General features: G+C 72.5%; 56 protein-coding genes, 1 tRNA gene, 3 pseudogenes and 1 riboswitch (2 of these 61 cut by a window edge). Of the genes and pseudogenes, 26 read left to right on the top strand and 34 right to left on the bottom strand.

From position 1 onward, the window contains the following. The 3 genes from FIV44_RS22845 to FIV44_RS22835 all read left to right on the top strand — a co-directional run. Window positions 1-386, top strand: partial view of an AMP-binding protein gene (locus FIV44_RS22845; protein WP_141006446.1) — the final stretch only. It extends 1,213 nt beyond the left edge of the window; the window shows 386 of its 1,599 coding nt (coding positions 1,214-1,599); its start codon lies off the left edge, out of view; the stop codon is at window positions 384-386. A 75-nt stretch (window positions 387-461) separates the two neighbouring features. Further along, entirely contained in the window at window positions 462-818 is a 357-nt protein-coding gene (locus FIV44_RS22840) for a YciI family protein (RefSeq protein WP_141006445.1), read from the top strand. 9 nt (window positions 819-827) lie between these two features. Further along, window positions 828-2,033, top strand: coding sequence for an RNA polymerase sigma factor (locus tag FIV44_RS22835; protein ID WP_141006444.1), 1,206 nt, complete (start codon window positions 828-830; stop codon window positions 2,031-2,033). A 1-nt stretch (window position 2,034) separates the two neighbouring features. Here FIV44_RS22835 and FIV44_RS22830 read toward each other — a convergent pair whose 3' ends face one another. Then, entirely contained in the window at window positions 2,035-2,313 is a 279-nt protein-coding gene (locus tag FIV44_RS22830) for a MoaD/ThiS family protein (protein ID WP_141006443.1), read from the bottom strand. A gap of 41 nt (window positions 2,314-2,354) precedes the next feature. Beyond that, window positions 2,355-3,638, bottom strand: coding sequence for a threonine synthase (thrC, locus tag FIV44_RS22825; protein ID WP_141006442.1), 1,284 nt, complete (start codon window positions 3,636-3,638; stop codon window positions 2,355-2,357). A gap of 10 nt (window positions 3,639-3,648) precedes the next feature. Then, window positions 3,649-3,795: riboswitch (SAM riboswitch) on the bottom strand. 106 nt (window positions 3,796-3,901) lie between these two features. On the opposite strand from thrC, the gene FIV44_RS22820 reads away from it, so the two are divergent. Beyond that, on the top strand, window positions 3,902-4,771 hold the full coding sequence (locus tag FIV44_RS22820; protein WP_141006441.1) for a hypothetical protein: 870 nt from the start codon (window positions 3,902-3,904) through the stop codon (window positions 4,769-4,771). Further along, window positions 4,771-6,144: a glycosyltransferase family protein gene (locus FIV44_RS22815; protein WP_141006440.1), complete on the top strand. Its 1,374-nt coding sequence runs from the start codon at window positions 4,771-4,773 to the stop codon at window positions 6,142-6,144. Before FIV44_RS22820 ends, FIV44_RS22815 begins: the two co-directional genes overlap by 1 nt. Here FIV44_RS22815 and FIV44_RS22810 read toward each other — a convergent pair. Together FIV44_RS22810 and pseB are read right to left on the bottom strand one after the other, a co-directional pair. Further along, the gene (locus FIV44_RS22810) at window positions 6,070-7,194 is read right to left on the bottom strand and encodes a DegT/DnrJ/EryC1/StrS family aminotransferase (protein ID WP_141006439.1); all 1,125 of its coding nucleotides are present in this window, start codon (window positions 7,192-7,194) and stop codon (window positions 6,070-6,072) included. The two genes, FIV44_RS22815 and FIV44_RS22810, sit on opposite strands and share 75 nt — an antisense overlap. Next, a complete protein-coding gene (gene pseB / locus FIV44_RS22805) occupies window positions 7,194-8,183 on the bottom strand; it encodes a UDP-N-acetylglucosamine 4,6-dehydratase (inverting) (RefSeq protein WP_141006438.1) in 990 nt (329 codons plus the stop codon). The genes FIV44_RS22810 and pseB overlap by 1 nt, the downstream gene beginning before the upstream one ends. Before the next feature lie 52 nt (window positions 8,184-8,235). On the opposite strand from pseB, the gene FIV44_RS22800 reads away from it, so the two are divergent. Beyond that, window positions 8,236-9,282 carry a PseG/SpsG family protein gene (locus FIV44_RS22800; protein WP_141006437.1) on the top strand — a complete coding sequence of 349 codons (1,047 nt, stop codon included), beginning with the start codon at window positions 8,236-8,238 and terminating at the stop codon, window positions 9,280-9,282. Here the strand turns inward: FIV44_RS22800 and FIV44_RS22795 are convergent. From FIV44_RS22795 to FIV44_RS22770, 7 genes and pseudogenes are all read right to left on the bottom strand, one after another. Continuing rightward, window positions 9,275-10,321: an N-acetylneuraminate synthase family protein gene (locus tag FIV44_RS22795; RefSeq protein WP_141006436.1), complete on the bottom strand. Its 1,047-nt coding sequence runs from the start codon at window positions 10,319-10,321 to the stop codon at window positions 9,275-9,277. The genes FIV44_RS22800 and FIV44_RS22795 overlap by 8 nt on opposite strands. Window positions 10,322-10,405: 84 nt before the next feature. After that, complete coding sequence (locus tag FIV44_RS22790; RefSeq protein ID WP_181410772.1) at window positions 10,406-10,870, bottom strand: GNAT family N-acetyltransferase; 465 nt, start codon at window positions 10,868-10,870, stop codon at window positions 10,406-10,408. Further along, a complete protein-coding gene (locus tag FIV44_RS31560; protein ID WP_219996145.1) occupies window positions 10,867-11,013 on the bottom strand; it encodes a hypothetical protein in 147 nt (48 codons plus the stop codon). Before FIV44_RS31560 ends, FIV44_RS22790 begins: the two co-directional genes overlap by 4 nt. 341 nt (window positions 11,014-11,354) lie before the next feature. Beyond that, window positions 11,355-11,549, bottom strand: a pseudogene (locus FIV44_RS34190) (cytidylyltransferase domain-containing protein); the annotation flags it as partial. Window positions 11,550-11,567: 18 nt separating this feature from the next. Further along, window positions 11,568-12,416, bottom strand: coding sequence for a trehalose-phosphatase (gene otsB, locus FIV44_RS22780; protein WP_141006434.1), 849 nt, complete (start codon window positions 12,414-12,416; stop codon window positions 11,568-11,570). Between the two features lie 323 nt (window positions 12,417-12,739). Continuing rightward, entirely contained in the window at window positions 12,740-13,279 is a 540-nt protein-coding gene (locus tag FIV44_RS22775) for a LytR C-terminal domain-containing protein (protein WP_141006433.1), read from the bottom strand. 55 nt (window positions 13,280-13,334) lie between these two features. Continuing rightward, complete coding sequence (locus FIV44_RS22770; RefSeq protein WP_219996144.1) at window positions 13,335-13,637, bottom strand: DUF3263 domain-containing protein; 303 nt, start codon at window positions 13,635-13,637, stop codon at window positions 13,335-13,337. Window positions 13,638-13,768: 131 nt separating this feature from the next. Between FIV44_RS22770 and FIV44_RS22765 the strand changes: the two genes are divergently transcribed. Beyond that, window positions 13,769-14,797 (top strand): Gfo/Idh/MocA family protein, encoded by a 1,029-nt coding sequence (locus FIV44_RS22765; protein WP_141006431.1) that lies wholly within the window; start codon window positions 13,769-13,771, stop codon window positions 14,795-14,797. Here the strand turns inward: FIV44_RS22765 and FIV44_RS22760 are convergent. Further along, window positions 14,776-15,438: a response regulator gene (locus FIV44_RS22760; RefSeq protein ID WP_141006430.1), complete on the bottom strand. Its 663-nt coding sequence runs from the start codon at window positions 15,436-15,438 to the stop codon at window positions 14,776-14,778. The genes FIV44_RS22765 and FIV44_RS22760 overlap by 22 nt on opposite strands. 10 nt (window positions 15,439-15,448) lie before the next feature. Further along, window positions 15,449-16,726, bottom strand: coding sequence for a sensor histidine kinase (locus FIV44_RS22755; protein WP_141006429.1), 1,278 nt, complete (start codon window positions 16,724-16,726; stop codon window positions 15,449-15,451). Window positions 16,727-16,838: 112 nt separating this feature from the next. On the opposite strand from FIV44_RS22755, the pseudogene FIV44_RS22750 reads away from it, so the two are divergent. Beyond that, window positions 16,839-18,262 (top strand): annotated as a pseudogene (locus tag FIV44_RS22750) (alpha,alpha-trehalose-phosphate synthase (UDP-forming)). On the opposite strand, the gene FIV44_RS22745 reads toward FIV44_RS22750, so the two are convergent. Together FIV44_RS22745 and FIV44_RS22740 are read right to left on the bottom strand one after the other, a co-directional pair. Next, entirely contained in the window at window positions 18,195-19,529 is a 1,335-nt protein-coding gene (locus FIV44_RS22745) for a hypothetical protein (RefSeq protein WP_141006427.1), read from the bottom strand. The pseudogene FIV44_RS22750 and the gene FIV44_RS22745 overlap by 68 nt on opposite strands. A gap of 3 nt (window positions 19,530-19,532) precedes the next feature. Then, on the bottom strand, window positions 19,533-20,009 hold the full coding sequence (locus tag FIV44_RS22740) for a hypothetical protein (protein WP_141006426.1): 477 nt from the start codon (window positions 20,007-20,009) through the stop codon (window positions 19,533-19,535). 130 nt (window positions 20,010-20,139) lie between these two features. Between FIV44_RS22740 and FIV44_RS22735 the strand changes: the two genes are divergently transcribed. From FIV44_RS22735 to FIV44_RS22710, 6 genes are all read left to right on the top strand, one after another. Further along, complete coding sequence (locus tag FIV44_RS22735; RefSeq protein ID WP_141006425.1) at window positions 20,140-20,766, top strand: hypothetical protein; 627 nt, start codon at window positions 20,140-20,142, stop codon at window positions 20,764-20,766. A 44-nt stretch (window positions 20,767-20,810) separates the two neighbouring features. Continuing rightward, window positions 20,811-21,995 carry an alpha/beta fold hydrolase gene (locus tag FIV44_RS22730; RefSeq protein WP_141006424.1) on the top strand — a complete coding sequence of 395 codons (1,185 nt, stop codon included), beginning with the start codon at window positions 20,811-20,813 and terminating at the stop codon, window positions 21,993-21,995. Beyond that, a complete protein-coding gene (locus tag FIV44_RS22725; protein WP_141006423.1) occupies window positions 21,992-23,326 on the top strand; it encodes an MFS transporter in 1,335 nt (444 codons plus the stop codon). The genes FIV44_RS22730 and FIV44_RS22725 overlap by 4 nt, the downstream gene beginning before the upstream one ends. Then, complete coding sequence (locus FIV44_RS22720) at window positions 23,304-24,755, top strand: pyridoxal phosphate-dependent decarboxylase family protein (protein ID WP_246086565.1); 1,452 nt, start codon at window positions 23,304-23,306, stop codon at window positions 24,753-24,755. Before FIV44_RS22725 ends, FIV44_RS22720 begins: the two co-directional genes overlap by 23 nt. 291 nt (window positions 24,756-25,046) lie before the next feature. Further along, window positions 25,047-25,709, top strand: coding sequence for a uracil-DNA glycosylase (locus FIV44_RS22715; protein ID WP_141008022.1), 663 nt, complete (start codon window positions 25,047-25,049; stop codon window positions 25,707-25,709). A 49-nt stretch (window positions 25,710-25,758) separates the two neighbouring features. Beyond that, window positions 25,759-26,544, top strand: a complete 786-nt coding sequence (locus tag FIV44_RS22710) for a dioxygenase family protein (RefSeq protein WP_141006422.1) — start codon at window positions 25,759-25,761, stop codon at window positions 26,542-26,544. A 1-nt stretch (window position 26,545) separates the two neighbouring features. On the opposite strand, the gene FIV44_RS22705 is transcribed toward FIV44_RS22710, so the two are convergent. After that, window positions 26,546-26,818 carry a MerR family transcriptional regulator gene (locus tag FIV44_RS22705; RefSeq protein ID WP_246086564.1) on the bottom strand — a complete coding sequence of 91 codons (273 nt, stop codon included), beginning with the start codon at window positions 26,816-26,818 and terminating at the stop codon, window positions 26,546-26,548. 83 nt (window positions 26,819-26,901) lie between these two features. On the opposite strand from FIV44_RS22705, the gene FIV44_RS22700 reads away from it, so the two are divergent. After that, window positions 26,902-27,345 carry an Hsp20/alpha crystallin family protein gene (locus tag FIV44_RS22700; RefSeq protein WP_141006421.1) on the top strand — a complete coding sequence of 148 codons (444 nt, stop codon included), beginning with the start codon at window positions 26,902-26,904 and terminating at the stop codon, window positions 27,343-27,345. A gap of 45 nt (window positions 27,346-27,390) precedes the next feature. On the opposite strand, the gene FIV44_RS22695 is transcribed toward FIV44_RS22700, so the two are convergent. Both FIV44_RS22695 and FIV44_RS22690 read right to left on the bottom strand, forming a co-directional pair. After that, entirely contained in the window at window positions 27,391-28,953 is a 1,563-nt protein-coding gene (locus FIV44_RS22695; protein WP_246086563.1) for a succinic semialdehyde dehydrogenase, read from the bottom strand. Next, window positions 28,950-30,605: a GMC family oxidoreductase gene (locus tag FIV44_RS22690; protein WP_141006420.1), complete on the bottom strand. Its 1,656-nt coding sequence runs from the start codon at window positions 30,603-30,605 to the stop codon at window positions 28,950-28,952. The genes FIV44_RS22695 and FIV44_RS22690 overlap by 4 nt, the downstream gene beginning before the upstream one ends. Window positions 30,606-30,714: 109 nt before the next feature. Here FIV44_RS22690 and pdxY point away from each other — a divergent pair, with 109 nt between their 5' ends. From pdxY to FIV44_RS22665, 5 genes are all read left to right on the top strand, one after another. Then, entirely contained in the window at window positions 30,715-31,578 is an 864-nt protein-coding gene (gene pdxY, locus FIV44_RS22685) for a pyridoxal kinase PdxY (RefSeq protein ID WP_141006419.1), read from the top strand. Window positions 31,579-31,613: 35 nt separating this feature from the next. Beyond that, window positions 31,614-31,686: transfer RNA gene (locus FIV44_RS22680), tRNA-Thr, on the top strand. Between the two features lie 176 nt (window positions 31,687-31,862). Continuing rightward, window positions 31,863-32,018 (top strand): hypothetical protein, encoded by a 156-nt coding sequence (locus tag FIV44_RS22675; protein WP_219996143.1) that lies wholly within the window; start codon window positions 31,863-31,865, stop codon window positions 32,016-32,018. A 33-nt stretch (window positions 32,019-32,051) separates the two neighbouring features. Next, the gene (locus tag FIV44_RS22670; RefSeq protein ID WP_141006418.1) at window positions 32,052-32,741 is read left to right on the top strand and encodes a recombinase family protein; all 690 of its coding nucleotides are present in this window, start codon (window positions 32,052-32,054) and stop codon (window positions 32,739-32,741) included. Further along, window positions 32,678-33,658: a recombinase family protein gene (locus FIV44_RS22665; RefSeq protein WP_181410771.1), complete on the top strand. Its 981-nt coding sequence runs from the start codon at window positions 32,678-32,680 to the stop codon at window positions 33,656-33,658. The genes FIV44_RS22670 and FIV44_RS22665 overlap by 64 nt, the downstream gene beginning before the upstream one ends. Before the next feature lie 198 nt (window positions 33,659-33,856). Here FIV44_RS22665 and FIV44_RS22660 read toward each other — a convergent pair whose 3' ends face one another. The 3 genes from FIV44_RS22660 to FIV44_RS22650 form a co-directional block, all read right to left on the bottom strand. Beyond that, a complete protein-coding gene (locus tag FIV44_RS22660; RefSeq protein WP_141006416.1) occupies window positions 33,857-34,108 on the bottom strand; it encodes a helix-turn-helix transcriptional regulator in 252 nt (83 codons plus the stop codon). A gap of 945 nt (window positions 34,109-35,053) precedes the next feature. Further along, window positions 35,054-36,019, bottom strand: coding sequence for a Fic/DOC family protein (locus FIV44_RS22655; RefSeq protein ID WP_141006415.1), 966 nt, complete (start codon window positions 36,017-36,019; stop codon window positions 35,054-35,056). A gap of 26 nt (window positions 36,020-36,045) precedes the next feature. Further along, complete coding sequence (locus FIV44_RS22650) at window positions 36,046-36,303, bottom strand: antitoxin VbhA family protein (RefSeq protein ID WP_141006414.1); 258 nt, start codon at window positions 36,301-36,303, stop codon at window positions 36,046-36,048. A 279-nt stretch (window positions 36,304-36,582) separates the two neighbouring features. Between FIV44_RS22650 and FIV44_RS30795 the strand changes: the two genes are divergently transcribed. Continuing rightward, the gene (locus FIV44_RS30795; protein ID WP_181410770.1) at window positions 36,583-37,071 is read left to right on the top strand and encodes a hypothetical protein; all 489 of its coding nucleotides are present in this window, start codon (window positions 36,583-36,585) and stop codon (window positions 37,069-37,071) included. Window positions 37,072-37,138: 67 nt separating this feature from the next. On the opposite strand, the gene mobF is transcribed toward FIV44_RS30795, so the two are convergent. The 3 genes and pseudogenes from mobF to FIV44_RS34185 form a co-directional block, all read right to left on the bottom strand. Next, the gene (gene mobF / locus FIV44_RS22640) at window positions 37,139-40,492 is read right to left on the bottom strand and encodes a MobF family relaxase (protein ID WP_141006413.1); all 3,354 of its coding nucleotides are present in this window, start codon (window positions 40,490-40,492) and stop codon (window positions 37,139-37,141) included. Window positions 40,493-41,257: 765 nt separating this feature from the next. Next, a complete protein-coding gene (locus FIV44_RS22635) occupies window positions 41,258-41,737 on the bottom strand; it encodes a DUF5994 family protein (RefSeq protein ID WP_141006412.1) in 480 nt (159 codons plus the stop codon). A gap of 172 nt (window positions 41,738-41,909) precedes the next feature. Then, window positions 41,910-42,146: pseudogene (locus FIV44_RS34185) on the bottom strand (hypothetical protein); the annotation flags it as partial. Between the two features lie 465 nt (window positions 42,147-42,611). On the opposite strand from FIV44_RS34185, the gene FIV44_RS22630 reads away from it, so the two are divergent. The 5 genes from FIV44_RS22630 (at window position 42,612) to FIV44_RS22615 (ending at window position 47,277) form a co-directional block, all read left to right on the top strand. Next, window positions 42,612-43,571 (top strand): helix-turn-helix domain-containing protein, encoded by a 960-nt coding sequence (locus FIV44_RS22630; RefSeq protein WP_181410769.1) that lies wholly within the window; start codon window positions 42,612-42,614, stop codon window positions 43,569-43,571. Between the two features lie 511 nt (window positions 43,572-44,082). After that, window positions 44,083-44,892 carry a glycosyltransferase family 4 protein gene (locus FIV44_RS22625; RefSeq protein WP_181410768.1) on the top strand — a complete coding sequence of 270 codons (810 nt, stop codon included), beginning with the start codon at window positions 44,083-44,085 and terminating at the stop codon, window positions 44,890-44,892. Next, entirely contained in the window at window positions 44,889-45,023 is a 135-nt protein-coding gene (locus FIV44_RS33355) for a hypothetical protein (RefSeq protein ID WP_281285759.1), read from the top strand. Before FIV44_RS22625 ends, FIV44_RS33355 begins: the two co-directional genes overlap by 4 nt. Window positions 45,024-45,171: 148 nt before the next feature. Then, complete coding sequence (locus FIV44_RS22620; RefSeq protein WP_246086562.1) at window positions 45,172-46,104, top strand: fatty acid desaturase family protein; 933 nt, start codon at window positions 45,172-45,174, stop codon at window positions 46,102-46,104. A 54-nt stretch (window positions 46,105-46,158) separates the two neighbouring features. Continuing rightward, complete coding sequence (locus tag FIV44_RS22615) at window positions 46,159-47,277, top strand: ATP-dependent DNA ligase (RefSeq protein WP_181410767.1); 1,119 nt, start codon at window positions 46,159-46,161, stop codon at window positions 47,275-47,277. Between the two features lie 6 nt (window positions 47,278-47,283). On the opposite strand, the gene FIV44_RS30790 is transcribed toward FIV44_RS22615, so the two are convergent. From FIV44_RS30790 to FIV44_RS22570, 10 genes are all read right to left on the bottom strand, one after another. Next, on the bottom strand, window positions 47,284-48,384 hold the full coding sequence (locus tag FIV44_RS30790; protein ID WP_181410766.1) for an NADase-type glycan-binding domain-containing protein: 1,101 nt from the start codon (window positions 48,382-48,384) through the stop codon (window positions 47,284-47,286). Next, the gene (locus FIV44_RS22605; RefSeq protein WP_219996141.1) at window positions 48,381-48,977 is read right to left on the bottom strand and encodes a phage tail protein; all 597 of its coding nucleotides are present in this window, start codon (window positions 48,975-48,977) and stop codon (window positions 48,381-48,383) included. The genes FIV44_RS30790 and FIV44_RS22605 overlap by 4 nt, the downstream gene beginning before the upstream one ends. Next, the gene (locus tag FIV44_RS33350; RefSeq protein ID WP_219996140.1) at window positions 48,970-49,503 is read right to left on the bottom strand and encodes a baseplate J/gp47 family protein; all 534 of its coding nucleotides are present in this window, start codon (window positions 49,501-49,503) and stop codon (window positions 48,970-48,972) included. The genes FIV44_RS22605 and FIV44_RS33350 overlap by 8 nt, the downstream gene beginning before the upstream one ends. 5 nt (window positions 49,504-49,508) lie before the next feature. Beyond that, the gene (locus FIV44_RS22600; RefSeq protein ID WP_219996545.1) at window positions 49,509-50,861 is read right to left on the bottom strand and encodes a putative baseplate assembly protein; all 1,353 of its coding nucleotides are present in this window, start codon (window positions 50,859-50,861) and stop codon (window positions 49,509-49,511) included. 84 nt (window positions 50,862-50,945) lie between these two features. Further along, window positions 50,946-51,326: a GPW/gp25 family protein gene (locus tag FIV44_RS22595; protein ID WP_219996139.1), complete on the bottom strand. Its 381-nt coding sequence runs from the start codon at window positions 51,324-51,326 to the stop codon at window positions 50,946-50,948. A gap of 1 nt (window position 51,327) precedes the next feature. Next, the gene (locus tag FIV44_RS22590) at window positions 51,328-51,615 is read right to left on the bottom strand and encodes a PAAR domain-containing protein (protein ID WP_141006408.1); all 288 of its coding nucleotides are present in this window, start codon (window positions 51,613-51,615) and stop codon (window positions 51,328-51,330) included. Then, window positions 51,615-53,384 (bottom strand): VgrG-related protein, encoded by a 1,770-nt coding sequence (locus FIV44_RS22585; protein ID WP_141006407.1) that lies wholly within the window; start codon window positions 53,382-53,384, stop codon window positions 51,615-51,617. The genes FIV44_RS22590 and FIV44_RS22585 overlap by 1 nt, the downstream gene beginning before the upstream one ends. Continuing rightward, a complete protein-coding gene (locus tag FIV44_RS22580) occupies window positions 53,371-54,156 on the bottom strand; it encodes a CIS tube protein (protein ID WP_141006406.1) in 786 nt (261 codons plus the stop codon). The genes FIV44_RS22585 and FIV44_RS22580 overlap by 14 nt, the downstream gene beginning before the upstream one ends. 30 nt (window positions 54,157-54,186) lie before the next feature. Further along, a complete protein-coding gene (locus FIV44_RS22575) occupies window positions 54,187-54,624 on the bottom strand; it encodes a phage tail protein (protein WP_141006405.1) in 438 nt (145 codons plus the stop codon). Continuing rightward, window positions 54,621-55,416, bottom strand: the 3' portion of a protein-coding gene (locus FIV44_RS22570) for a hypothetical protein (RefSeq protein WP_141006404.1). It continues 668 nt past the right edge of the window; the window shows 796 of its 1,464 coding nt (coding positions 669-1,464); the start codon falls outside the window, past its right edge; the stop codon is at window positions 54,621-54,623. Before FIV44_RS22570 ends, FIV44_RS22575 begins: the two co-directional genes overlap by 4 nt.

The raw sequence follows: 55,416 nt of genomic DNA, 5'->3' as shown, positions 1-55,416 counted from the left end.
GCTGGGCGATCCCCGGCGACTTCGCCCGCCGCGAGGAGGACGGCTCGGTGACCGTGCTGGGCCGCGGCTCGGTGTGCATCAACACCGGCGGCGAGAAGGTCCACCCCGAGGAAGTCGAGGCGGTGCTGCTGCGCCACGACGACGTCTTCGACGCGGTCGTCGTCGGCACCCCGCACGAGCGCTGGGGCCAGCAGGTCACCGCCCTGGTGCAGCGCCGCGACGGCACCGCCCTCACCGAGGACGACGTGCGCGCGCACTGCCGGGCGCTCATCTCCAACTACAAGGTGCCCAAGACGGTGCTCTTCGTCGACGAGGTGCCTCGCACGCCGGTGAGCAAGGTCGACTACCCGGCCAGCGCGGCGCTGGCGGCGCAATTGCTGGGCTGAGCCTGTCGATCCGGCGGTTCCTCGCCCGTCATCGGGGTGACAGACTCACCACCACCCCTGAGGAGATGATCGGCGATGACCGAGTACGTCGTACTGCTGACCGGCGACGAGAAGGCCTGGGAGGCAGCGAGCCCCGCGGAGCAGGCCGCGATGTACGACCAGCACGGCGAGTTCAGCCGGCTGCTGGAGGAGCGCGGCCACCGGATCACCGGCGGTGCGCAGCTGGACAGCTCGCGCACCGCCCGGGTCGTGCGGCCCAGCGGCGACGGGACCGTCCTGACCGAGGGCCCGTACGTCGAGTCGGTCGAGCAGCTCGGCGGCTTCTACGTCGTCGAGAGCGACGACCTCGACGACCTGCTGGAGCTCTGCGCGATCCTGGCCCGCACCGGCGACACGGTCGAGGTGCGCGCCTGCCTGGCGGCCCCGGAGTAGCCCCCCGCAGTGGAGCGGCTCGAGCGCGTCCTGCGCGACGAGTGGGGCCGGCTGCTGGCCCTGCTCGCCGCGTGGTGCCGCCGGGTCGACCTCGCCGAGGACGGCCTGGCGGACGCGTTCGAGGCGGCCGCCCGCACCTGGCCGGAGACCGGCGCTCCGGCGAACCCGCAGGGCTGGCTGCTGACCACGGCCCGCCGCCGGATCACCGACGCGCTGCGCACGGAGGCGGTCGCGGCCCGGAAGGTGCCGCTGCTGGAGGTGGAGGCGTCCCTGCAGCAGCAGGCGCAGCGGATGCTGGCCGCGCCGCCGGAAGGAGAGGCCGTGATGGACGAGCGGCTGCGCCTGGTGCTCCTGTGCGCCCATCCGTCGCTGTCCCGCGAGGCGTCGGCCGCGCTCACCCTGCGTCTGGTGCTCGGCGTCGCGACGGAGGACGTCGCGCGCCTGTTCCTGGTGCCGACCGCGACCATGGCGGCCCGGCTGACCCGGGCCCGCCGTCGGCTGGCGGGCGCGGCCTTCGTCGTACCTCCTCCGGGGGAGCTGGGCGCCCGGGTCGACGCCGTCGCCGACGTGGCCTACCTGGCGTTCACCAGCGGGTACGCGCCCGGATCGGGCGCCGACGTGCTCCGCGCCGACGTGGCCGGCGAGGCGGTGCGGCTGGTGCGGGTGCTGCGCTCCGTGCTGCCGGAGAGGTACGACGAGCTGGACGCCCTGCTCGCCCTGATGGTCCTCCAGCACGCCCGCCGCGACGCCCGCGCGGTCGACGGCCGGCTGGTGCTGCTGCCCGACCAGGACCGCACCCGCTGGCACCACGACGAGGCGCTCGAGGCGCTCGACCTGCTGCGCCCGCTGGTCGCCGCGCCCCCGGCGCCGTACCTGCTCCAGGCGCTGATCGCCGCCGAGCACGCCATCGCCGTCACCGCCGGCGAGACCCGCTGGGACCGCATCGTCGACCGGTACGACGAGCTGCTGGCCCTGCGCGAGTCGCCGGTCGTGCGCCTCAACCGGGCGGTCGCGATCGCCGAGCGGGACGGGCCGGCGGCCGGGCTGGCCGCGCTCGACGGCGTCGCGCTGCCGGGGCACCGGCTGCCCGCCGTACGCGCGGAGCTGCTGGCCCGGCTGGGCCGGCCCGAGGAGGCGCGGCTGGCCTACGACACCGCGCTGGCGCAGTGCGGGAACGAGGCCGAGGCCGCCCACCTGCGCGAGCGGCGGGGATGACTCAGCAGCCGCCGGCGACCGCGGGGATCACCGAGACCTCGGCGCCGTCGGGGGTGGGCGTGGCGAGCTCCTGCTCGAAGCGCACGTCGTCGTTGTTGACGTAGACGTTGACGAAGCGGCGCAGCTTGCCGTCCTCGTCGAGGATCCGGCCCTTGATGCCGGAGTAGTTGGCGTCGAGGTCGTCGAGGATCTCCGCCAGGGTGGCGCCGGTGGCGCTCACCTCGGAGTCGCCGCCGGTGTAGGTGCGGAGGATGGTGGGGATCCGGACGCTGACTGCCATGGAGGTTCCTTCTGCCTGGGGTTCTTGCTGGTGGGTGGGGCTCAGAGGCCGGTCGCCTTGAAGGCGCTGTAGGTCGGAGGGATGGTGGCCGCGGCGCCGACCTGGCCGGAGACCGCGTCGAGGGTCTTCAGGCCGTGGCCGGTGTTGATGACAACGGTCTCGAGGCTCGGGTCGAGCTGGCCGGACTCGACCAGCTTCTTGGTGACGGCGAGCGTCGTGCCGCCGGCGGTCTCGGTGAAGATGCCCTCGGTGCGGGCGAGCAGCACGATGCCGGCGCGGATCTCCTCGTCGGTGACCTCCTCGACGGCGCCGCCGGTGCGACGGGCGATGTCGAGGACGTAGATGCCGTCGGCGGGGTTGCCGATGGCCAGGCTCTTGGCGATGGTGTCCGGCTTGACCGGGCGGATCGCGTCGACGCCGGCCTTGTAGGCGGTCGCGACCGGGCCGCAGCCCTCGGCCTGGGCCCCGAAGACCCGGTAGGGCTTGTCCTCGACCAGGCCGAGCTTGATCAGCTCCTGGAAGGCCTTGTCGACCTTGGTGAGCTGGGAGCCGGAGGCGACCGGGATCACGATCTGGTCGGGCAGCCGCCAGCCGAGCTGCTCGGCGATCTCGTAGCCCAGGGTCTTGGACCCCTCGGCGTAGTAGGGCCGCACGTTGACGTTGACGAACGCCCAGCCCTCCTCCTCGCCGGCGATCTCGGAGGCGAGCTTGTTGACGTCGTCGTAGTTGCCGTCGACGGCGACGAGGTTCTCGGTGAAGATCGCGGAGTTGACCTGCTTCGGCGTCTCCAGGTTGCTCGGGATGAAGACGACCGTCTTGATCCCGGCGCGGGCGCCGGCCGCGGCCACGGCGTTGGCGAGGTTGCCGGTCGAGGGGCAGGCGAAGGTCGTCGCGCCCAGCTCGCGGGCGGCGCTCAGCGCGCAGGCGACGACGCGGTCCTTGAAGGAGTTCGTGGGGTTGGTCGAGTCGTCCTTGACCCAGAGCTTGGCGATGCCGAGCTCGGCGGCGAGGTTCCTCGCCTCGAGCAGGCGGGTGAAGCCGGGCTCGGTGTTGGGGCTGGTCTCGATGTCGGTCGGGACCGGCAGCAGCGCCTTGTAGCGCCAGATGTTGCGGGGGCCGGCCTCGATCTCCTCGCGGGTCACGGCCGGGAAGGCGTAGGAGATCTCCAACGGACCGAAGCACTCCGGACACGCGTAGAACGGGCCCAGGGCGACCTGGTGGCCGCACTCGCGACAGGAGAGGGCGGTGGCGTTGCCGAACGCGCCCTCGCGCAGCCCCGGCCGGGTCGTGGTCGTCGTCTCGGACTCGGTCACAACGGCGCTCATGGATTCCTCCTTCTCATCTGTCCCGCGCGGCTCTCGCCCGGGTCGGATTTGGCACCGTTTCCGCGACGCCGACCCCTGCACGCAGGTGGCACGACGGGAGTTCGCGGCGGTTGCCGGGACTTCTCAGGGCCGTTCCCTCAGTCCCTCTGGATGAGCACGCACAGCCTAGGGGCTATCCGGTGATTGCCCTCAATCGGGGTCCCGGATTCCGAGATGGACGTCCACATGTTGAACGCACTGGGGGCCGTGGATAGTCTCCGCGCGTGGGAGACGTAGTCGCGGGATCCGCGCCCGACCCGACGCCGCCCGGCACGGCGCAGGCGCTGCGGGACGCCGTGGTCGAGCGACACCGGACCGACGGCGCCGTCGTGCTGACCGACCTGGGCCAGGGAGGGTCCTGGGCCCGGTCGCTGCGGCGTCGTACCCGGCGCCTGCCGGCCGGGGCCCGGGTGCTCGCGACCTGGGCCGGCCCGCCGAGCCCGGACGCCCTCGGCGCGGCCGCGGGCGCGGCCCGGCTGGACGTCGTCGACGCGGTGCCGTACGGGCTGCTGCTCGGCGGTCCGGCGGACCAGCCCACCCCCCTCGCGGCGCTCGAACGGACCCACGCATGGCGCCGGCTCCTGTCCTGGCTCCCCGAGGACCCCCGCCTCGCGGCCCTGGTCGACCTCCTCGAGCGGACCGTCGTGGCCGGGCTGCCGCTGGGAGCGACGCACCGCCTGCTGCTCGTCCTGGAGCGGCGCGCGGGCCGAGGATCCGCGGCCGGCCGCCCGCACGGGCCCTGGTCCCGGCGGACCCTCGCGTCGGCGCTGGAGCAGGTCGGCGGCGACGACCTCGCCCCGCTGCTCGCCTCGCCCCGCGCCCGCTACCTGGCCTTCGCGCTGCTGGAGCAGGCCGAGCGGCTGGATCACGCGGTCCCCGTGGACTCCCTCCTCACCCCGCCCCACGCGGCGGAGTACGCCGAGTGGCGGGCCGCGCGCACCGCCGACGCCGAGGCGACGGCGCTGATGCGCGGGTGGGCGCAGGGCTGCGAGGGACGCCTGCGCCGCGGGGTGGACCTCACCCTGGCGGCCGACTACCAGCTGGTGGGCGACCTGCTCACCCACCACTTCCACCGCTTCCCCGAGGAGCCGTGATGGCCACCGCCGTCGTGTCCCTGCTGTGGGACAAGCACCTCCCGGCCCTCGACCGGTTCCTCGCCGAGCGTCCGGCCGACGTCCTGCTCACCCCCGGGGCGGGCGCCACTCCCCTGCTGCGCACGATCGCCGACCGGCGCGGCGCCGAGGTCGTCGTCCTCGACCAGCTCGTCCCGCTGAGGCGCCGGCAGGACATCCGGATCGGCGAGGCGGTCGCCGACCTCGACGCCCACCTCGACACCGGCGACTGGCTGCCCGGCGGGCTCGACCCCGCGGCGGCCGACCGGCTGCGCGAGCTGGTCCGCCGCCGGGTCCACGAGGACCTTCCCGCCCCCGCGGCTGTCCTCCAGGGGCTGGTGATGGCGCGGGCGACGTACGACCTCCGCCTCATGGTGGGCAGCGAGGACCTCCTGCCGGCGAGCAAGGTGGCCTTCGCCTGGGCGCGCGCCCGCCGCCTGCCGAGCCTGCACCTCGCGCACTCCCTGGCGCTGGTGGATCCCTACACCGTGCACGCGCACCTGATGGCCGACGTGCTGGCGGTGTACGGCGAGCGGGGCGCCGAGGGCTACCTCGACCTCGGCATCGCCCCGGACCGGATCGTCGCCACCGGGAACCCCGCCTGGGACGGGTACGCCGAGCTCCGGCGCGACAAGGAGGCGATCCGCCGGTCCCTCCGGGAGAAGCACGGCCTCGACCCGGACCTGCCCCTCGTCGTGTTCGGGACGACCTCGTCGGGGCGGCTGACCGCCCTGGACACCGGCAACGCCCACGAGGACACGCTGCGGGCGTTCCTGCGCGCCTGCGAGCAGCTCGCCGCGCGGGGCGTCCGGCTCAGCGCCGTGGTCAAGGACCGGCCGAGCAACTCTGAGAAGGGCCGGGAGGCCGTCGAGCCGCTCACCGCGGCCGACAGCGCGCTGGAGCTCCGCTACACCTCCGAGGACACCCAGGAGTGGGCCGCGGCCGCCGACGTGCTGGTGGCCGTCGACTCCAACTACCTGGTCGAGGGCATGCTCGCGCGGACGCCGGGGGTCAACCTCGCCGGTGTCGCGCTGCGGGCGGGGCCGCCCGCCTTCGACGCGGGGTCCGGGATCGTCGAGGCCGGGCCCGACGACCTGGCGGACCGGATCCAGGAGCTCCTCGAGGACCCGGCGCTGCGGGCCGCCCGCCTGGCCCGGGCCGAGGAGTCGCTCGACCGCTACCACGCGGGCGGGGTGGACGGACGGGCCACGGAGCGGGTCGCCGGCCTCATGACCCGCCTCGTCGACGGGCCGGGTACGCCGGCTCCGGCGCCGCCCCCGTCACGCCAGAGCGTCCGCGAGCGCCTCCACCACGCGGTCGACGTCGTCGTCGGTCATCGCGGGAAACAGCGGTAGCGACAGCTGCTCCGCGTAGAACGCCTCGGCGTTGGGGCACAGCCCGCGCCGGTAGCCGAGATCGGCGTAGACCGGGTGCCAGTAGACCGGGATGTAGTTGACCTGGACGCCGATGCCCGCGGCCCGCATCGCCTCGAACACCTCGCGGCGCCGGCCGTCGAGGATCCGCGCGACGTAGAGGTGCCAGGTCGGGTCGACGCCCTCGCGGCGGCCGAGCGTGCTCACGCCGTCCATCCCGGCCAGTGCGGCGTCGTACCGCGCGACGATCTCGGCCCGCCGGCGCTTGAACGCGCCGAGCCGCCGCAGCTGGGAGAGGCCCAGCGCGCAGGCGATGTCGGTCAGCCGGTAGTTGAGGCCGAGCTCGTGGACCTCCTGGTGCCACGGGCCCTCGTCGGTGATCCGGAACCGCGCAGGGTCGCGGACCAGCCCGATGAAGTGGAACTCGTGGGCGCGCTGGGCGAGGTCGCCGTCCTTGAAGACCGCGGCCCCGCCCTCGCCCGTCGTCATGTTCTTGGTCGGGAAGAAGGACAGGGTGGTGATGTCGGCCAGGTCCCCGACCGGACGGCCGAGGGAGGTGCCCCCGACCGAGTGGGCGGCGTCGGCGAGGGTGAGCGCCCCGGCGGCGTCGGCCAGCGGCTGCAGCGCGTCGTAGTCGGCGGGCTGGCCGGCGTAGTCGACGGCGGTGACCACCCGGGTCCGCGGACCGACGGCCGCCTCGACGGCGCCCGGGTCGATCAGCCCGGTCTCGCGGTCGACGTCGGCGAAGACGAGGGTCGCGCCGAGGATCGAGGCCGACGACGCGGAGGCGACGAAGGTCATCGGCGGGCAGACCACCTCGGTGCCGGGACCGGCCCCGGCGGCGGCGTACGCCATGTGGAGGGCCGCGGTCCCGGACGTCGCGGAGACCGCCCGGTGCCCGCCGGCGAGCTCGCCGATCGCCCGCTCGAGCTCGGTGACGAGGGGCCCCGTCGTCAGCCAGTCGCCCCGCAGCACCTCGGCGACGGCCTCGACGTCCTCCTCGGAGATGGACTGCCGTCCGTAGGGGAACATCAGGACTCCAGGTCGAGCAGGCCGGCGAGCTCCTCGGCGGTGTACCACTGGTCGTTGGTGTTCGACCGGTAGGCGAAGTCCGGCGGCACCGGCACCGCGCCCGCGGGCTGCTCGTAGCCCCACGTCGCGAGGTCCGGCTGGATGATGAAGTACTTGCCGTCCTGGACGACCACGGCCCGGCGGCCCTCCTCCGGGCTGATCATCTCCTCGTGGAGCTTCTCCCCCGGCCGCAGGCCGACGTCGACGAGCTCCGCGCCCGGGGCGATCGCGTGCGCGAGGTCGGTGACCTTCATCGACGGGATGCGGGGCACGAGCAGCTCGCCGCCGTGCATCAGGTCGAAGGTGTCGACGACCATGCGCACGGCGGCCTCGAGCGTGATGAAGAAGCGGGTGCAGCGCAGGTCGGTGATCGGCAGCGGACGCCCCTCGGCCGCGAGACGGCGGAAGAACGGGATCACCGAGCCGCGGCTGCCCATCACGTTGCCGTAGCGGACGACGGCGAACCGCGAGTCGTAGCCGGCGGCGTAGTGGTTGCCCGAGATGAAGAGCTTGTCGGCGGTGAGCTTCGTGGCGCCGTAGAGGTTGATCGGGCTCGACGCCTTGTCGGTGGAGAGCGCCACGACCTTCTTCACGCCCGCGTCGATCGCGGCCTCGATGACGTTCTGGCTGCCCAGCACGTTGGTCTTCACGAACTCGAACGGGTTGTACTCCGCGGTGTCGACCTGCTTCAGCGCCGCCGCGTGCACCACATGGGTGACGCCGTGCATGGCGCGGACCAGGCGCCGCTCGTCGCGGATGTCGCCGATGAACCAGCGCAGCCGCGGGTCGTCGCCGAAGAGCTGACGGACCTCGTACTGCTTGAGCTCGTCGCGCGAGTAGATCACCAGGCGGGCCGGCTCGAGGTGGTCGAGCGCGTACCGGATGAACGCCTTGCCGAAGGAGCCCGTGCCCCCCGTGATCAGGAGGTTCGCGTTCTGGAGCTCGGACATGGACGCCTATGCTAGATCCCGTGCAGCTCGCGGCCCTACCGGCACCCCGGCGATGTCGCTGATCGTCTTCTACTGCGATCTCGGGCCGACCCGCGGGACCGGGCACGTCATGCGCTGCGTCGCCCTCGCCGAGGAGCTCGCCGCCCGCGGGAGCCGGTGCGCGTTCGTCGCCGACTTCGACGCCGTGCCCTGGGCCGCGGGACAGGTGCGCGAGCGCGGGTTCGACGTCCGGCCGTACGACGGCGAGCCCGCCGCGGTCCTGCCCGTGCTGGCCGCCCTCGGCCCGGACGCGGTCGTCCTCGACTCCTACGCCCTGCCGGCGTCGACGAGCCGGGAGCTGCGGGCGCTCGCCGTGCCGGTGCTCGCGATCGTGGACCGCGACCGGCGCGGCCTGGCGGCCGACCTCTACCTCGACCAGAACCTCGGCGTCTCCGCGGCCGACTACGCGCCCGGGCTGCCCGTCCTCGCCGGGCCGGAGTACGCACTGGTCCGCGACGAGGTGCTGGCCTGGCGCTCGGCGGACCCCCGCGACGCCGATGACCCGCCCGATGACCCACCCGATGACCGGCCGCGGGTGGTGGCCTACTTCGGCGGGACCGACGCGTTCGGCGCCGGCCCGGTCGTCGCCGAGGCCCTGGCCCGGACCGGGCGGCCGTGCCGGGCCACCTTCGTCGCGCCGCGGGCCGAGACGAGGGACGCCCTCGACCGGGTCGCCTGGGCGGCGGGACAGCAGGTCGAGGTGATCGGGCCGCCGCCGTCCCTGATGGCGCTCGTCGCCCGTGCGGACGTCGTCCTCAGCGCCTCGGGGACCTCGCTGGTCGAGCTCTTCTGCATCGGCAGCGCCGCCGGGGTCGTGTGCGTGGTGGACAACCAGGTGGCGGGCTACGAGCTGGTCACCGGCGCCGGGCTTGCCGCCGGGCTCGGCCTCCTGGACGACCTGCGACAGGACCCGACGCCCGCCGTCGCCGCGCTGGACGCGCTGCTCGAGGACGCCGGCCTGCGCGCGCGGATGCGCGAGGCCGGCCGGAGCCTGGTCGACGGGGCCGGGCGGGCCCGGGCGGCGGCCGCGCTCGAGGCGCTGGCGGCGGCGCCTACCTGAACGCGTCCCAGGTGACGGGCGTGTCGGCCGCGAGGTCGCGGGTGAGCACCATGCCGTCGACCACCTCGAGGTAGCGGGGCGGCAGCCCGGTGCCGGGACGGACCGCCTTGAGGTCATCGGCGCGGAGCCGGTCGCCGGCCTTGAGCGGGCGTCGTACGACGAGCGACCGGATGGCCGTGCGACGCTCGGCGACCTCGCCGGGCGTGACCTGCTTGCGCGCGACGCCGAGGGCCGCGTGCGCGTCGTGCATCGCCTGCTGGAGCGGGCCCACCTCGTCGATGGCCATGCTGAACCAGTGGTCCGGGCCGACGTCCTGCGGCGACAGGGTGACGTGCTTCTCCACGATCGAGGCGCCGAGCGCGACGGCGGCCACCGCGGACGTCGTACCGATCGAGTGGTCGGAGAGGCCGACCGCCATCTCGGGGTACATCGTCTGCAGCATCGGGATGGTGCGCAGGTTCATGTCCGCGATCGGTGCGGGGTACTCCGCGACGCAGTGCAGCACGCTGAGCTGGGAGGCGCCGTGGGCGAGGAGGGTGTCGATCGCCTCCTCGGCCTCCCCGAGGGTGCACTTGCCGAGGGAGAGGATGACCGGCTTGCCGGTCTGCGCGATGTGCCGCAGGAACGGCAGGTGCCCGACGTCGGAGGCGGCCACCTTGTAGCCCGGCACGCCGACCTGCTCGAGGTAGTCGATGCCGTCCTCGCTGAACGGCGTGGCGAAGGAGATCATGCCCAGCTCGGTGCCGAGCCGCATCAGGTCGCGGACCGCCTCACGCGGCAGCGCCAGCCGGTCGAACATCGGCCCGATCGCCTCGGTCACCTCGCCGCCGGGCGGCCCCCAGGTGACGGGCCGGTCGGCGTCGGCCACCAGCTCCTCGGCGGTGTACAGCTGGAACTTGATCGCCTCGGCGCCCTGGGCGGCGAGGGCCCGGACCATGGTCTCGGCCTTGTCGACGTCGCCGTCGTGGTTGGCGCCGATCTCCGAGACGAGCAGCGGCGGTGCGCCGGCCCCGACCACGCGATCACCCAGCTGAAACATGTCCGCCCTCCGTCTTCGGCTCGCTCACGGCGTCTCCAGCATGACGTACGGCGCCACCCGGCCGCCGCGCGGGGCGCGCGCGGGTCAGAGCTCGCGGACCAGCGTGACGACGTCGTCGGCGCGATCCCGCTCGTGGTAGCCCGCGGCCAGGAAGGCCCGCACCGAGGCGGCGTTCCCGGTCCGCACCCGCGCCGTGAGCGCTCGCACCTCCGGCCAGGCGCGGGCCGGCTCCTCGAGGAGCCGGAGCGCGCGCGTGCCGACGCCGCGGCCCCGGGCGGCGGCGGCCAGCCCGATCGAGACCTCGGCCGTCGCGCCGTCCGCGCCGCCCCGGTCGAGCCGGACCTGCCCGACCGGCTCGTCGTCGTGCTCCACGATCAGGAGCCGGCAGTCGGGGTCCCGGAGGCGGGCGGCCAGCCAGGCGCGGTGGGTCGGCAGGTCGATCTCGTCGGTCGAGAGCGAGGCGGCGCGGGTCGCCGGCTCGTTGCGCCACGTGAGCAGGCGTTCCGCGTCCTCGGCGGTGGCCGGTCGCAGCGCCAGGTCGCCGGTCACGACGGCGCCTCTCCTTCGAGCGCGCGGTGCATCCACTCGGCGCGCTCCCAGTCCTCGGGCTCGTCGATGTCCTGCACCCGGTGCCGGGGCAGTCGGACCGGCCGCATCCCGTCGGGCCACAGGCTCCGGGTCGCGCGCAGCACCTCGACCCGGGTCCAGTAGAACTGCCCGGCGTCGTGCAGCGCCTCGGGCAGGTCCTGTGACCGGGTGCCGGCGTGCTCGGGCCACAGCGGCCGCAGCGCGCCGTCGTCGTTGAGCCCGAAGGCGCGGAAGATCGGGAAGTCGAAGCCCGTGACGGCGACCGCCGCCGGGGCGCCGTCCTCCAGCAGCCGCAGGCCGGCGACCAGGTCGGCGGCCCGCAGGAAGGGGCGGTGGCGAACAGGGTGCAGACGGCGTCGTACTCCTCGCCGGCGCGGTCCAGCTCGTCGAGGGCGTGCAGGACCACCTCGGCCATCGGCGTGTGGTCGTCGCTGATCGCCGGGGGCCGGCGGAACGGGACCTCGGCCCCCAGGTCGCGGGCGACGTCGGCGACCTCGTCGTCGTCGGTGCTGACGACGACGCGCTCGAACAGCCCGGACGCCAGCGCGACCTCGACGGCGTAGGCGAGCATCGGCCGCCCGGCGAAGGTGCGGACGTTCTTGCGCGGGATCCGCCGGCTGCCGCCGCGGGCCGGGATCACCGCCACGCTGCGCACCGCTCAGCCCTCCCGGAGGGCGCGGGCGTCGGCCGCCAGCCGGCCGAGCAGCTCCAGCACGCCGACCGGGCCGTGCACGACCACGTCGGACAGCGCGATCAGGGCGCTCTCCTCGCTCGACGCCGAGCAGACCCGGAGCACCGCCAGGCCGCGGTCGCCGAGCTCCTCGACGGCCTCGAAGGCCTCGACGTCGCCGAGGTCGTCGCCGGCGAACAGGAAGCCCTCGGCGTCGAGCACGGCGGCGAGCCGGTTGACGACCATCCCCTTGTGGGAGCCGGCCGAGCGGACCTCGATCACCGCCTTGCCGGGCTCCAGCACCAGGCCGTGCCGGTCGGCGAGCTCGCGCAGCGGCGGCAGCAGCCGGTCGAAGGCACCCTCGGGGTCGGCCAGGCGGCGGGTGTGGACGGCGACCGCGAGGCCCTTGTCCTCGACGTACGCGTCGCTCGCCCCGGCGCTGCGCAGCGCCCGGGGCAGGTCCCGCTCGAAGGTCGCCAGCCCGCGCGGCGGCCGGGCGCCCATGATCCGGCGGTGGCTGGACGTCCACCGCTCGTTGCCGTACTGCCCGAAGACGAAGAGCTCCTTGCCGGCCGCGTCGAGCGCGTCGCCGACCTCCTCCAGCCCGCCGAGGTCGAGCGCCTGCCGGGCCGGCCGGCCGGTGATCACCGCGATCGCGGCCACCTCCTCGGCCAGCGCCATCAGCACCTCGGGCGCGTCCGGGTGGATGTGGGCGCGCGCCGGGTCGTCGACGATCGGCGACAGGGTGCCGTCGAAGTCCAGGCCGACGACCGTCCGGGCCGCGACGCGCACCAGGGCGTCGTACCGCTTCTCGGCGTCCTCGGACGTGAACCTCACCCGCCTATCCCATCACGTCACGCTCGACGACAGGTGGCGGGTGGGTGAACGTTCGATCGGGGCGGGAAGGCTGCGGCGGGAACGTCGGCCGCGGAGGCGCAGGGAGCGACGGAGGAGCGACCGGAGCCGACGACGGCCGGCGCTTGTCGCCGCGTCGGCCGCGGAGGCGCAGGGAGCGACGGAGGAGCGACCGGAGCCGACGACGGCCGGCGCTTGTCGCCGCGCCGGCCGCTGGCCGCCGGTCGGCCCCGCACCGCGACGACCTCGACTGCGTGCGCGGCAGCGTGGCGCGAGGGACGAGCGACGCGCTCGCGCCATCCAGCTCAGTCGAGCTCGGCGGTCAGGATGACCGTCAGGTTGGTGGAGCTCATGTCGCTGTCGGCGTCCGCGCGGAGGACCCGGGCGATGCCGAGGTCGAGGGCGAGCTGGCGGGCGGCTGCCTTCTTGCCCTGGGGGAAGTAGACGGTGGTGGCGGGGACGGTGCCGTACCAGTTGTCGGTGGCGGCGACCTGCCAGCCGGCGGCCTTGACCTTCTCGGCGACCCGGGCGGCGAGGCCGCGGACGCGGGTGTTGTTGAAGACGACGACGGCGTGGTCGCCGCGGACCACGGGCTTGGGGGTCGGCTTCTGCTCCTCGGTGGGGGTCTCGCTCGGGCCGGTGCCCTCGTCGGCGGGCTCGGCGTCGGTGGGCGTCGCGGCGGCCTTGGTGGCGGAGATGTCGCGCTCGGCCGGCCCGTCGCCGCGGGTGGCGACGAAGGCGACCGCCGCGAGGGCGACGGCGACGATGGTGAGCAGCACCACGGGGGACGGCAGGACGGCGCCGCGCTGGTGGTGTCTGCGAGTGGGCCAGGTGGGGAAGGTCATGGCCGCCTCTCTGGGCTGGGTCGGGCGGGCCAGCCTGGAGGCTGGCTGGACGGAGTCAGATCTCGAAGCCCAGGCGCCGCGCCGACCGCTGCCGCTGGCGCTGGGAGCGCAGCCGCCGGAGCCGCCGCACCAGCAGCGGGTCGGCCTCCAGGGCCTCGGGACGGTCGATGAGGGCGTTGAGCACCTGGTAGTAGCGGGTGGCGCTCATGTCGAACTGCTCGCGCACGGCACTCTCCTTGGCGCCGGCGTACTTCCACCACTGGCGCTCGAACTCGAGGATCGCGCGGTCGCGTTCGCTGAGGCTGCCGGGAGCGGCCGCGGCGGCGGCGTTCTCCTGGGTGCTGCGCTCGGCGGTCATGAGGTCTCCTCGACGCATCGGGGTGGGAAGGCCGACAGGTGTGCTGACTCGTACTCTAACCCGCGAATCACAACGATGTCATTCGCCCGCGCCGCGGCGGTCACGTCCTCGGCATGTCCTAGGGTCCGGGCATGACCGGCACGTCCGACTCGCTCGGCTGGGGGATCCTGGCCACCGGCAAGATAGCGCGGACCTTCGCCGCCGACCTCGCCCTGGTGCCCGGCGCCCACGTGGCCGCGGTCGGCTCCCGGACGCCGGAGGGGGCCCGGGCCTTCGCCGACCGGTACGGCGACGGGCGGACCCGCGCCCACGGCAGCTACGCCGCGCTGCTCGCCGATCCCGGGGTCGACGTCGTCTACGTCGCGACCCCGCACGCCCTCCACCTCGAGGGCGCCCGGGCGGCCTTCGAGGCCGGCAAGCACGTGCTGTGCGAGAAGCCGCTGACCCTGCGCACCGCCGACGCCGAGGAGATGGTGCGGCTGGCCGGCGAGCACGACCGGTTCCTCATGGAGGCGATGTGGATGGCCTGCCACCCGGTGATCCGGGAGCTGCGCGCCGAGCTCGGCAGCGGCCGGCTCGGCCGCCCGCTGCAGCTGACGGCCGAGCTCGGGTTCCGGGTCGACGCGCCGCTCACCGACCGGATGTTCGCCCCAGAGCTCGGCGGCGGGGCGCTGCTCGACATGGGCATCTACCCGCTGACCTTCGCCCACCTGATGCTCGGCGAGGCCGAGGAGCTGGACGCGGTGGCGAGCCTCGCCGCCAGCGGGATCGACCTCGACGTCGCGATCGCCGGGCGCTATCCCGGCGGCGCGGTGGCCGCGCTGAGCGCGTCGATGACGTCGTGGTCCTCCCGGCAGGCCGCGGTCGCCACCGACCTCGGCCGGGTCGAGGTGGGGCCGAACTTCCACCACCCGGAGCGCGCGGTCTTCACGCCGTACGACGCCGGCGGCCCGCAGCCCGACCGGCAGGTCGTCCTCGCCGGCGACCTGCCGGTGCTCGGCCGCGGCTACGGCAACGAGATCGCGGAGGTGGGCCGCTGCGTGCGGGAGGGCCTGCGCGAGAGCCCGCTGGTCCCCCACGCCCAGACCCTGCTGGTCCTGCGCCAGCTCGACGCCCTGCGCGCCGCCGTCGGCATCCGCTACCCCGGCGACCCCGGCTGATCCGCGCGCAGGAAGCGCACCACGGCCAGCACCCGCCGGTGCGACTGGTCGTCGTCGGGGGCCAGGCCGAGCTTGGCGAAGATCCGCTGGGTGTGCTTCTCGACCGCGGCCAGCGAGACGACGAGGGCGTCGGCGACGGCGGCGTTGGAGCGCCCCTCCGCCATCAGCGCGAGCACCTCCCACTCCCGCGGGGTGAGCGCGAGCAGCGGGTCGCGCCGGCGGCCCATCAGGTGCTTGACCACCATCGGGTCGAGCACCGTGCCGCCCGCCTGCACCGTGGCGACCGCGTCGAGGAACTCCCCGACCTCGCTCACCCGGTCCTTGAGCAGGTAGCCCACACCGCCCTCCCCCGTCGCGAGCAGCTCGTCGGCGTACGACGCGACGACGTACTGCGACAGCACCAGCACCCGCGCCTCCGGCCACGCCTGCCGGCAGGCCACGGCCGCGCGGAGGCCCTCGTCGGTGTGGCTCGGCGGCATCCGGACGTCGACGATGGCCAGGTCCGGCCGGTGCTCCAGCACCGCGCCCACCACGGCCGGGCCGTCGCCGACGGCCGCGACGACCTCGTGGCCGGCCTCCGCGAGGAGGAGCTGGAGACCCTCGCGCAGCAGCACGGAGTCGTCAGCGACCACGATCCTCACGCCACCATCCTCACGGCAGGGGCACCTCCGCGCGCAGCCGGGTCGGGCCGCCCGCCGGGGAGGCCAGGAACAGCTGCCCGTCGACGCCGGCCAGCCGCTCGCGCAGCCCGGACAGGCCGTGCCCGGTCACCGCGCTCGCGCCGCCGCAGCCGTTGTCGTCGACGGTGACGTGCAGCTGCCCGTCGGTCACGCCGAGCGTCAGGTCGGCCCGGTCGGCGCCGCTGTGCTTGACCACATTGGTCAACGCCTCCGCCGCCACGAAGTAGGCGGCCGTCTCGACCGCCAGCGGCAGCTCCGGGGGTACGTCGGCGACGACCCGCACCGGGATCGGCTGGCCGTCGGCCATCTCGGCCACGGCGGCCGCCAGGCCCCGGTCGACCAGCAGCGGAGGGGCGATGCCGCGCGACAGCGCCCGCAGCTCCTCGACCGCCTCCCGGGTCTGGGCGACGGCGGCGTCGAGGGTGCGCGCGGCGTTCTCGGGGTCGTCCGCGAGCTGCACCCGGGCGCGGCCCAGGTCCATGCCGAGCCGGATCAGCCGCTGCTGCGGGCCGTCGTGGATGTCGCGCTCCAGCTTGCGCAGGGACTCCGCCTCCGCCCGGTGCGCCGACTCCCGGCTCTCCTCGACCCGCGCCACCCGGCCCTGCAGCTCGGCCCGGCTGGTGAGCAGCACCGAGGCCAGGCTCGCGTGCAGCACCGCCGCGAGCCGCAGCGCGAACGGCAGCGTCACCAGCGCGGCCAGGCCGATCGCGCTGATCAGCCCGATGTCGGCGCGGCGGCTGTCGCCGAGGCCGATCAGCTCCGCCAGGCCGGTGTCGTCGTCACCACGCGGGACCCACCACGACCACAGCCAGTAGCTGAGCCCGCCCAGCACGGTGGCCCACCAGGTCACGACGACCACGAACGCCGCCGTCCCCGTGACCCAGCCGACCAGCGACCACACGACGTCCAGCCAGGACTGCGGGTCCCGCAGCGGCGTGAGGGTGCGCCGCCAGAAGCGGTCGCCCGCTCCGGCCCGCAGGTACGCCGGCTCGGGCACCGCGCGGCCGGTCAACGCGGCCAGGCGCCGACGCTCGACGTACGCGAACCCGCGGGCGGCGTACACCCCCACGACGAGGACGAAGACGCCGCCGATGACCACCGACAGCCCCAGGCCGGCGCCGACGAGGGCGACCACGACGACCAGGGCCGCCAGCGCCACCGGGAGGGCGGCGAGGGCGTAGCCGGTGTCGCGCAGCCATCGCCGGGTCGGCGGCTGCGGGGGCGGGCTCAGCACGTGGGTCTCGGTCATGGGTCCAGCGTTGTCCGTGGGAGTGGTCGACAGAATCCTGCCAGCACGACACTCGCTGTCGGGCCAGCCCGACACCCCGCCCCGCCACCGGTGACACCACTAGGGTGGGGACGTGGGCCATGACCTCGTGATCGTCGCCAACCGCCTCCCCGTCGACCGTGTCACCGACCGCAACGGCAAGAACCGCTGGCGCCGGTCCCCGGGGGGCTGGTGTCGGCGATCGAGCCGGTCATGCGGGCCCACGACGGGGTCTGGGTCGGCTGGCCGGGCGGGACGCAGAAGTTCAAGCCGTTCAAGGTCGACGGGCTCGACCTGGTGCCGCTGGCGATGTCGGCCGAGGAGATCGAGGAGCACTACGAGGGCTTCTCCAACGGCACCCTCTGGCCGCTCTACCACGACGTCGTCGCGAAGCCGGAGTTCCACCGCGAGTGGTGGGACACCTACGTCCAGGTCAACCGGCGCTTCGCCGAGCGCACCGCCGAGCTCGCCAACGACGGCGCGACCGTGTGGGTGCACGACTACCAGCTGCAGCTGGTGCCGCAGATGCTGCGCGAGCTGCGCCCCGACCTGCGGATCGGCTTCTACCTGCACATCCCGTTCCCGCCCGCCGAGCTGTTCCAGCAGCTGCCGTGGCGGCGCCAGATCCTCGAGGGCCTGCTCGGCGCCGACCTGGTCGGCTTCCAGCTCCCCGGCGCGGCGCAGAACTTCATCCGCCTGGTCCGCCAGCGGGTCGGCCACAAGACGCACCGCGACCTGGTCTACCTGCCCGACGGCCGCACCGTCCGCGCCGCCGCCTTCCCGATCTCGATCGACGCCGCCGGGTTCGAGGAGCTGGCCCGCTCGGAGTCGGTGGCCGAGCGCGCGGAGGCGATCCGCGAGGCACTGGGCGACCCGCGCAAGATCTTCCTCGGCATCGACCGCCTCGACTACACCAAGGGCATCTACGCCCGGCTCCGCGCGTTCGGCGAGCTGATCCGCGACGGCGCGCTCACGGTGGACGACGCGGTGTTCGTCCAGGTCGCCGTCCCGTCCCGGGAGCGGGTGGAGCACTACCGCAACCTGCGCGACGACATCGAGCGCCTGGTCGGCCGCCTCAACGGCGACCTCGGCCGGATCGGCCGCCCGGCGATCAGCTACCTGCACACGTCGTACCCCCGCGAGGAGATGGCGGCGCTCTACCGGGCCGCGGACGTCATGGTGGTCACGCCGTACCGCGACGGGATGAACCTCGTCGCCAAGGAGTACGTCGCCTGCCGGGTCGACGACGACGGCGCGCTCGTGCTCTCGGAGTTCGCCGGGGCCGCGGACGAGCTGCGCCAGGCGTGGCTGGTCAACCCCTACGACATGAACGGCATGAAGGCCGCGCTCCTCGAGGCCTACAACGCCGAGCCCAAGGAGCTGACCCGGCGGATGAAGGCGATGCGCCGCCAGATCGCCCAGCACGACGTGAAGGCGTGGGCCGACAGCTTCATGACGGAGCTGGAGGACGAGAGCCACAGCCACACCAAGACGGTGCGGCCCGCGACCCTCTCCTGAGTCCGGGCTCAGCCCAGCACGCCGGGCGCGGTCCCCTCGTCGTCGAGCCAGTCGCTGCCGTCGTCGAAGAGGTCCCTCTCGTCGTACTGGTCCTCCTCACCCTTGCGACGACCCCGGCCACCCGCGGCGCCTGCGCCCGCACCGCGGCGCGTGCCCCGGCCGCCGGCCGCACCGGCCGCACCACCGCGTCCGCCGCCGGCACCGCCCCGGCCGCCGGCGCCACGGCTGACCGGGCTGCCCGGCACCGCGCCGCCGCGCCCGAGGGCTCCAGGACCGCCGGTGCGGGAGGTGGCGCCGATCCGGCCCACCTGCTGGCCGGGGACGAGACCGCGGCCGGCCAGCGCGCCGCGCACGGCGTTGGCGATGCCGGGCGCACCCACCACGCCGGCGCCGACGACACCGGCCGCGATCGGGTTGATCCCGCCCCGGGTCCGCCCGGCGTGAGCACCGGCGGGCCGACGGGCGGACCGACCGGACGCCCCGGGTCGCCCGGGTCCGGCGGGTCGTAGGGCGGCGGCAGCTTCGGCGGGTCGTAGGGCGGTGGGTCCTTCGGCGGGTCGTAGGGCGGCGGATCCTTGGGCGGGTCGTACGGCGGCGGCAGCTTCGGCGGGTCCTTCGGCGGGTCGCTCGGGGTCGGCACCTGGCGACCCGGACCGCCCGGCACGCCGCCGGGGACGTTCTCCCCCGGCGGGGGCACGTCCTCGGGGTAGACCGGCTCCCCGTGGATCTTCGCCAGCTCCGCGGACGCCTCGGCGTAGGCGGTGTCGAGCGCCTCGAGCTTCTTGCGCGCCTTCTCGTCCTCGCCGGCGTAGGCGGTCACGTCCGCGCTGTGCTGCGCCGACTCGGTGTCGTACTTCGCCTTCTCGATGACGTACTCGAACGGGAGGTCGTAGTCGTGGGGCGAGGGCTCGTCGCGCAGCGGCGACGGCTCGGTCGGCGTGTCGGTCTTGATCTGCTCGGCGTTGGCCAGCTTCGTGCCGGCGGTGTTCAGCACCCGCCGGGCGGCGTACATCTGGTCGCGGCGCTCGACGACGTCGTCGTGCAGCGTCAGGAACGCCTTGCTGCCGCGCTCGGCGACCCCCTCGGGGTCGCCCTCGACGCCGTCGCTGAAGCCCCGCTTGACCTCCTCGGCCGCGGTCTTCAGCGTGGTGGCGACCTTGTCGAGGACGTCGCCGTCGGCGCCCCAGGTCAGGGCGACGTCGAGGAGCCGCTGCGAGTTCGAGTGCGCGGTGACGTCCAGCAGCTTGCGGATGTTCTCCCCGGCCATCGCTCAGCCCTCCTCCGTCGCGGGGTTCTCCTCGGTGGCGACCGTGCCGGCGTTGTCGTTGACGGCCCGGTCGTAGGCCGTGTCGCCGTACCGCCGGACGCCGTCGTCCAGGGTCTCGGCGATGGCCAGCTTGGTCTGCAGGTCGACGGTGATGACGTCCTCGACCCCCTGGATGTCCTTGTGGGCGAGCCGGCAGGCCTCCCGGAACTTCTCCAGGTCGGCCACGACGCCCTCGAGCGTGGCCGTCATCACCGCATGGGCGCGCGTGTGGTGCAGCGCGACCTCGGGCGAGCGGTGGGCCGTGCCGAACGCCGACTTCGGGATGAAGGCGTTCTGCTCGAACTGGTCGGGCTTGACGTTCTTGATCTCTTCCTCGAGCTCGCCGATGGCGGTGTCGATGGCCTCCTCGACGATGGTCAGTCCGCGAGGTGACGCCTTCGCGACGGCTGCGACGAAGCCGCCGAATTCCGTGGGCAACATGTGCGCTCTCCGCGATAGATCTCCGAGACAGGGTGGCGGTCCCCTCAGGGACCACGCGGGTCCTACCCTCCCCCTGTCCCCGAAACCACCCGCATCTACGGTGGTCGTCCACCCCTCGGAAGGAACCAGCGTGGTCTCTCGGCGTCGCACCCTCCCCGCGGCAGCACTGCTCCTCCTGCCCCTCGCCCTGGCGGCCTGCGACGACGCGTCGCCGGAGCCGGCCGACGGCAGCGGTACGCCGTCCGCGGGGTCCACCGAGCCGAGCACCGCCGAGTCGGGCACCGCCGAGCCGACGGCGAGCGAGCCCCCCGCGGCCGACGGACAGCTGGTCGAGGGCAAGGTGCTCTCCTACCACCTCCCCGGCGGCGTGGAGTGGCGCACCAACGTGAAGGACTTCACGATCGCGAGCCACCGCGACGGCACGAGGTCGTGGTCGATCGTCGGCGACGAGGTCACCATGCACGCCGGCTCCCCCGACACCCTCGACGCCGTCGCCGACCTCGCGGGCGTCGGCGACCGGGCCGACAACGTGCCGCCCCTGGCCCGCGTGGAGGACCGGGTCGTGCAGGGCGTCACCGGCTTCATGGCCGAGACCGAGACCCGGATCCGCTACGGCTCGAAGTTCCACCTGCTGGTCCTCACCTGGGGCACCTCGTACGACGGCCAGTACGTCATCCTCGAGATGGAGGGGCCGCCGGACGACCCGCGCACCCGGGAGTGGTTCGACGCCGTGCTGGCGTCGATCACGTGGAAGTGAGCGACGCCCCACACCGTCCAGCCACGGCGCGGTAGTTTTCGCTCATGGATCTGGTGCCCCTGCGCTCCGTGCCCGGAGCCGGCCTGCTCCCCGCCCCGGACCAGGTCGTGGCCGCGGCGAGCAATGTCGCCCACAAGCTGCTGTACGGCGGCGTGGCCGACCTGCGCCCGATGCCGCGCACGCTGATCGACGACGGGACGCTGCGCGAGGTCTACCACTACCGCCCGGCCGGCCACGTGCAGGAGCAGGGCGACCCGGTGCTGCTGGTGACGCCGCTGGCGGCCCCGTCGAGCTGCTACGACCTGCGGCGGGGGTGCTCGCTGGTGGAGCACTTCGTGACGGAGGGACGGCCGACGTACCTCGTGGAGTACGGCGAGGTCTCCTTCCGCGACCGCAACCTCGGCATGGAGCACTGGGTCGACGAGGTCGTGCCGACCGCGATCCGGGAGGTCTCGAAGCACGCCGGCGACCGGCCCGTGCACGTGATCGGCTGGTCGCTCGGCGGGATCTTCTCGCTGCTCACCCTCGCCGACGAGCGCTCCGGCGACCTGCCCGTCGCCTCGCTGACCGTGGTCGGGTCGCCGATCGACATCTCGCTGGTGCCGCTGCTGGCGCCGTTCCGGCCGCTGCTCAACCTGTTCAACGGCAACGGTCCGATCACCAAGGGCTACCAGATGCTCGGCGGCGCCCCGAAGCCGCTGGTGAAGTGGGCCTTCCAGCTCACCGCCTTCCAGAAGCTGGTGACCAAGCCGATCGCGCTGGCGACCCATGTCGACGATCGCGAGTTCCTCGCGCAGGTCGAGGCGGTCGACCACTTCACCGCCAACATGATCGCCTACCCGGGCCGTACCTTCGGGCAGCTCTACCACCGCTTCGCGAAGGGCAACCAGCTCGCGAGCGGCATCTTCGAGCTCGACGACCGGTCCATCGACCTCGGCGAGATCACCGTGCCGGTGCTGGTGTTCGGCGGCGCGACGGACGGGATCGCGCCCGTCCCGGCGGTCCGGGCCGTCGTACCCCTGCTGACGAAGGCGCAGGAGGTCCGCTTCGAGGTCGTCCCCGGCGGGCACCTCGGCATGCTCACCGGCCGCGCCGCACGGACCACGACCTGGCTGGCCATGGACGAGTGGATCACCCAGTGGTCGGCCGGCGACGAGCCGGCCACGCCGATCGGCACCAACCGGCGGCGGCGCCACTCCTCGGCGGCCTCGCGAGCGCTCGGGAAGTGACGCCCCTCCCCCGCGGCGTCCGGATCGGGTACGGCGCCGGGTCGGTCGCGACCGGCGCGTTCGGCACCGTCCCGGGGCTGATGCTGCTGCCCTACCTCACCGACACCCTCGCCGTGCCCGCGCTGCTGGCGGGCGCGATCGTCTTCCTCCCGAAGGCGTGGGACGTGATCCTCAACCCGATCGCCGGCCGGATCAGCGACCGCAGCGTCGACCCGCGCGGGCCGCGGCGGCCATGGCTGCTGCGGGCCGGCCTGGTCCTCGGGCTGTGCTTCGCGCTGCTGTTCGCCGGGCCGGACCTCGGCTCGCGGGCGTTCGACACGGCGTGGGTGCTGGTGGCCTTCCTGGCCTGCGCGACGGCGTACGCCTTCTTCCAGGTGCCGTACGTCGCGATGCCGGCCGAGATCACCGACTCCTACGCCGAGCGCACCCGCCTGATGACCTGGCGGGTCGCGATCCTGGCGTTCACCATCCTGCTCGCGGGCGCGAGCGCGCCGGCGATCCGGGACGCGATCGGCGGGCGCGACGGCTACCGCGCGATGGGCGTCGTGATGGCCGCCATCATCGTCACCGGCGCGCTGCTCGCCTATCGCGGCACCCGCAGCGCGCGGATCGGCGACGTGGCGCCCGGACCGGGCACCCTGCGCGACCAGCTGCGGCTGGTCGCCGCCGCGCGCGACTTCCGGCTGCTGCTGGTCACCTTCGTGATCCAGGCGCTCGCGACCGGCTGCATGCTCGCCGGGGTCGACTACCTCGCCAGCGACGTGCTCGAGCGCGACGGCGCGGCGACGATCCTGTTCGTCTGCTTCGTCGGTCCGGCGCTGCTGCTGACGCCGGCCTGGGCGGCCCTCGGCCGGCGGATCGGCAAGAAGCGGGGGTACGCCGCCTCGTCGGTGGTGCTCGCCGCCGGGGCCGCGCTGGCGGTGCTGGCCGGGCACGCGCCCGCGGGCGTGGTGTTCGCGGCGGTGGCGCTGGTCGGCGTCGGGTACGCCGGGGTGCAGGTGTTCCCGCTCGCGATGCTGCCGGACGCGGCGGCGGTCGACGCCCGTCGTACCGGATCCTCGCGGGTGGGCGTCTACACCGGCGTCTGGACCGCCGGCGAGACGCTCGGCCTGGCGCTGGGGCCGGGGCTGTTCGCGGTGGTGCTCGCGCTCGGCTCGTACCGGTCCAGCGCGACCGGCGGCGTGGCGCAGCCGGACTCGGCGGTCACCGCGATCACGCTGGGCTTCTCGCTGCTGCCGGCGCTGCTCGTGCTGGCGAGCCTGTGGTGGCTGCGTGGCTACGCTCTCGACGAGACGGAGGTGGATCGGAGTGACGGCACCATTGACGCCTGAGCAGATCCGGGCCCGGCTGGAGGCGCTGCGGGAGGGCGACCTGCCGGTGCACGGTGGTCGCACCCTCGCCTATGTGTACGACGCCGGGCTGACCGAGGTCGACGCGCTCGCCCGCGAGGCGGTGGCCGCCTTCGCGGGCAGCAACGGGCTGGACCCGACCGCGTTCCCGAGCCTGCTGGCGATGGAGAACGACCTCGTCGCCTTCGCGCGGACGCTGGTCGACGGCCCGGACACCATGGTGGGGACGCTGACCTCCGGCGGCACGGAGTCGTGCCTGCTGGCGGTCCAGGGCGCGCGCGACGCCCGGCCGGACGTGGCGGCGCCGTCGATCGTCGTACCGGACACGGTGCATGCGGCCTTCCACAAGGCGGGGCACTACTTCGGGGTGCGCGTGGTCGTGGTGCCGACGGGTCCGGACCACCGGGCGGACGCGGCGGCGATGGCGGCCGCGATCGACGAGAGCACGGTGCTGGTGGTGGCCAGCGCGCCGTCGTACGCGCACGGGGTGGTGGACCCGGTCCCGGCGATCGCCGCGGCCGCGGCGGAGCGGGGCGTGCGCTGCCACGTCGACGCCTGCATCGGCGGCTGGGTGCTGCCGTACGCCGCCCGGCTGGGCCGGCCGGTCGCACCGTGGACCTTCGCGGTCGAGGACGTCACGTCGATCTCGACCGACCTGCACAAGTACGCCTACGCCCCCAAGGGCGCCTCGCTGCTGCTGCACCGCACGCCCGCGCTGCGGCGGCCGCAGTACTTCGCCCACGCCGGGTGGCCCGGCTACACGATGCTCAACGCGACGATGCAGTCCACGCGCTCGGGCGGGCCGATCGCCGGCGCGTGGGCGACGGTGCGGGCGATCGGCGACGCCGGCTACCTGGCGCTGGCCGAGCGGGCGCTGGCGGCGACCGACGCGATCGCCGCCGGGATCTCCGCCCTCGACGGGCTCGCGCTGGTCGCCTCCCCCGAGTCGACCCTGGTCGCCGCCGTGGCATCCGGGGCGCTCGACGTCTTCACGGTCTGCGACGAGATGGCCGCCCGCGACTGGTTCGTCCAGCCGCAGCTGTCGTACGACGGCCAGCCGCCTTCGCTGCACGTCGCGATCAGCGCCGCCACCGACCCCGCCGCCTTCCTCGCCGCTCTGGGTTCGGCCGTCGACGCCGCTCGGGAGGCCGGGCCGGTGCCGGTCGATCCCGGCGTGGCGGACCTGCTGCGCACACTCGACCCGGCCACCCTCGGCGACGAGGAGTTCGACCTGCTGCTGGCGGCGGGCGGCCTGGCGGGCGCCGACGGCGGGCTGGGGCTGCCGGAGCGGATGGCACCGGTCAACGCACTGCTCGACGTGGCGCCGCCGGCGCTGCGCGAGGCGGTGCTGGTGGCCTTCCTCGACCGGCTGGCGAGGCCGCCGGCCGTGCCGTTCGCCACCGGGACATAGTCCCAACTGACTAGCGGGTCCCGGCCGCGTTCCCGATCCGCCGACCCCCGCGACGTCCGTAGATTCCTCTTACCGACGCGGACCCCGAGGCCCGCTGGAGAGAGCCCCACCGGGTCGGCACCCCGCTTGCCGGGAGTGCCGCCGGAGGACCAGTTCGGGCTCGGGATCCGCGTCGGAGCCACACCGCGACACGCCGGACGGCGCCCCTGGGAGGGAGAGGGGCGCCGCCGGGCGCGGGCGGGCTAGGGTTCGGCCGTGGGCGCGCTGAATGGACTGGTGGACAAGGGCCTGATGGCCGCCGACTGGGCCGAGGCGCTGGCGCCGGTCGAGGACCGCGTCGCCGCGCTCGGGCAGTTCCTCCGTGCCGAGATCGCGGCGGGCCGGTCCTATCTCCCGGCCGGCGATCATGTCTTCCGCGCGTTCCAGCGCCCGCTCGCCGACGTCCGCGTGCTCGTCGTGGGACAGGACCCCTATCCCACGCCCGGGCACCCGATCGGGCTGAGCTTCGCCGTCGACCGCGGGGTGCGGCCGATCCCCCGCAGCCTCGTGAACATCTACCAGGAGCTGGCCAACGACGTCGGCTTCGTGCCGCCCGGCCACGGCGACCTGACCGGGTGGGCCGACCAGGGCGTCATGCTGCTCAACCGGGTGCTGACCGTGCGGCCCGGCGAGCCGGGGTCGCACCGCGGCCAGGGCTGGGAGCACGTCACGGCCTGCGCCATCCAGGCCGTCGTACGACGGGCCGAGGCCGGCGCTCCGATCGCGGCGATCCTGTGGGGCCGCGACGCGCAGACGCTCAAGCCGCACCTGGGGCCGATCCCGTCCGTGGAGTCCCCGCACCCCTCGCCGCTGTCGGCCTCGCGGGGGTTCTTCGGGTCCCGGCCGTTCAGCCGGGTCAACCAGCTCCTCGTCGAGCGCGGGGGCACGGCGGTCGACTGGACCCTTCCGTCCTGACCCTCCGCGGAATATAGTTGAAGTCTCAACTATTGATGAGGGCATGGCGATGACCGACCCCAGCACCCGCATGCCGGCCCTCTACATCGGCCACGGCGCTCCCCCGCTGCTCGACGACCCGGTCTGGTCCGGGCAGCTGGCCGCCTGGGCCCGCGACCTGCCGCGCCCGCGGGCGATCCTCATCGTCAGCGCGCACTGGGAGTCCGCGCCGCTCTCGCTCACCGCGAGCGGCGCGCCGCTGGTCTACGACTTCGGCGGGTTCGCGCCGAAGTACTACCGGATGACCTACGCGACGCCCGACGCCACCGCCCTCGCCGCCCGGGTGGCCGCGATGATGCCGCGCACCGAGCCGGTCCACCAGCACGCCTCGCGCGGGCTCGACCACGGCGCCTGGGTGCCGCTGAGGATCATGTACCCCGAAGCCGACATCCCGGTCCTGCAGATGTCGCTGCCCACCCACGACCCGGGCCGGCTGATGGAGATCGGCCGGCGGCTGCGCCCGCTGCGCGACGAGGGCGTCCTCGTCATCGGCTCCGGCTTCCTCACCCACGGCCTGCCGTTCCTGACCTCGTGGCAGATCGACGCCGAGGCGCCCGGCTGGTCTCAGGACTTCGACGCCTGGGCCGGCGAGGCGATGGCCCGCGGCGACGTGGACGAGCTGGCGTCGTACCGCGACAAGGCGCCGGGCATGCCCTACTCCCACCCGACGGTCGAGCACTACACGCCGTTGTTCGTCACCCTCGGCGCCGCCACCGACCCGACCGAGCCCGGGGAGCAGGTCATCCGGGACGAGTTCTGGATGGGGCTGTCGAAGCGCAGCCTCCAGGTCGCCTGAGCTACCTCGCCAGCCGCCTGCGGAGCCGGACCACCTCGGCCTCGAGCTCGAGCACCCGGGCGATGCCGGCGAGGTTGAGCCCGTCGGCCAGCAGGTCGCGGATCCGGTGCAGCGTCTCGATGTCGGCCCGGCTGTAGAGCCGGGTCCCGCCCTCGCTGCGCGCAGGCTCCAGCAGACCGCGGCGCTCGTACACGCGCAGGTTCTGGATCTGCAGCGACGTCATCTCCGCCGCGACCGAGATCGCGAAGACACCGCGGGTGTGGTCTTGATTCACGGGAACAGATTATCTATAACAGTCATTGCAGATCAATGAACGACCGGCGCACCGAGCCGGCACATCCCGAAGGAGGACATGTCATGTTGCTGCGTACCACCGACCCGTTCCGCGACTTCGACCGGCTGACCAGCCAGCTCCTGGGCGCCGGGCTGGGCACGACCAACCGCCCCGCCGTGATGCCGATGGACGCCTGGCGCGAGGGCGACCGCTTCGTGCTCGAGTTCGACCTGCCCGGCATCAACCGCGAGAGCATCGACATCGACGTCGAGCGCAATGTGCTCACCGTCAAGGCCGAGCGCCTCTCCGGCAACGGCGACTGGCAGCGCCTGGCCTCCGAGCGCACCCACGGCCAGTTCTCCCGCCAGCTCGTCCTCGGCGACAACCTCGACCTCGAGCGGATCGAGGCGGGCTACGAGAACGGCGTGCTGCGGCTGGTGATCCCCGTCGCCGAGAAGGCCAAGCCGCGCAAGGTCCAGATCGCCGGCACGGCCCCGGTCACCGAGACCCAGTCCATCGAGGCCTGATCCCTCGCCGACCCGTCCCGTTCGAACGGGACGGGTCGGCGTCTCTCAGCGGACGCGGAGCCGGCGCATCAGCTTCAGCGAGCTCAGCATCTGCCGGACGTAGGCGTCGTACCCCTGGCCGGGGCGCGGGCCCATGACCTGCTTCTTGAGCACCGCGACGTTCTTGGCGTCGGTGTACTTCAGCAGGCCCTGGTCGCCGTGCCGGGCGCCTACTCCCGACTGCTTCACGCCGCCGGACGGCGATCCCTTGGAGGCGTACGCCGTGGCGAGCGCGTCGTTGATGTTGACGTTGCCCGACTCGATCCGCGCGGCCACGGCCTCGGCGCGGGCGAGGTCGCCGCTCCAGACCGAGGCGTTGAGGCCGTAGTCGGTGTCGTTGGCGAGGCGGATCGCCTCGTCGACGGTGCGGTAGGGATAGAGCGCGACGACCGGGCCGAAGGTCTCGGTGTGGCCGGCGAGCATGTCCTTGGTGACGCCCTCGAGCACGGTCGGCTCGAAGAACGCCGGGCCGATGTCGGGCCGCGCGCGGCCGCCCGTGAGCACGGTCGCGCCCTGGGCGACGGCGTCCTCGACGTGGGAGGCGACCCGGTCGCGGTGGTCGGGGCTGACCAGGGAGCCGATCTCCGGGCCGAAGTCGTACGCCGCCCCGATGACCAGGCTCGACGCCCGGTCGACGAAGGCGGACCTCAGCTCGTCGTACCGGCTCTCGGGGAGGTAGATCCGCTCGATGTGCATGCAGATCTGGCCGGTGTTGCCGAAGACCCCGAAGAGCGCGGACTCGACCCACTCCTCCACGTCGACGTCGTCGAGCACGATCATCGGGTTCTTGCCGCCGAGCTCGAGGCAGCAGCCGATCAGGTTGCGGCCGGCGCGCTCGCCGATGACGCGGCCGGTCGCGGTGGAGCCGGTGAACATGACGTAGTCGGCGTTGTCGATCAACGTCGGGCCGACGTCGGGGCCGTCGCCGCAGACGACCTGGAACAGCCCCTCGGGCAGGCCCGCCTCCTCGAGCAGCGAGATGCCGTAGAGCGGCGAGAGCGCGGTCTTGTTGTCCGGCTTGACCACGACCGCATTGCCCGCGATCAGCGCCGGGATGGCGTCGGAGAGGCCCGTGGCGAACGGGAAGTTCCACGGCGCGATGATGCCGACGACCCCCTTGGGGACGCGGACCTCGGTCGAGCCCGACACGATCGGCACCGGGCCGCCGTGCCGCTTCGGGGCGAGCAGCCGCTTCGCGCGCTTGAGGTAGTACGACATCACCATCGGCGGGTCGCAGGTCTCCTCGATCGCCATCCGCCGGTTCTTGCCGCTCTCGACCTGGATCAGGTCGGCGGTCGTGTGGGCGTTGTCGACGAGCAGGGTGTGCGCACGGGCGAAGACCTCGAGCCTCCTCTCGACCGGCCACTGCGCCCACAGCCGCTGGGCGGCGCGGGCCTCCTCGAACGCGGCCTCGATGTCCTGCTCGGTCGACTGGGGCAGCTCGACGAGCACCTCGCCGGTGTAGACCTCGGTCAGCTTCCAGGTGGCGCCGGTACGGCCGGGGACCCGCGCGACGAGGCGCTCGAGCAGCTCGTCGGTGACGGAGGCCGGGCGCTGCGTCGCACTCACCAGGTGACTCCGCCCAGGATGATCTCGGCCGCCTTCTCGCCGATCATGTAGCAGGGCGCGTTGGTGTTGCCGCCGGTGATGCTCGGCATGATCGAGGCGTCCGCGACGCGCAGGCCCTCGATGCCGCGGACCTTGAGGTCCGGGGTGACGACCGCGCGCTCGTCGATGCCCATCCGGCAGGTGCCGACGCCGTGGTAGACCGAGGTGGAGCGGTTCTTGAGCGCGACCCGCAGCTCCTTGCCGTTGGGGATCGACGGGCCGGGATGGATCTCCTCCTTGACCCCGCCCCCGAAGGCCGCGGAGGCCATGATCTCGCGGATCATCTCGGTGCCCTCGGCGAGCACCTCGACGTCGTGGGGGTCGGTGAAGAAGCCGTAGTCGATCAGCGGCGCGGCGGTCGGGTCGGCCGACGCGAGGCGCAGGGTGCCGCGGCTCTTCGGGTAGATCAGCGTCGAGAAGACCGTCAGTGACGGGCGGCCGTCGGGGATGTGCCGGATCGGCTCGTCCTGGTTGGGGCTCGGGTAGGCCCACGGGAGCATGTGCAGCTGGAGGTCGGGGACGTCCTGCGCGAGCGACGTACGCACGAAGCCGACGGACTCGAAGACGGAGTTGTCGAGGAACGAGCCGCCACGGGCGAGGTCCTTGGCGATGCCCTTGAAGAAGGTCCAGGCGTTGCCGCGGTACTGCACGCTCGGCACGTGGAAGGACATCGGGTGGAACAGGTGGTCGTGGAGGTTGTCGCCCACCGGCAGGTCGGCGACGCAGTCGATCCCGACGCTGGCGAGGTGGTCGGCGTGGCCGATGCCGGAGAGCATCAGCAGCTGCGGTGAGTTGGCGAAGCCGGCGGAGAGGATGACCTCCTTGCCGGCCCGGACGAACCGCCGGGTGCCCCCGCCCTTGCCCTGGTCGATGACCTCGACGCCGGTGGCGCGGCCGTTCTCGACGACGATCCGCGCGACGTGGACCTCGGTCTGCAGCTCCAGGGTGCGGGGCGCGAGGTGGTGGACGTAGCCGCGGGAGGAGGAGTAGCGCAGGCCGTCGGCAGTGTTCTGCTGCATCCGCGCGATGCCCTCCTGCTCGGCGGCGTTGTAGTCGTCGAGCACCTTCACGCCGAGGGTGTCGGCCGTCGCCTGGATGAACTGGAGGGTCCCCTCCTGGGGCGTCTTGTTGCGGGTGATCTTGATCGGCCCGCCGGCGCCGCGGTAGGCGTTCTCTCCGTCCTCGAAGTCCTCGTACCGCTTGAACGCGGCGTTGACGCTGTCGGCGTCCCAGCCCTCGTTGCCCTCCGCCGCCCAGGAGTCGTAGTTGGCACGGTTGCCGCGCACGTAGACCATGCCGTTGACCGAGCTCGACCCGCCGACGACCTTGCCGCGCGGCGCCGGCATCCGGCGGCCGTCGAGGCCCGGCTGCGGCACCGAGCGGTAGCCCCAGTCGAAGAGCCTCTCGAGCTTGGGCTCGGAGTGCATCGGGCCGATCATGCCGGGCTTCTTGGTGAAGTAGCCGTGCATGCCCTTGTCGTCGGACTTCCCGGCCTCGATCAGGATCACGCTCGCGCCGGACTGGGCGAGCCGCCCGGCCACGATCGACCCGGAGCTGCCGGAGCCGACGACGACGTAGTCGGCTTCGCTGGAGTACGGCGCGCGCTTGGCCATGCGGTGTCCATCCTTCGCTCGTGTGGCCGGGGTCGTTCGGGGCCCGGCGGCCTCACTGTAACGCGTTCTAGTTTCTTCACGAAAGGGTTTCGTTTGCGAGAATGCGCGGGTGCGGATCCTGTCCATCCAGTCCTCGGTCGCCTACGGCCACGTCGGCAACTCCGCGGCGGTCTTCCCGCTGCAGCGGCTCGGGCACGAGGTGTGGCCCGTGTTCACCGTGCACTTCTCCAACCACACCGGGTACGGCGCCTGGCGCGGCCCGCTGCTCGACCCGGCCGACGTGGCTTCGGTGATCGAGGGGATCGAGGAGCGCGGCGTGCTCGGCTCGTGCGATGCGGTGCTGTCCGGCTACCAGGGCTCGCCGGAGGTCGCCTCCGTCATCGTCGACGCGGTCCGGCGGGTGAAGGCGGCGAACCCGGCCGCGACGTACACCTGCGACCCGGTCATGGGCAACGCCAAGTCGGGCTGCTTCGTGAACCCCGAGATCCCGCCGATCATCCGCTCGTCGGTGGTCCCCGTGGCCGACCTCCTCACCCCGAACCAGTTCGAGCTCGGCTTCATCACCGGACGCGACGCGCTGTCGGAGCCGGCGCCGATCGAGTCGGTGCTGGACGCCGCCGACGAGGTGCGCGCGCTCGGGCCGTCGACCGTGCTGGTCACGTCGGTGGAGCGTCTCGGCGCGCCGGAGGACGTCATCGAGATGGTCGCCGTCACCGGCGACGGCGCCTGGATCGTGCAGACCCCCCGCCTCCCCATGAAGGCCAACGGCTCCGGCGACATCACCGCCGCCCTCTTCACCGCCCACCTCCACACCACCGGCTCCGCTTCGGCGGCGCTGGGGCGGACTGTGGCGTCGGTGTACGACGTGCTGTCCGCGACGCTCGAGTCGGGCGAGCGGGAGCTGCGGCTGATCGCGGCGCAGGACGCGATCGCCGTACCTGATGAGCGGTTCGAGGTCGCGCGGCTGCGCTGACTAGGATTGCCCACGGCCTGTGACGAGCGGGCCGCGCCGCGTTAACTCAGTTGGCAGAGTGTCGCTCTTGTAAAGCGAATGTCGTCGGTTCGATTCCGACACGCGGCTCTGCTCGATCTGTCGGACCTTCGTCGTACCGTCCGGCCAGGTCGAAGGGCCTCGGGTGCTGAGCACAGGCGAGGCCAGCACTCCCAGCCACCGACCTTCCCGAGCCGCAACCGCGGCAAGGGCCGGCACTTCCGGCGCGAGGTAAGCGAACGGCCAGCCGTCCTGACGACCGACCGATGAGTGTCGCGATCCTGACTAGTCTCAGCACCGTGGACCTCCCCGTGATGCCGCCCATCCTGCCGATGCTCGCGAAGGCCGTGTCCGGCGTACCCGATCCGGCCAAGTACGACGAGCAGGGGCTCAGCTTTGAGCCCAAGTGGGACGTGTGCTGAGTTTTTTGTACGTAAACGACCTATGCTCAGTCTATGAGCGCTCGGCAGCCACCGACAAGCACAGCACCGCGGCTGGGTGTGGGCTACACGCGCTACTCGACCGAGGAGCAGGGTTCGACGGCTGAGCAGCGAGCGATCAACGAGATGATCGCGGCCGACCACGGGATCACAGTGCTGGAGACGTTCACCGACGAAGGCGTCTCGCGCACACTGGCCGATCGCCCGGGCCTCCAAGAGCTGTTCGACCATCTGGAGTCTCACCGCGAGGTGCGCTTCCTGGTGGTCAACGAACTGGAGCGCATCACCGCAGGCGTGGGCCAGCGCCAGAAGATCACCTCGCTGTGCAAGCGGCTCGGGATCACGTTGGTGACCGAGGACGTGGGGTTGATCGACCCGCGCGACGAGGACGCGATGTACGACGCCGACGTGCGCGCGGTCAACGCGAAGGGTGAGGTGCTGAAGGTCAGGCGCCGCACACGCAGGAATCTGCGAGCCAAGGTCGTTGCCGGGTCGACGGTGGCGATGCGCCCGCCGTACGGAGTGCGGATGAAGCCGCTGGTCGTCGAGGGAGTCGAGCTGCCGTCCGGGATGCCGGCGTTCGTCAATGGCCGCAAGATCCGCTCGGGGTGCCGGAGCTGCATCCCGAGGAGTACCCGTGGTTGGTCCAGCTGTTCGCCTGGGCCGACGAGGGCCTGGCAGTGGAGGAGATCGCACGTCGGCTGACGCGGGAGGGTGTGCCGACCAAGACCGGCAAGGATGCGTGGCCGCCGAACTCGATCGCCGGGATTCTGGACAACCCCTTCTACAAGGGCGAGTTGACCTGGGGACGTCAGCAGGTGCTGCGCGACGAGAACGGCAAGCCCTACCTGGAGCAGCGGACTGACGACGACCCCGGCCGGGTCACCCGCGAGTCCCCCTTGGGGGCGATCATCGACCCGGAGCTGTGGGATCGGGTCAACGCTCGCCGGCTCGCGGCCCGTGGCCAGAGGAACAGGCGGAAGAAGAGCACCCCGGACAACGTGCTGGACGGGATCGTGTTCTGCGGACGGTGCGGACACCGGATGTACACCCGGATCGACAACCCGCAGAGCTACAAGACCGTGCGGATCAGGTTCTACTGTCCCGGACGACGCTCGGGCATGGTGCCTCGTCAGGGGTACGGCTTGTGCGAGAAGGTCAACACGATCCTGGCCGACAACATCATCAAGGGCATCGCCTCCCAGCCGATCCGTGGAGGGAAGACGGTCGAGGTGCAAGTGACCCGCGGCGTCGCCGCGGACGCAGAAGCGGAGAAGAAGCGCGACCGACTCCTGACGCGGGTCAGGGAGGCCGAGGTGGAATGGACCAATGCCAAGCGACTGGCCGTCAAGGGACTGCTCGATGACGACGACCTCGCAACGGTCAAGACCGAGACGGCATCGATCATCGCGGAGGCTCGAAGCACGCTCGAGGAGTTGGAGCAGGCCGGGAGCGTCGAGGTGGTGCCGTTCACCGGCACCGTGGCCGACAGGTTCGCCGAGCTGGTCGATGGGGTGAGCGACGACGAGGTTCCGATCGAGCTTCGCAAGACTCTGCTACGCGACTTCGGCATCACCCGCATCTACGTCGACAACCCAAGCATTCGCGTCGAGCTGCTGTAGCGGCACCCCGGCGCGCCATGCGGCGCACTTGGCCTTGAACCTGGCCAGCGCGGTCACAGCACGGGCGTCTTGCTCAGGCGTCAACGCCACCACCATGTCGGTTCGTGACGATGCCGACGACGGTGATGGTGGGGTGGGCTTGACGCGGGCGGACAACGCGGACCTCGTGAGTAGTCGTGCTCTTGGTCGTGGCCTGGGTCAGCGGGCGCGGCCCTGGCGGGTCTGGGCGTCGATCCAGGCCCACACGTCGGCGCGCCAGTAGCGCACGAAGCGTCCGATGCGGAAGCTGGCCGGCCCGGCGCCGAGGTGCCGCCAATACCTCAGTGTGGCCACCGGGACCCGGATCAGGGCGGCGACCTCGGAGATGGTCAACATCTCGTCGCCCTCACGATCCCGACCCGGAGCCCGGCCACCGGGCTCCTGCTGCCGTGGTTGGTGCTGCTCGTTCATGGCTTCCTCCTCCTGCTGGTGCTGCTGGTCTTGCTCCTGCTGGTTCTGCCCGTGTTGCCGGTCGGCTCGGCGGCCTGTGTGCGGCTCGCGTTCATGGTGGGGATCGGATGTCCCCCGATGCGTCCCCCCGCGACGCCCCTCCGGTAGGGGCGCGTCGGGGGGACGTCGTCCCAGTCCGGGTGTTTGTGCAGGTCAGGCGGCGTCCCCCCGAAAGTTCTCTGGTTTCCCTGGCTTCTCCAGGTTTTCTGGGCTCCATCGTGAGCAAGAGGGGTTACCGGATTGGTTCCCCCTGCCGCGCCCACGGCCGGTCCACGGCCGGAGGCGGGTGCCGATCCGGGAGGGGAACCCCCGCACCCGCGACGGAATCGGTGTCGATCCGGTGGGGGAACCCCCTGGGATCGGTGGTGGCAGGGGGTTCCCCCGAAAGTTGAAGAGAGTTCCGCAGAAGGCGCGCCGCAGGCCCGCGCGACGGGCTCAGTGAAGGGCCGGGCGAGGGGTTGTGGACGCGGTTGCACGCGCCTCGATGGGGTGCTCATGGCGTCACCGTGGACGACGCACCTCACCACGACGCTCACCATCAGGCTCACCACTCCCGGATTCTTTGGATGGTTCTTGCCAGGTAAGTACGCAGCGCTCACCACGGCGCTCACCACCGGGTTCACCGAGTCGCTGAGCCGGGGCCTCTCATGAGGCTGGGAGAGTTCGGGATCAGGGGTCGGGCGCGCCGTTGCCGGGGCGGGCCACCGGCCTGCCCTTGCCGCCTGTCCCCAGGCTCCACCGAGGCTCACGACTCAAGGGCGACCCGTCAGGGTCGTCGCGTAGCGACGCGAAGCGCCCTTGAATCGTGAGGGTGGAGCCGTAGGCGGCGCGGCCGACCCCGGTCACCTCGCGGAGCCGCTTTCCGGCTGCGGCTCGGCCTTGGTCGACGTGCGGTCGAGGCGGCGGTTAGAAGCCGATGCTGGGCGGCTCAGGACGCGAGGACGACGGCGGGGAGATCGGCTCGGACGGCCTCAGCCTGGGCGACTCGGGGTTGGACGATCCGGGGTTGGGTGGGCGGAGTCCTAGCCTGCCGGCGCGTCGCGTGGTGCGGCGTAGTCGCTCGGCTGCTGCGTCGAGGTCAATCTCGGGACCGTAGTCCACCTCGGCCGCCGCACCCGTCGCTGAGCTGGATGGGCCGGGCTCCCGGCTCGATGGGAGCGTTTGTCGATGGTCGATCGCTTGGCGCAGCTCCTGGTCGAGCACCTCGAACGTGCGGGGCGTGCTGGGGTTGAAGAACGTGCGGGCCGCGTCGTGGATGCGGTCGGCCAGCTCGGGGTCGGCCTCGACCTCGGTCAGAGGAATCAGGGCGGGGCGCAGCAGGGCGTCGAGACCGCGTTCGTCGCTGACCATCGACACGGTGCGGGCGTAGCCGAACAGGTAGGGGTCGATCTGGCTCCAGCCGATCACCCACCCGGCCTGACGGGCGAGCTGGTTGAAGAACACGTACTGGCTTCTGGTGTTGACGTCACGAAATGGGTGCAGGACCGTTGTCTCGCCCCACGCCCAGGCCAGACCGGCGGAGAAGGCGTCGGCGTCCAGTCCGCGCAGGTGATCGCGTTCGGCCAGAGCGGTGAAGATGCGCTCGGCCTCGGCGGGAATGAACTGCGGCCGACAGTGGGTGATCCCCGTTCCGCCCGGGCCGGTCTCGGTGACCCGCAGTTGCCCACCCCAGGCGTAGAAGCCGTCAACCAGATGGGCGTGGATCGCTTGAAGGTGGGCGAGGTCGAACCTGCCCGGGATCGGCGAGACCAGCAGCTCGGAGAGCCGGGCGACGACCAGAAGGGTCTCGGCGTCCTTCCACGCTGCACGGTCAGTGATGCCGGGAAGGTTCACCAGCACGTCGGTGCCGGGATAGGCGTAGTGGTCCGGCATCAGAACAAACTCTGCAAGAGAAGGTGTCAGCGCTGAGGCGGCATGATCGGGACGCCGTGGCGCTTCTCCAGGGCGGCGAACCCGATGCGAATGGCCTCGTCGGCGCTCATCTCGCCCGAGAGGACGGCACGCGATGCCTCGATTGCCTCGGGCGGGGGCTCCTCGCCGGCCATGCGGACGGCGGAGACGACCTCGATCATCTGCCGCTTCACGCGGGTCTCCTCGGCGGCAGCGTGAGCCGCCGTTGCCTGCACAGTTGCCTGTTCGGTCGTCTTGGTAGCCACCTACTGCTCCTTCCACCCAAAGCTGTCAATGCTTGGCCTGTCATCATCGAGCCTACCCCGCCGAGCACCGGCGACGGCTGAACCCGCCCGCCTGGGCGGTGGCGTCAGGCGCGGTTCAGGGACCGGGAGGTGAGGTGGATGCCTCGCTGAGCGAACGCGCGGGGACTCTCGCGCCGGGCCTCGGCACGCCATGCGCTCGGCACGTCGGGATACCAGCCCTCGGCGACGCGCGGGGTCCAGTGCCCAGGCCGGGACCTGCCAGCCGTCGCGCTCGGCCAGATGATCGGCCAGCGCGGCGGACGCGGCATCGAGCTCGACCGACCCGGTAGAGGCGGGCTCGTCAGTGAAGACCTGCGCCGCCAAGACGGCTCCGCCGCGCCGCAGGGTGGAGGTGTAGTCATCGAGGGTCTGCAAGATCCCGAAGCGCCAGCAGCCATTCAGCGACTCACCTTCGGCCAGCAGCTCGGCACAGCCGGGCGCGTTTCCGGCGGCGGTGTGCAGCACGCCAACGTCACTGGTCGGATCGTGGGGCGGCTGTGCCAGGGCATGCTGCAACAGCTCGCCGATCGGCAGCACCTCGCCCTGGAATCGACCCCCGAATGGACCCTGGGATGGGCCTTGCGACACCACAACAACCTCCTCGCGGTGGTGTGTGTTTGGTGGTGTCGAATCGACACCACCGAGGCGTCCCCGGAGCGGGCCGGGCTCAGAGCCGGAGCGGACGTCCGTGGAGATGTCTGGGGCCGTGCGCAGACGGAGATGCCATGACTTCATGGTAGCCCTCGCATAGCCGCATCGGCCCGCGTCGTGCAGCCCGCGTCGTGCAGATGGCGGCTCATCGGCCGATGCCGCCCCGTCCACGCTCCGGCCCGCGATCGGACGCTGGACTGTAGGGGGTTGGTTCGCCGAGCCGGTGGCGACGAGTCGCTTCGGTCGCTTGGGCGGCCTGCTGTTGAGCGAGGACGGCGGCCTGGAGGGCGTTCTGTTCACCGCTCCACCTGTTCATCTCCTGCTGGAGCCCGTCGCGCCCCAGCGCCGCGAGTGCGGGCTCGCGGGCGATGGTGCGGGCTTTGGTCTTGGCTGCGGCCAGGCGGGTCTTGTAGCCGGCGATCTCACCTGTGATCTGGTCGAGGTTTTCGTCGTGGCTGGGCTCGCCGGGCAGAACGACGTCGGCGCCGTAGGCGAGGGCCAGGGAGCGGCGTTGTTCGGCGCGGCGGATCGCGGTGTGGAGCTGGCGCTGCTGCTTCCATGCGGCGTGCAGGTCGGCCAGCGCCTCGTCCAAGAGTCGGGGTGGGGCGACCTGGATGCCGTAACGGTCCACGTCCTCCGCAGCCCGGGCGGCGGCGTGGGTGGGGCCGAGGTCGGCCCGGTCACGGCCGAACGCCTCGACCCACAACCGCCGGGCGTCGGTCATGGTCTCGGCGATGATGTGGGCGGTGTTGCCGTGCCTACCGCGGGTCATGGCGACGTAGGCCGACGCCGCACCCGTGTGCTCACCCATCGCCAGATGCCCGGCGTCCACGGTGTCGCCCTGGGCGCCGTAGACGGTGGCGGCGTAGGCCAGCTCGACGCTCGTGCGCACATAGTCGGCCGGCAGCGCGCGGGCACCGTGCTTCGGGTCGGCCCCTCGCTTGGGCTGGTGGGGGCTGGTGGACACGACCTGGAGACCGCCATCGTCGGTGAGCCCGGTGACCCTCCAGGTGTCGCGGTTGGCGACGCCGAGGTCGTAGTCGTTGGCGCGGGTGGCGATCTTGTCCCCGACCCCGATCCGCTCCCCGGCGTCGGTGATCGCCACCCGACCATCATCCACAGTGCCGGTGGCCAGGTGGTGGTCACGGGTCGCGGCCGAGAGGTCGGCAACCTGCTCACGGGTGTCAGCGATCACCAACGCACCCTCAGTCGCCTCGGCTGCGAGGGTCCGGGTGCGGTCAACCTCAGTCTCGTGGAGGACGATCTGGCCGCGTGCGGCCAGCAGGTCGAACACCTCACCCGCCACCCCACCACCACTCTCACCAACGTTGCCGGTGTCGCCTGCCGCGCGGATGGTGGCGAGTTCGTGGCGCAGATGCTCGGGGAGCCTCTCACCGGTGCGCATGGAGAGGGTGATCGCGGCGTAGTCGGGATCACTGAACCGGCGCACGGTGTCCAGCGTCAGGACCGCTTCGGGGTCGGCCCACCGCGCCGCGAGGTCGAGCACCCCGCCGCGTCCCACGGCTGGTAGCTGATACCTGTCCCCAACCAAGGCGAGCCGGGCGCCGGCCTCATCAGCGATGGTGAGCAGGGCACGAGCGGTGTCCTGGTCGAGCATCCCGGCCTCGTCGACCAACAGCACGTCGCCGGGCTGGAGGACCGCCTCGGGCCGGGGGTGGACGTGCTCGGGCGGTAGGCGGAACCACTTGCCGTCCTCGTCCCACCGGTAGCCGTGCTGGACGGCCAGCCACGCCCCCGAGAAGGCTCGGGCCTCGCCGCCACCCTGCCCATCCTGTCCGGCGCTGGGCGTTGAGCCAGGCTCGGGGTCGGGGTGGTTGTTGAGTTCGCGGGCGGCGACCTGGGCGGCCTTCAACGTCGGGGTCACGACCACCAGCCGGCGCCCGTCAGCGGCGATCGCTGCCGAGGCCGCCGCGAGGGTGGTGGTCTTCCCGGCACCGGCCGCGCCTTCGACCACAACCAGCCGCCGCTCTCCGGCGATGGTGGCCGCGACCCGGGCCTGGGCCGGGTCCAACCCGGCCGCCTGCTCCCGGGTGAGCCGCGCCGCCCGCATACCCGTCGTGCTCGGTGCGGGCGTGCGCGTTGCAGACGCGACTCCTGCCCGCGTGCCTGTTGCACGCCAGTTGCTGCGCGTCGGGCCAGCGTCGCGTGTGCGCGCACCTGGGGTTGCGCTGCTGCGTGCCGCGAGCCGGCCGGTGATATCGGCCTCCACCGCGAGCACCTGGCGCGAGGACCACGCGCGCACATGCTCCGGTGTCCCGTCGCCGGTGAGCAGGGGCACGCTGGCCGCGAGGGTGCGGGCGGTCAGGTCTTCGGCCAACTCGAGCCGCATCTGCTTGTCGGTGACGATGTTGTGCCTGGCGATGAGCCGTTCGGCCTCGCCCCGGATGTCGGCGTGGTTCCACGCCGAGCGCTTCGCACCCAGCCGGGTCAGGATCACCGCGACCGCCTCCTCCCGGTCCAGCTCCCCGGGCCGGGTAGCGACCGCCTCGACAGCGGTCAGCAGCGTCGGCTCAGGGTCGTGGTAGCCGAGCGTGCGCAGCTCGGTGACCCATCGGTCGGTCAACTCGGCACCGTCGGCCTGGATGATCTTGTCGGGCCGGGCCCGTGCCCACGCGCGTGCGTCCCACGAGCGGTAGAGCTGCGGGCCGGGCTCCTGCCCGGGGTGAGCGGCACGCCACTCGGCCTCATAGGTCTCCACATTCGCCGCGATCTGGCGTGCGCGGGCACTGAACGGACCCACGAACTCGGTCAGCTCCTTCACTTCTCCGGTGTCGGGGTCGAGGGTCATGCCGTGTGTGGCGAGCGCGCGACGGAAGGCGGGGTTGGTCATCATCGCGGCGTGCCCGATGCCGTTGATGGCGTCGATGGAGTCGCGCACGCCGACGGTGTGCAGGCCGCGCCACTTCCCGGCCGCGAACACCCGCGCGTTGACCTGCAAGTGCAGGTGTCGATGCGGGTCCCCGGCGCGCGAGGTGTAGTGCCGCACCGTGACGGCCTCGATCCGCTCCACCGGGACCTGCACTTGCCGCCCGCGCGGCCCGACGCGCGTGGTTGCGTGTTCGGCCAGCCAGCCGATGATCTCCGACGCTGCTGCGTCTTGGGCTGCGTCGTAGGCATCGGCGATGTCTGGATGCAGCGCCGCCGCCAGCGACCACGACTTCGGGCCGTTCACAGTGACCTCGACGAACCGCACGCCCTGCTCGTCGGCGCGCAACCGGCCACGCGCGACGCCGGTGTCGGGGTCCAGGCCCGCGACCCAGGTCTCGTAGGCGTCCCCATCCAGCGTTGCGAGCTGTGTGACTGTGCCCTCGCCGGTCGGGTTGCGGGTTGCGACGAACCTGTCCGCCAGGCCGGTGCCTTCGGCCAGGTAGTAGTCGTCCGCCCGCCCCCGTCGACTGTGACCGGCCGCGTGGCCGTGTCCGTGGTCGGCCTCGACGTAGTGCCGGGCCGCCGCCGCGTTCCCGCGGTAGACCTTCACCCCACCCTGCACGACTCCATCACCACCAACCACCACCAACGACGTTCAACAACAGGCCCGAAAATGACGCTCGGCCCGCCCCATCGGGGCGGACCGCTCACCTACGTTCGTAGCATGCGTGCCGACGATATGGAAGACGCGAGAAGACGTCAGAAACGGCTCTGTTGAGGCAGATTCTCCCTGTCAGAGAGGCTCAACGAGAGTCAACGACGATCAGGGACTGGTAGTTGGGTTGAATGGTTGGCCTTACTGGAGGTGGCGCCGCGAGTACATCCGAAGCCCACACCCGCGCTGAAGCATCGCGCGTGGGGGAAGACGGGAGGCGTGGCAGGCACCTGCGTCGCCCACCTGAGACCAAGGCCAGAAAGAACCTTGGGGAGCCATCGTTCGATTTCGAGCACCAGCTGGCAGTCATGGAGTTTCAGCTGCAATCGAAGTGGCTGACAAGCCCACCGCCGCTTCAACGTCTCAGCCACAGGCTCGACGCCTTCATCTTCGAACGGCCGGGGTGATCTCGGCAGATACGCGAGCTCAGTGGGTGCTGGCCCAGCAGTCCGTGCAGCGGTTCAGGCTGGTCTTCACGCCACCTCAGGTCGACTTCACGCCACAAGGTCTGTGGGATCGGCCCCTTGGCGTCGAGTCCGAAGCAGAGGCGAAAGCTTGGGGCTACCGCTATGACTGCGCGAATCCACGAGAAGCAATGCAGGACGACCGCTTCAGGCCGCCGCCTGGGAGTCTTGTCCCTCCTGGGGCCGGGCAGCGACGTCAGCCGCTGGTCGGGGTGGTCCGGAAGGAGGGTGCGGGTGCGTCTACGTCCCACCACGAGCCACCGTCATCCTTCCAGTGGCCAGCAGGATCGACGTCCGGATGCTCAGTGACGAGCTCCAGCACCTCGGACGCCGGGTGCGTGTTGCCGGGCGTCGCGGCGGCGAGAAGAGCCTCGGCTCCCTGGTCGTCGGTGAACCCTGGGGGCACGACGAGCACGTGCAGCACGGTGCGGTCGGAGGTCTTCAGCTCGATGACGTGGGTGTCGTCGCGTGGGAAGGAGCCGACCTTGACGTAGCCGGTGGCGACGGGGATGCGCCGGGGAGCCGGGTCCCAGTCCGGTGGCGAGAACAGGGCCCTCACGACGCGGCCGTGCTCGGCGGGGAAGTGGTCGACGAGATCGGCCAGTTCGATCGCGAGGTCGCGGCTCTGAGGCCACCAGGCCCCGTCCAGCTGATCGACCCCCATCGTCCGGCCCATGCGCAGACGCAACGGTCGGCGGTGGGGAGCACCGGTAAGAGATGTGGTGACGGGTGTGGATGTGCTGGGCGTCGTCATGACGGCCACCTCTCGACCGGTCCGGGTGTCCGGCTGGAGGCCCTCGGGGCGACCGGTCACCCTCGACGCTACCTCGCGGACCTGACGACCCCAGTCAGCCTGCGGGGCCGTCGGGCCAGACGGTCCGGATCCGCAGCACCTCGGAGGTGTGCAGACGCACCAGCACGACTGCGCGGCCTCCAGGCAGAAGACCGACCTTGACCCGACCGTGCCGGCTGAAGACCTCGGTCGCTACGTCACTCCAGTCGCCGGGTGCGTAGGCCAGCGGGTCGATCCGCCCACGGCAGGCGGGGAACTCGTCGATCAGGTGCGCTCCCTCTCGGGTCAGGTCGTGCCCGTAGGGGAGTCAGATCCCGTCGGCGAGCGCGAGGCGCCGCAGGTCGCTCAACTGGAGTCGCAGCAGGCCGAGAGCGTCGGGATGCCTGTGCGGATAGTGGGACTTCGGAGCACCCATAGACGCCGCCTCTCTTGCGTCCGCCACCACACCGGCTGTGTCCGCGGGCTGTCCCGTAGTCCACCGCACGCCGGGCGAGATGACCTCGACCCCAGCAGCGACAGGTCACCAACTCTCTGATGATGTCCGCGCTCGGGACCATCATGGCGTCCGCCAGTCGAGCCGATCTTGACCCACTCGTCTCGACCCGGCTCCTTCTAGGCCTTAGAGATCACGGGTTGGGGTGACACCCGGTGTGCCTGCGTGTAGGTGTGGGCCACGGAAGACAGTCTCTGGATTGCTGAGATCTAGAGAACAGGAAGTCATTCCGTGACCCACGAGGACATTGTCTACGACAGGCGGGTGCGTGTGATCGAGCACGCCGCCCGGATCAACAACGTGAGCGAGGCGTGCCGGATCTTCGGTGTCTCGCGCAAGACCTACTACGAGTGGATCAAGAAGGCCGAGCAGTACGGCCTGTCCGCGCTGCTGCCACGCGATCGCCGCACGCCGCACCAGCCAAACGCGATGTCATCTGAGGAGGTCGCGGTGATCGTGTCCGAGGCGATCGCCAGGCCAACCCTGGGACCGAAGTCGTTGCTGCGCCACCTCAAGAAGCGGGGCGTGGACCGCTCGGCGTCCGGGGTCGCGAAGGTTCTGCGTCGTCACAACCTGGGCACCGCTAAGCAGCGGGTGATCGCGTTGGCGTCGCTCACCGCGACCGCGACTGGTCAACTCATCCAGGCCGCACTCGAGGGCCCGTTCGGGTTCTGTCAGTACGCCTCCCGCCCAGGTCAGGTGGTGGCCTTGGATGCGTTCTACGTCGGCCGGCTCAAGGGCGTCGGCGCGGTGTGGCAGCTGACCGCGGTCGACATCGCGACCCGCATCGCGGTCGTCCAGCTCGTCGTGGGCGACAAGACAGCTGCGGTCGCCGCGAAGCTGTTGGACCATCTGAAGAAGGCGCTGCGCAGGCACGGCATCACCCTCGAGGGCGTGCTGACCGACAACGGCCCGGAGTTCGTGGGCAGGGCCTTCCAGGCCCGCGTCGGGGAGCTCGGGCTGCACCACCACCGGATCCCACCAAGGTCACCGAACCACAACGCGGTGTGCGAACGCTTCCACGGCACCGTGCTCGACGAGTTCTACCGACCCCACTTCCATCGCGGCAGGGTCGAGGACATCGCGCTGCTCGACAGGTCGCTGCAGGCCTGGGTTCGTGACTACAACGAGGAGCGGCCGAACAACGGGGACTACATGCGTGGTCGGACCCCACGCCAGGTCAAGAAGGACCTCCGAGGCCGGACCCGGCAGACTGCAGCCTGACAACAACCAGGCGATCCCAGAGACGCCTACCTGTCACCCCGACCCGTGAGCCGCAAGTTCTAGGCGGGCAGGCTAGTGTGGGAGGAAGGACTGCGAGTCCACGGGCCGATGAGCGTGAGGATCACGACGACGAAGCCCGTGACAGCAGCGAGCCGAGGCGGTCGTGAGATGCACTCACACCCAGCACGATCTCATTGATCTCTTTCGTGTGGTCTCCGGGCGAGACTCTGCCGGCCGGCACAGGCGGCTCGGAGAACTATACGGTCGGTCAGGTTCGCGAACTCAACCGGCGTGGAGTCGACGCGCAGGTCGTCACAGTCGGCCTGGGCAGCGCGGACGGTCGTGACGGCTTCCCCGGCATCCCCTTCCTCGCACTGGCGAGGGCCGCCGATGTTGGCCGGCTCGACGGGACCGTCGTCTTCGTCTCGGAGTTCCCGCACGTAGCGACTGTCAACCCCCTTTCCAAATGCTGCATGTGCCGCCGCCGAGCCTTCGAGGCCCACGGGAGGAGATGCGCTCGCAGACCCGTGACCGCACCCCGATCGCAACGAGCCGGTTCGCCGCAGCCCTCTGGGCGAGGTTCCTCGATGTCGATATCGAGACGATCGCGGTGGTCTACCCGTTCGCCGAGACAGCATTCGGCACGCACCCGCGAGCTGGACGCCGACCAGCACGCGTACGCGTGCTGTACGCCGGCCGCCTGAGCCCCGAGAAGGGGATCTACACGCTCCTGTCCACGCTGCACCACGAGCTGATCACCGAGCTCGCCGACGACGGCATCCACCTCACGTTCACGGTGACCACAGCAGGGGCAGAGAAGCCGCAAGGGCGCATCATCCACCGCATGCTGGCGACCCACTCCGGCATCAGCCTGGTCACAGCGGCCCTCTCCCCGACCGCGATGGCGGCGCTCATGACCGACCACGACATCGTGGTCATGCCGTCGAACAGCCAGTACTGGCATGAGACGTTCGGCATCGTCTCGATCGAGGCACAGCACGCGGGCTGCCGTGTCGTCGCCTCCGACGACGGCGGACTGCCCGAGACCGACTGCGGCGCCATCACCTTCATACGACCCGACGACGCTGCAGCACTCGCCGAAGGCATCCGCCAGGCGATCGCGCTCGGCCCCGTCCCGCCGGGACAGCGCGACCGCGCGACAGCCCGATTCACCATCGAACAGTCCGTCGACCAGCTGCTGGCCGTCCTCGACCGCCCCCATCAGCCGACCCCCGCCGAGATCATCGAGGAGCTCGAGACCCTCGGCAGGCTGCCATCCCCCATGCCGCCGCTATCCAGCCGCCCCAGGAGCACCGCATGAACGACAAGTCACCACGACAGCAGCTGTCCAAGAAGTCCAGCAAGTCGTTGAAGCAGAAGCGCGCCGACAAGCGCGCCGACGCGGCCAACGCCCCGCGGGAAACCCCGCGCCGAAAACGACTGAAGGGATGAACGAGATGCCCTCCGTATCGGCAGCTGTTCGCCCCCGCCCACGGACCTCCACACGAGCCGATACACAGACCTCGCCTCGGCCATCCGCCAATCGGGACTGCTGGAGCGCCGCTACATCTTCTACTGGACCCAGATCGCCTACGCAGTGGTGGCCTTCACAGCGATCTGGGTCGGCTTCTTTTTTCTGGGCGACTCCTGGCTCCAGCTCCTGCTGGCCGCTGCACTGGGAGTCGTCGTGACCCAGTTCGGCTTCCTCGGCCACGACGCGGCGCACCGACAGATCTTCCGGTCCCCCGCCTGGAACGCCTGGAGCGCCCGCATCCTGGCCGGCGCCTTCGCCGGCCTCAGCTACACGTGGTGGCGAGCCAAGCACAACAAGCACCACCAAGCACCCAACCAGGAAGGCATCGACCCCGACATCGGCCCCGGGGCGATCGCATTCACGCCCGACATCGTCGCCAGCCGCACCGGCCTCGCCGGCTGGTTCGCCCGCCATCAGGGATGGCTCTTCTTCCCGCTGCTCACCTTGGAAGGAGTCAACCTGCACGTGCAGAGCGTCAAGGCAGGACTGGACCGAACAAGCTCGGCTCCCTGGCGACGCCTCGAACTGGTCCTGGTCCTCGCCCGGCTGGCCACCTACGTCGCGGTCCTCGTCGCCTTCTTGCCGCTCGGGATCGCTGCCGCGTTCCTGGCGATCCAACTGGCCGTGTTCGGTGTCTGTCTCGGGGCGGCCTTCGCGCCCGCGCACAAGGGCATGCCGATCGTGCCGGCGACGATGAAGCTGGACTTCCTACGCCGCCAGGTCATGGTCTCCCGGAACATCCGCGGCAACCCCGTCACCGACTTCCTCATGGGCGGCCTGAACTACCAGATCGAGCACCACCTCTTCCCGAGCATGCCGCGATGCAACCTGAAGAAGGCACGATCATTGGTTCGGTCCCACTGTGAGCGCACAGGAATCGACTACATGGAGGTCGGCCTCTTCCACTCCTACGGCATCGTTGTCGACTACCTCAATCACGTCGGCCTGCGTGCACGTGACCCCTTCGACTGCCCCCTGGCCGCCCAACTACGCGGCTGAACGACCGTCTTTGCGCAGACCTGCCACCGGCCCAGTCCGATCTATGGTGATCTCGTGGACCTGCCAGTGATGCCGCCCATCCGCCCGATGCTGGCGAAGACCACCACCTTGGACAACGCACTCGCAATGCTCCCTTACGTACAACTAGAACCCAAGTGGGACGGGTTCCGCTGCATCGTGTTCCGCGACGGCGACGAGGTGGAGCTGGCGAGTCGCAACACCAAGCCGCTGACGCGGTACTTCCCGGAGCTGGTGGAGGCGATGCGGGCCGAGCTGCCGGAGCGGTGCGTGCTCGACGGGGAGATCTTCGTGGCGCTGGAGGGGCAGGACGGGAAGGGGCGGCTGCAGTTCGAGGTGCTGCAGGAGCGGATCCATCCGGCGGCGTCGCGGATCGAGATGCTGGCCGAGCAGACGCCGGCGGACTTCGTGGCGTTCGACCTGCTGGCGCTGGGCGACGAGTCGTATGTCGACCGGGCGTTCTCGGAGCGGCGGGCGGCCCTGGAGCAGGCGCTCGGGCATCTGGCGGCGGATCCGCTGGAGCGCCAGGGCCGCTGCCATCTGACCCGGACGAGCACCGATCCGGCGGTGGCCGAGGAGTGGTTCCACCAGTTCGAGGGGGCAGGCCTGGACGGGGTGGTGGCGAAGCCGCTGAGCGCGCCGTACGCGCCGAACGCCCGGACCATGCTGAAGATCAAGCACGAGCGGACCGCGGACGTGGTGCTGGCGGGCTACCGCGAGCACAAGACGAGCACGCCGGAGGAGCCACTGATCGGGAGCCTGCTTCTGGGGCTGTACCAGGACGGCGAGCTCCAGCACATCGGGGTCAGCGCCAGCTTCACCGCGCAGCGCCGGGCCGAGCTGTGGCAGGAGCTGCAGCCGCTCGTCGTCCCCATCGACGAGCACCCGTGGGGCCGCTGGCAGGAGTTCCTGGTCGCCAACCCGGGGCGCCAGCCGGGGACGCAGAGCCGGTGGAGCCAGGGCAAGGACCTGTCCTTCACGCCGCTGCGACCCGAGCGCGTCCTCGAGGTCAAGTACGACGCCATGGAGGGCCGCCGCTTCCGGCACACCGCCCACTTCAAGCGGTGGCGCGAGGACCGCGACCCGGAGTCGTGCGGGTACGAGCAGCTCGAGCAGCCGGCGAAGTACGACCTCGCCGACGTGCTCGGCGGCTGACCGCGCTCACTTGCGGGCGTAGAACTCCACCTCCGCGACGGCGGTCCGGCTGTCGGGCGCGCTGCCGGGATAGGCCCGGCGGATCTCGAAGGTCACCTCGACGACGTCGCTGACGCCGAGGCCGAGCCGTGCGGGACCGATCTCGTCCTCCAGCTCCAGCCGCTTGACCTCGACGGTCCCGTCGCCGCGGCGCACCACCGCGTTGAGCTCGGCGGGACGGCCCTGGGTGAGGAAGAGCTCCTCGTCCTCGCCGGAGATGCCCGGCGTGATGAGCACGTAGACCAGCCGCACCGGCTCGGCGAACTCGGCGGTCAGCCGCTCGCCGCGCCCGTCCCCGGCCTTCGCGGGCGCCCAGTAGCGGTTCGACGTGCCGTCCCGGGCGAACCGCGCCTCGTGCCCGTCCTGGTGGCTGCTCGCGCTCAGCCCCGTCGGGTTCACCTGCTCCACCCCGCCGACCCGGTCACGGACCGTCTCGTAGCCGTCGGAGAGGAGCCCGCGGACGGCGTAGCCGCCGATGCCGAGGATCGCGAGTACGCCGACCAGGCCGACCAGCCGGGCCGGCACCCGCAGCCGCGGCCGGGTCCGCGCGCGCGGGCGGGCGCCGGCGGCGCGCGGGCGGCGTCTCGCCCAGGCGCGCAGACGGCGCCACCAGCCGAGCCGGGCGACCTGGGCGTCGACCAGGTCGTGGCCGCAGCGGCGGCAGAACTTGCGGGTCGGCTTGTTGCCGATGCCGCAGTCGCCGCAGACCAGGTCACCGTGGTTGATCGGGTCGTCGGCGGGCGGCCGCGGCCGTCGCGGCTTCGGTGCCGGCGCGCCCGGGCGGGTCGGCGCGGGCTGCTGCGGCCGGACCGCGCCGTCGGAGACGGGTACGACGAGCGCGCGCGCCGCGGGCGGTGGCGGCGGGGGCGGCTGCCAGGTGGCGTCGGGTGGCGGAGGAGGGGGCGGAGGAGCCGGCGGCCCCGCGACCGGCTCGACCACCGGCTCGGCGACGGGCTCGACCACCGGCTCCCCCGGCTCGCCCGACCAGTCGACGTACGCCCCGCACTCCCCGCAGAACCGCTCCCCCTCCTCGAGGGCCACGGAGCAGTCGGGGCAGGCCCGGCTCACGACGCACCGCCGGCGCCGGGAAGGCCGACGACCTCGTACCGGTGCGCCACGTGCGCGGGGCACACCGCCTCCAGCAGCGCCTCGACCCGGCGTACGTCGACCTCGTCGGGGTCCGTGACCGCGATCCGCACCGCCACGGCGGGCGGCTCGGGGTCGGCGGCCGTCGCGCCACCGGGCCGCTGCGACCACTCGCACGACCCGGAGTCGCCGACGGTCACCTCGGCCGCGCCGAGCGCCTGGGTCAGTGCGGCGACGATCCCGCCGATCGTGCCGCGCCGGCGGTGCAGGAGGGCGGCGTCGGCGATGATCCGGCGGCGGACCGGCGAGGACCAGGCGTCGTCGAGCTCGACGCCGACCCAGCCCGCGAGCAGCTCGACGAAGTCGTCGGGAGCCAGCCACGGGTCGAAGTACGCCGCCAGCGAGTCCAGCGTGGCGTGCACCGGCGCGTAGGCGTCGTCGAAGGCGGACACGAAGCGGACCATCAGGTCGTCGTCCTGCAGCACCCCCGGCAGGCGCGTCGCGACGGGCGCGGGGCTGAGCAGCCCCGGCACCAGCCCCCGCCGGCTCGGCGTCCCCGCGTCCCGGTCAGCCACCGCGCACCACCCGCACCCGGTGGTCGAAGGAGAACGCCAGCGCGAACCGGTCCAGGTCGATGCGCTGGACCGGCTCGCCGCGCTTGCCGGTGATCGGGTCGGCGCCGAAGATCAGCACCTCCTCGACCAGCTCGGTGCCGGGCAGCTGCTGCAGGACGGCGTACACCTCCCCGGCCTGGACCGGTCGTCCGAACGGCCAGCCGGTGCCGTCGACGCCGCCGGTGAGGGGGTCGAAGTAGCGGTTGAGCGCGATCCGGGCGGCCAGCTCGAGCTGCTCGGACGAGGTCCGCGGCCGCGCGACCAGCGTCGTCACGACGGTCACCCCCTGGTAGAACGGCGGCTCCACGACCACCCGCGCGCCGACCGTGCGGCGCTCGTCGATGAACCCGGTGACCGCCTGCAGGGTCTCCGTCGTCGGCACCAGGTCCTCGAACCGGAGCCGGCCCTCGGCGTCGGCCGAGGCGGCGGGTACGACGAGCACGCGCACCGTGCCGTCGGCCGCGGCCCCGCCGCTCCCGGCGGGCATGGCCTTCACCCGGGCGATCTGGGGGCGGCGACACGAGCGAGCTGCTCGTAGTCCTCGCAGGTGACGGCCCGGTCGCGGGTGCGCAGCGCGAGCGGCCCGCGCAGCTTGGCCTCCTCGACGGTCTCCGGCGCCACCCCGCCGACCGCCGCGCGCCGGTTCTCGACCCGGTCGACGCCGGGCACGGTGGTCCGCAGGATCCGGATCGCGCCGGCGGCGACGTTGCCGGCAGGACCGCCGCCGATCCGGTAGGCGAGGACCCGCAGCGGCGCGCCCTTGGGCGGCACCGCGCCGTACTGCCGCAGCGAGCCGTCGGCCTCCCGCACCGCCGGGCCGAGCTGCACCTCGCCGGTCGCGCGGTCCAGACGCACCACGCGGGCGTCGGCGTCGCAGTCGGCGAAGGTCGCGACCTCGTGCCAGGTGTCCCACCCGGATCCGGCCGCGACCTCGACCACGAACGGCTCGCCGTCGGAGACGACCGGCCCCCGGGTGAGCGTGAAGACCTGCCCCGGCACGCCCTCCGACAGCCCGAGCACCTCGTCGGTCACCGTCTCCGCGTGGATCGCGGTGACCGTCCCGCCGATCGTGTACGCCGACGCCTCGGTGACCGTCGGAGTGGCGCTGTAGAACGGGTAGCCCTCGGCGGGCGCCACCACCCGGCACCGCAGCCACCCGGCGCGGACCTGCGCCACGACCGACGGCACGTGCGTCGGGGGGACGTGCACGACGACGTCGCCGGGCCGGTTCAGCCCGCCGGTGGTGTCGTGGTCGACGTCGCAGCCGGTCCACCCGGTGCCGGTCCACGCCTCCCAGACCAGCGGCGGCCGGGTCGGGTCCACGCCGACGCCCTGCAGGTGCGCGGTGAACCGCAGCCCGATGGCGCACGAGGGCGCGGCGTCGTCGATGCCGAGGTAGAGGGCGTCGTCGTACGCCGGCTGCTCGCTGAAGCACGGGAACTCCGTGCCGAGGCTGAGCTCGTCGTCGCGACGCTCCGGCTCGCCGCCGACGGGGTGGGTGACCACGTGGGCGAGGCGGCGCGGCGGGAGGGTGAGCGCCGTCGTCGTGGCGAAGACGACGGCGCTCTCCTGGGCGGTGCGCACCGTGGCCACCTCGGCGCCGGCGGGGAGGACGATCGGCTCCTTGGCGGCCGCGCCCAGCCAGGCGGTGACGTCGACGCGCGCCGGCGTCGGCGGGTAGAGGGTGACCCCGAGCAGGTCGAGGAAGGTGACGTAGAGCCGGTCCGGCACCCGGTTGAGCCGGTAGAGCAGCTCGTCGGTGATGAACGCGAAGGTCTCGATCAGCGTCACGCCGGGATCGGACACGTTGTGGTCGGTCCACTCCGGGCAGCGCTGCTGGACCAGCCGCTTCGCGTCGTCGACGAGATCCTGGAAGCGGCGGTCGTCGAGGTGGGGGCGGGCAGGGTCATGCGTTCTCCTCGGCCGGGATCACGTAGAACGGGAAGACGAGGTTGCGGGGTCGTTGACGCCGCGCAGCGAGTAGCCGATGTCGACGTAGAGCACCCCGCGGTCGACGGCGTCGAACCGGACGACGACGTCGCCCAGCTCGATCCGCGGCTCCCAGCGGTTGAGCGCCACCCGGACGGCGTACGCGATGTCGCCGGCGGTGGCGGCGTCGGCCGGGGCGAAGACGAAGTCGTGGACGGCGCACCCGAACTCGGGCCGCATCGGCCGCTCCCCCGGCGCCGTCATCAGGATCAGCCGGATGCTCTCCTCGATCTCCTCGGCGCCGTTGACCAGTGCCACCCGGCCGGTGGCGTCGGTGCGCAGGGGGAAGGACCAGCCGGCCCCGACGAACTCCGCGCCCATCTCAGCCTCCGATCAGCACGGTCGGGCAGCCCGGCGGCAGGATCGGCGCACCGCAGCCGCTGAGGTCGCCGACCCGCGCGGCCGGCTTGCCGCCGATGAGGACGGTCGGGCAGCCCGGCGGGACGATCGGGGACGGCGGGTGCGGTCCGGCGGGCGGCGGGAACGAGCAGGTGTGCAGGTCACCGACCACGGCGGCGGGCAGGCCGCCGATCAGCACCGTCGGCGCGCCGGGACCGGTCAGCACGCCGGGGTGCCCCGTCGCGTCGCCGACCCGGGCCGCCGCGGGCATCAGTTGATCCTCACGATCGCGCCCTTGAGGGTCAGCGGCCCGGACGCCTCGACGTCGACCGTCGCGCCGCTGAGCTTGAGCCCCGCGCTGCTGGTGACCTCGACCCGGGTGCCCTTCACCCCGGCGTTGCCCTGCGCCTCGACGGCGACGTCGCCCTGGGCCCGCACGGTGGCGTTCTGCCGGGCGGTGACGTCGACCGGGCCCTCGGAGACGATCTCGATGCCCTTCGCGCTCTGCTGCAGGACCACCTTCTGCGCGCCGCCGTTGGTGGTGATCTCCAGTGACTCCGCGCCGCTGCGCTCCACGAACGCGACCTCCATCCCGGTCCGCGACACCCAGGCGCGGCGGCTGACCGCGCCGGAGCCGCCGTCGACGTGCTCGCCCCAGCCGGGCCGGGGGCGGTCCCGGCCGTTGAACACACCGCCCAGCACGTACGGGTGCCCGAGGTCGCCGGCGGCGTACGCGACCAGCACCTCGTCGCCCACCTCGGGCAGGATCGTCAGCCCGCGCTCGTCGCCGGCGCCGAGCTGCAGGGTCCGGGCCCAGCCGGACTCGTAGTCGTCGGAGAGCCACGGGACCTTGATCTTGACCCGGCCCAGGTCCTCGGGGTCCTGGACGCTGGTGACCACCGCCGGACTCACCCCGACGGTCCCGGCGTCCGGTCCGGTCGCGGCGCCGGTGGCGGCGTACAGCGACCGGTCGGAGGTGTTCGACGCGACGAACTGGGTCCGGTAGCCGACGGCGGGGCTGAACTCGTGCCGGGTCGAGGTGAGCACGTAGCGGCCCGCGAACGGGTCGCCGACACCGGCGAGCTTGATCGCCGACCCGGCGCGCAGGGCGGGGTTGCCGCGGGCCACGCCCTCGACCTCCGCGAACCCGCCGGCGACGTGGTCGGCCAGGGACGCGGCGCTGGCCCGGGCGATCTCGGTGTCGCTGAGTCGCGGGTCGCCGGAGACGTACGGCGGCGACGTGAACCGCTCCGCGACCTGGCGCGGCGAGGTGCCGCCGTCGGGCCGGGCACTGTCGGTGCGGCACTCGGCGTCGGCCACGACCGGCTGCTGCTGGGCGGGGTCCCAGCCCCGCACCTGCACGGCCGGGACCTGCCCGGAGGCGGTGATCGTGGCACGCAGCTGGACGAGGTTGACCCCCTGCTCGAGGACCAGCGGCTCGGATCGCGCGTCGGTGGAGGTGGGCGCCTCGGCGGCGGCCGGGCGTCGTACGAAGTGCAGCCGGCCGTCGCTGACGGTGAGCAGGCGGTCGTGCTGGGCCGCCAGCCGGGACAGGAAGTCCCAGTCGCTCTCCCCCGCCTGCGTCGTGTGGTCGAGCATCGCGGGCGTGGCGTCCACGACCACGGGCAGCCCGACCCGGCGGGCGACCTCGGCGACGATGTCGGACGCGGCCATGTTGACGTAGGCCTTGACCCGGGTGCCGCGGTAGAGGCGGTGCGCCAGGTCCAGGCCGCGGACGACGGTGTGCACGCCGCCCTCGCCGACCTCGGCCTCGAGCGCGGTGACCTCTCCGACCAGCAGCGGCTCGGGGCCGCCGGGTGCGGTGCTCTGGAGGCCGAGCTCCACCTGCGCGCCGATGTCGAAGCCGGCCTTCGCGAGCACCGTGCCGCCCGGGTCGGTGAAGCGCAGCACGAACAGGTCGGGCACGCGGGTGCTGTCGTCGATGCTCCCGGACACCAGCTGGGTCGCGACGTCGTCCGGCAGCGGGGTGCCGTCCACCTTGACCAGCAGGCTGTTGCTGAACTCCTCACCGTGCGGCACGGCCGAGTCCTCTCCGTCGGGTCCGCTCGCCCGTCGCGACGTCGTCGGGGGCGGGCAGCAGCAGGCGGGTCCCGGGCCGCAGTCGCGACGGGTCGTCGATCCGGTTGAGCTCGGCGATCGCCCGCCACAGCGCGGGGCGTCCGTACTCGGCGTACGCGATCGCGGGGAGGGTGTCGCCCTCGACGACGTCGTGGACCCGCTGGGGCACGAGTCCGCCCGAGGTGGGGTTCTGGCGGGCGGGCTCGCCGGACAGCTCCTCGAGGGTGACCTGGCAGCTCGCCCGGACCGGGATGCCGCCGGAGGAGAACAGCGTGTACTTGGCCTGCACCTGGCTGACGTAGGCCAGGAAGCCGGTCAGCCCGCCCCAGCGGAAGACGACCCACGGCGGGGACGGCTTCTTGCCCGTGAGGGACTGCTCGGTGGGCACGGTCAGCTCGAAGAGCCGCTCCACGGTCTTCACCACGCTGGTGTCCTGTGCGGCGGAGGCGTCGAGGAACATCTCGACGGTGAGCTTGGACGGGTCGGCGCCGGTGAACTGCGGCGGCGAGGCCGACTTGTTGCCCTTGGCCTCCTCCCGCTTCCACTTCGCCTGCTTCTGCAGCTGCAGCTCCTTGGGGTTGAACTGGAAGTCGATCTGCCCGAGCTTGGGTCCCGGCGCGGCGAGCGAGCCGTCCTTGGACGGCTCGTGCACCAGGAGGTAGGCATGCTCGAGCTTCGCGCCGGCGCTGCCGCCCCCGGCGGCCGCGTCGAACCCGACCGGACTGCTGCTCATGACCTGTCTCCCCCTTCCATCGACCCAGCCTCACCCGGCCGGCAGGAAGCCGTGGTGGGCGATCTCGAGCGTCTCGGTGAGCACCTTGGGCTGGTCGGGCGTCAGCTGCGGACCGGTCCAGCGCACGGGGACGACGTCGTGCAGCGACCACTCCGCCACGATCGCGCCGTCGGCGGTCATCGCCTGGATGACGGCGGTCTGGCGGGTGTAGCCGGTGACCACCCCGGAGATCCAGGTGGCGATGCTCTCCGTCTGCCGGCCCAGCGGACGGGTCAGCTTGACGTTGGGGAACTTCAGCCGCGAGGGCAGCTGCCACACGAAGCCGTTGTTGCCGCCCTCCTCACGGGTCTCCAGCACCACCTCGCAGCCGATGCCCTCGCAGCCCGTGAAGGCCCCGAGGTCCTGGCCGTCGATCTGCACCACGTAGCAGACGCTGACCGCGGTCTCGACGTCCTGGAGCTGGCTCACCGCTCGTCCCTCCTCGTGCCGGGGAGGCGAGTGTCGGACGGGTGACTCAGCAGGGACTCAGCGCTCCTCGTCGTGCCTCTCGCCGGGTCTCTCGCCGGGTCTCTCACTGTGCTCACCGTGCTCACCACCGGTCCGTCCGGATCCCACGGCGCTCCCGGTCGACGAGCAGCTCGCCGCGGAGCATCCGCAGGATCGGCGGGAAGATCTGGCGGGCCATCGCCTCGGCCTGCTCGGGGCTGGGAGCGCCGGACGCGGGCGCGGTGGCGCCGGTGGTCCCGCTGGTCCCGGCGGCCGGTGCTGGTCCGGGGTCGTTCCGGAGGCCGGGGTCTCCTCGGTGCCGGGGGCGGCCCGGCGTCGGACGGCGCCTCCTCGGCGGCCTGGATCGTGGGCGGGTCCGCGGCGCGCTGCACCGGACGGACGAGCGGGGCGAGCGGCGCAGGTGGGGCGGGCGGCATCGTCGCGGCCCGCTGCACGACCGGCGCGGCGGACGCCGGGAGCGCGGGGAGCGCGGAGTGGGGCGGGGCGGGCTCCGCCGGGGAGAGCCGTACGGCGACGGCCGGTGCCGCCGGTGCCGCCGGTGCCGCCGGTGCAGCGGGTGTCGCCTGCGGCGGGGTGTCGTCCGGCGGGGCCGCCTGCCGGCGGCTGGCTCGCTGGACGGACGGCTGGGCGGGCGAGTGGGCGGCGGGCCGGGTTCCGGGCGGATCGGCGGCGATCCGCTGCACGGGCACGACGGTCAGCGGCGCCGCTGCGGCGGGAGAGCCCGTGGGCCGGACCGCGAGGACCGGGCGCGGC

The sequence above is a fragment of the Nocardioides humi genome (genome assembly GCF_006494775.1).
GTDB lineage: Bacteria > Actinomycetota > Actinomycetes > Propionibacteriales > Nocardioidaceae > Nocardioides > Nocardioides humi.
This window is presented reverse-complemented; position numbering and strand designations above follow the sequence as displayed.

Bases quoted from the DNA above. Each gene is read 5' to 3' on its own strand.
- FIV44_RS22840 (WP_141006445.1), top strand. From the start codon at position 462: ATGACCGAGTACGTCGTACTGCTGACCGGCGACGAGAAGGCCTGGGAG.
- FIV44_RS22830 (WP_141006443.1), bottom strand. From the start codon at position 2,313: ATGGCAGTCAGCGTCCGGATCCCCACCATCCTCCGCACCTACACCGGC.
- thrC (WP_141006442.1), bottom strand. From the start codon at position 3,638: ATGAGCGCCGTTGTGACCGAGTCCGAGACGACGACCACGACCCGGCCG.
- FIV44_RS22815 (WP_141006440.1), top strand. From the start codon at position 4,771: ATGGCCACCGCCGTCGTGTCCCTGCTGTGGGACAAGCACCTCCCGGCC.
- FIV44_RS22810 (WP_141006439.1), bottom strand. From the start codon at position 7,194: ATGTTCCCCTACGGACGGCAGTCCATCTCCGAGGAGGACGTCGAGGCC.
- pseB (WP_141006438.1), bottom strand. From the start codon at position 8,183: ATGTCCGAGCTCCAGAACGCGAACCTCCTGATCACGGGGGGCACGGGC.
- FIV44_RS22800 (WP_141006437.1), top strand. From the start codon at position 8,236: ATGTCGCTGATCGTCTTCTACTGCGATCTCGGGCCGACCCGCGGGACC.
- FIV44_RS22795 (WP_141006436.1), bottom strand. From the start codon at position 10,321: ATGTTTCAGCTGGGTGATCGCGTGGTCGGGGCCGGCGCACCGCCGCTG.
- FIV44_RS22775 (WP_141006433.1), bottom strand. From the start codon at position 13,279: ATGACCTTCCCCACCTGGCCCACTCGCAGACACCACCAGCGCGGCGCC.
- FIV44_RS22770 (WP_219996144.1), bottom strand. From the start codon at position 13,637: ATGACCGCCGAGCGCAGCACCCAGGAGAACGCCGCCGCCGCGGCCGCT.
- FIV44_RS22765 (WP_141006431.1), top strand. From the start codon at position 13,769: ATGACCGGCACGTCCGACTCGCTCGGCTGGGGGATCCTGGCCACCGGC.
- FIV44_RS22755 (WP_141006429.1), bottom strand. From the start codon at position 16,726: ATGACCGAGACCCACGTGCTGAGCCCGCCCCCGCAGCCGCCGACCCGG.
- FIV44_RS22745 (WP_141006427.1), bottom strand. From the start codon at position 19,529: ATGGCCGGGGAGAACATCCGCAAGCTGCTGGACGTCACCGCGCACTCG.
- FIV44_RS22740 (WP_141006426.1), bottom strand. From the start codon at position 20,009: ATGTTGCCCACGGAATTCGGCGGCTTCGTCGCAGCCGTCGCGAAGGCG.
- FIV44_RS22730 (WP_141006424.1), top strand. From the start codon at position 20,811: ATGGATCTGGTGCCCCTGCGCTCCGTGCCCGGAGCCGGCCTGCTCCCC.
- FIV44_RS22715 (WP_141008022.1), top strand. From the start codon at position 25,047: ATGGCCGCCGACTGGGCCGAGGCGCTGGCGCCGGTCGAGGACCGCGTC.
- FIV44_RS22710 (WP_141006422.1), top strand. From the start codon at position 25,759: ATGACCGACCCCAGCACCCGCATGCCGGCCCTCTACATCGGCCACGGC.
- FIV44_RS22700 (WP_141006421.1), top strand. From the start codon at position 26,902: ATGTTGCTGCGTACCACCGACCCGTTCCGCGACTTCGACCGGCTGACC.
- FIV44_RS22690 (WP_141006420.1), bottom strand. From the start codon at position 30,605: ATGGCCAAGCGCGCGCCGTACTCCAGCGAAGCCGACTACGTCGTCGTC.
- FIV44_RS22675 (WP_219996143.1), top strand. From the start codon at position 31,863: ATGAGTGTCGCGATCCTGACTAGTCTCAGCACCGTGGACCTCCCCGTG.
- FIV44_RS22670 (WP_141006418.1), top strand. From the start codon at position 32,052: ATGAGCGCTCGGCAGCCACCGACAAGCACAGCACCGCGGCTGGGTGTG.
- FIV44_RS22660 (WP_141006416.1), bottom strand. From the start codon at position 34,108: ATGAACGAGCAGCACCAACCACGGCAGCAGGAGCCCGGTGGCCGGGCT.
- FIV44_RS22655 (WP_141006415.1), bottom strand. From the start codon at position 36,019: ATGCCGGACCACTACGCCTATCCCGGCACCGACGTGCTGGTGAACCTT.
- FIV44_RS30795 (WP_181410770.1), top strand. From the start codon at position 36,583: ATGATCGGCCAGCGCGGCGGACGCGGCATCGAGCTCGACCGACCCGGT.
- FIV44_RS22635 (WP_141006412.1), bottom strand. From the start codon at position 41,737: ATGGGCCGGACGATGGGGGTCGATCAGCTGGACGGGGCCTGGTGGCCT.
- FIV44_RS22625 (WP_181410768.1), top strand. From the start codon at position 44,083: ATGCGCTCGCAGACCCGTGACCGCACCCCGATCGCAACGAGCCGGTTC.
- FIV44_RS33355 (WP_281285759.1), top strand. From the start codon at position 44,889: ATGAACGACAAGTCACCACGACAGCAGCTGTCCAAGAAGTCCAGCAAG.
- FIV44_RS33350 (WP_219996140.1), bottom strand. From the start codon at position 49,503: ATGCCCGCCGGGAGCGGCGGGGCCGCGGCCGACGGCACGGTGCGCGTG.
- FIV44_RS22595 (WP_219996139.1), bottom strand. From the start codon at position 51,326: ATGGGCGCGGAGTTCGTCGGGGCCGGCTGGTCCTTCCCCCTGCGCACC.
- FIV44_RS22590 (WP_141006408.1), bottom strand. From the start codon at position 51,615: ATGCCCGCGGCGGCCCGGGTCGGCGACGCGACGGGGCACCCCGGCGTG.
- FIV44_RS22580 (WP_141006406.1), bottom strand. From the start codon at position 54,156: ATGAGCAGCAGTCCGGTCGGGTTCGACGCGGCCGCCGGGGGCGGCAGC.